General features: G+C 62.4%; 58 protein-coding genes (2 of these 58 running past the window's edge). 32 read left to right on the top strand and 26 right to left on the bottom strand.

Annotation, left to right across the window (positions count from 1 at the left end; genetic code table 11):
• The 3 genes in view from ATN38_RS19550 to ATN38_RS19540 are tightly spaced (at most 25 nt apart) and all read right to left on the bottom strand, a layout consistent with a single transcriptional unit that may run on beyond the window.
• Positions 1-549, bottom strand: partial view of a 2-aminoethylphosphonate ABC transporter substrate-binding protein gene (locus ATN38_RS19550; protein WP_003942754.1) — the 5' portion only. It extends 501 nt beyond the left edge of the window; 549 of the gene's 1,050 nt are visible here — the first part of the coding sequence; the start codon lies at positions 547-549; its stop codon lies off the left edge, out of view.
• Between the two features lie 25 nt (positions 550-574).
• Positions 575-1,252, bottom strand: coding sequence for a phosphonatase-like hydrolase (locus tag ATN38_RS19545; RefSeq protein ID WP_030535653.1), 678 nt, complete (start codon positions 1,250-1,252; stop codon positions 575-577).
• 25 nt (positions 1,253-1,277) lie between these two features.
• On the bottom strand, positions 1,278-2,405 hold the full coding sequence (locus tag ATN38_RS19540; RefSeq protein ID WP_218748403.1) for a TIGR03364 family FAD-dependent oxidoreductase: 1,128 nt from the start codon (positions 2,403-2,405) through the stop codon (positions 1,278-1,280).
• A 96-nt stretch (positions 2,406-2,501) separates the two neighbouring features.
• On the opposite strand from ATN38_RS19540, the gene ATN38_RS19535 reads away from it, so the two are divergent.
• On the top strand, positions 2,502-3,245 hold the full coding sequence (locus tag ATN38_RS19535; RefSeq protein ID WP_042450792.1) for a GntR family transcriptional regulator: 744 nt from the start codon (positions 2,502-2,504) through the stop codon (positions 3,243-3,245).
• Positions 3,245-3,847 (top strand): methyltransferase domain-containing protein, encoded by a 603-nt coding sequence (locus ATN38_RS19530; RefSeq protein WP_052417002.1) that lies wholly within the window; start codon positions 3,245-3,247, stop codon positions 3,845-3,847. The genes ATN38_RS19535 and ATN38_RS19530 overlap by 1 nt, the downstream gene beginning before the upstream one ends.
• A 20-nt stretch (positions 3,848-3,867) precedes the next feature.
• On the opposite strand, the gene ATN38_RS19525 is transcribed toward ATN38_RS19530, so the two are convergent.
• The 7 genes from ATN38_RS19525 to ATN38_RS19495 all read right to left on the bottom strand — a co-directional run bounded on the left by ATN38_RS19525 (position 3,868) and on the right by ATN38_RS19495 (position 12,188).
• Entirely contained in the window at positions 3,868-4,995 is a 1,128-nt protein-coding gene (locus ATN38_RS19525) for an NAD(P)/FAD-dependent oxidoreductase (RefSeq protein WP_058226314.1), read from the bottom strand.
• 9 nt (positions 4,996-5,004) lie between these two features.
• Positions 5,005-5,691 (bottom strand): TetR/AcrR family transcriptional regulator C-terminal domain-containing protein, encoded by a 687-nt coding sequence (locus ATN38_RS19520; protein WP_047271478.1) that lies wholly within the window; start codon positions 5,689-5,691, stop codon positions 5,005-5,007.
• A 305-nt stretch (positions 5,692-5,996) separates the two neighbouring features.
• Positions 5,997-7,142 (bottom strand): serine hydrolase, encoded by a 1,146-nt coding sequence (locus ATN38_RS19515; RefSeq protein WP_218748402.1) that lies wholly within the window; start codon positions 7,140-7,142, stop codon positions 5,997-5,999.
• Between the two features lie 126 nt (positions 7,143-7,268).
• Positions 7,269-8,174: a hypothetical protein gene (locus tag ATN38_RS19510; RefSeq protein WP_230691733.1), complete on the bottom strand. Its 906-nt coding sequence runs from the start codon at positions 8,172-8,174 to the stop codon at positions 7,269-7,271.
• Between the two features lie 126 nt (positions 8,175-8,300).
• Positions 8,301-9,659, bottom strand: coding sequence for an L-serine ammonia-lyase (locus ATN38_RS19505; RefSeq protein ID WP_218748401.1), 1,359 nt, complete (start codon positions 9,657-9,659; stop codon positions 8,301-8,303).
• Positions 9,656-10,870 (bottom strand): amidohydrolase, encoded by a 1,215-nt coding sequence (locus ATN38_RS19500; RefSeq protein WP_218748400.1) that lies wholly within the window; start codon positions 10,868-10,870, stop codon positions 9,656-9,658. Before ATN38_RS19500 ends, ATN38_RS19505 begins: the two co-directional genes overlap by 4 nt.
• A gap of 52 nt (positions 10,871-10,922) precedes the next feature.
• Positions 10,923-12,188: a DUF3100 domain-containing protein gene (locus ATN38_RS19495; protein ID WP_252194383.1), complete on the bottom strand. Its 1,266-nt coding sequence runs from the start codon at positions 12,186-12,188 to the stop codon at positions 10,923-10,925.
• Positions 12,189-12,402: 214 nt separating this feature from the next.
• Here ATN38_RS19495 and ATN38_RS32910 point away from each other — a divergent pair, with 214 nt between their 5' ends.
• Positions 12,403-12,759, top strand: a complete 357-nt coding sequence (locus ATN38_RS32910) for an AsnC family transcriptional regulator (protein WP_308256337.1) — start codon at positions 12,403-12,405, stop codon at positions 12,757-12,759.
• A gap of 36 nt (positions 12,760-12,795) precedes the next feature.
• On the top strand, positions 12,796-13,401 hold the full coding sequence (locus ATN38_RS32905) for an Lrp/AsnC family transcriptional regulator (RefSeq protein ID WP_256931976.1): 606 nt from the start codon (positions 12,796-12,798) through the stop codon (positions 13,399-13,401).
• A gap of 36 nt (positions 13,402-13,437) precedes the next feature.
• On the opposite strand, the gene ATN38_RS19485 is transcribed toward ATN38_RS32905, so the two are convergent.
• Genes ATN38_RS19485 through ppk2 form a run of 4 tightly spaced genes read right to left on the bottom strand, consistent with a single transcriptional unit; the run spans position 13,438 to position 19,763 of the window.
• Positions 13,438-14,403 (bottom strand): endonuclease/exonuclease/phosphatase family protein, encoded by a 966-nt coding sequence (locus tag ATN38_RS19485; protein WP_218748399.1) that lies wholly within the window; start codon positions 14,401-14,403, stop codon positions 13,438-13,440.
• A 48-nt stretch (positions 14,404-14,451) separates the two neighbouring features.
• Positions 14,452-16,146 carry a SulP family inorganic anion transporter gene (locus ATN38_RS19480; protein ID WP_003942720.1) on the bottom strand — a complete coding sequence of 565 codons (1,695 nt, stop codon included), beginning with the start codon at positions 16,144-16,146 and terminating at the stop codon, positions 14,452-14,454.
• Positions 16,147-16,163: 17 nt separating this feature from the next.
• Positions 16,164-18,905, bottom strand: coding sequence for a cation-translocating P-type ATPase (locus ATN38_RS19475; protein WP_218748398.1), 2,742 nt, complete (start codon positions 18,903-18,905; stop codon positions 16,164-16,166).
• A 27-nt stretch (positions 18,906-18,932) separates the two neighbouring features.
• The gene (ppk2, locus tag ATN38_RS19470) at positions 18,933-19,763 is read right to left on the bottom strand and encodes a polyphosphate kinase 2 (protein ID WP_228402274.1); all 831 of its coding nucleotides are present in this window, start codon (positions 19,761-19,763) and stop codon (positions 18,933-18,935) included.
• Positions 19,764-19,954: 191 nt separating this feature from the next.
• On the opposite strand from ppk2, the gene ATN38_RS32900 reads away from it, so the two are divergent.
• Together ATN38_RS32900 and ATN38_RS19465 are read left to right on the top strand one after the other, a co-directional pair.
• Positions 19,955-20,206 carry a three-helix bundle dimerization domain-containing protein gene (locus tag ATN38_RS32900; RefSeq protein ID WP_007734945.1) on the top strand — a complete coding sequence of 84 codons (252 nt, stop codon included), beginning with the start codon at positions 19,955-19,957 and terminating at the stop codon, positions 20,204-20,206.
• A gap of 133 nt (positions 20,207-20,339) precedes the next feature.
• Positions 20,340-20,717, top strand: coding sequence for an SHOCT domain-containing protein (locus ATN38_RS19465; RefSeq protein WP_003942794.1), 378 nt, complete (start codon positions 20,340-20,342; stop codon positions 20,715-20,717).
• Here ATN38_RS19465 and ATN38_RS19460 read toward each other — a convergent pair.
• Together ATN38_RS19460 and ATN38_RS19455 are read right to left on the bottom strand one after the other, a co-directional pair.
• Positions 20,695-22,140, bottom strand: coding sequence for a hypothetical protein (locus ATN38_RS19460; RefSeq protein WP_218748397.1), 1,446 nt, complete (start codon positions 22,138-22,140; stop codon positions 20,695-20,697). The genes ATN38_RS19465 and ATN38_RS19460 overlap by 23 nt on opposite strands.
• A 75-nt stretch (positions 22,141-22,215) precedes the next feature.
• On the bottom strand, positions 22,216-22,614 hold the full coding sequence (locus tag ATN38_RS19455; RefSeq protein WP_007734954.1) for a hypothetical protein: 399 nt from the start codon (positions 22,612-22,614) through the stop codon (positions 22,216-22,218).
• Positions 22,615-22,802: 188 nt separating this feature from the next.
• Here ATN38_RS19455 and ATN38_RS32895 point away from each other — a divergent pair, with 188 nt between their 5' ends.
• Together ATN38_RS32895 and ATN38_RS19450 are read left to right on the top strand one after the other, a co-directional pair.
• Positions 22,803-23,045, top strand: a complete 243-nt coding sequence (locus ATN38_RS32895; protein WP_256932006.1) for a GNAT family N-acetyltransferase — start codon at positions 22,803-22,805, stop codon at positions 23,043-23,045.
• A complete protein-coding gene (locus ATN38_RS19450; RefSeq protein WP_232330026.1) occupies positions 23,042-23,368 on the top strand; it encodes a GNAT family N-acetyltransferase in 327 nt (108 codons plus the stop codon). The genes ATN38_RS32895 and ATN38_RS19450 overlap by 4 nt, the downstream gene beginning before the upstream one ends.
• Before the next feature lie 17 nt (positions 23,369-23,385).
• On the opposite strand, the gene ATN38_RS19445 is transcribed toward ATN38_RS19450, so the two are convergent.
• From ATN38_RS19445 to ATN38_RS19430, 4 genes are all read right to left on the bottom strand, one after another.
• Positions 23,386-24,462 carry an ABC transporter substrate-binding protein gene (locus ATN38_RS19445; protein WP_308256329.1) on the bottom strand — a complete coding sequence of 359 codons (1,077 nt, stop codon included), beginning with the start codon at positions 24,460-24,462 and terminating at the stop codon, positions 23,386-23,388.
• A gap of 142 nt (positions 24,463-24,604) precedes the next feature.
• A complete protein-coding gene (locus ATN38_RS19440; protein ID WP_007734963.1) occupies positions 24,605-25,441 on the bottom strand; it encodes an AraC family transcriptional regulator in 837 nt (278 codons plus the stop codon).
• A gap of 55 nt (positions 25,442-25,496) precedes the next feature.
• Positions 25,497-25,823, bottom strand: coding sequence for a multidrug efflux SMR transporter (locus ATN38_RS19435; RefSeq protein ID WP_218748396.1), 327 nt, complete (start codon positions 25,821-25,823; stop codon positions 25,497-25,499).
• Positions 25,820-26,170 carry a multidrug efflux SMR transporter gene (locus ATN38_RS19430; protein WP_218748395.1) on the bottom strand — a complete coding sequence of 117 codons (351 nt, stop codon included), beginning with the start codon at positions 26,168-26,170 and terminating at the stop codon, positions 25,820-25,822. Before ATN38_RS19430 ends, ATN38_RS19435 begins: the two co-directional genes overlap by 4 nt.
• Before the next feature lie 53 nt (positions 26,171-26,223).
• Between ATN38_RS19430 and ATN38_RS19425 the strand changes: the two genes are divergently transcribed.
• From ATN38_RS19425 to ATN38_RS19405, 5 genes are all read left to right on the top strand, one after another.
• On the top strand, positions 26,224-26,943 hold the full coding sequence (locus tag ATN38_RS19425) for a transglutaminase domain-containing protein (protein WP_065352389.1): 720 nt from the start codon (positions 26,224-26,226) through the stop codon (positions 26,941-26,943).
• A gap of 29 nt (positions 26,944-26,972) precedes the next feature.
• The gene (gene map, locus ATN38_RS19420) at positions 26,973-27,830 is read left to right on the top strand and encodes a type I methionyl aminopeptidase (protein ID WP_007734970.1); all 858 of its coding nucleotides are present in this window, start codon (positions 26,973-26,975) and stop codon (positions 27,828-27,830) included.
• 8 nt (positions 27,831-27,838) lie between these two features.
• Positions 27,839-29,350 carry a cobyric acid synthase gene (locus ATN38_RS19415; RefSeq protein WP_218748394.1) on the top strand — a complete coding sequence of 504 codons (1,512 nt, stop codon included), beginning with the start codon at positions 27,839-27,841 and terminating at the stop codon, positions 29,348-29,350.
• A gap of 84 nt (positions 29,351-29,434) precedes the next feature.
• On the top strand, positions 29,435-30,004 hold the full coding sequence (locus ATN38_RS19410; RefSeq protein WP_218748393.1) for an RNA polymerase sigma factor: 570 nt from the start codon (positions 29,435-29,437) through the stop codon (positions 30,002-30,004).
• Between the two features lie 76 nt (positions 30,005-30,080).
• Complete coding sequence (locus ATN38_RS19405; RefSeq protein WP_054188597.1) at positions 30,081-30,914, top strand: GAF and ANTAR domain-containing protein; 834 nt, start codon at positions 30,081-30,083, stop codon at positions 30,912-30,914.
• On the opposite strand, the gene ATN38_RS19400 is transcribed toward ATN38_RS19405, so the two are convergent.
• The gene (locus tag ATN38_RS19400) at positions 30,911-31,336 is read right to left on the bottom strand and encodes a DUF6069 family protein (RefSeq protein ID WP_054188580.1); all 426 of its coding nucleotides are present in this window, start codon (positions 31,334-31,336) and stop codon (positions 30,911-30,913) included. The genes ATN38_RS19405 and ATN38_RS19400 overlap by 4 nt on opposite strands.
• A gap of 88 nt (positions 31,337-31,424) precedes the next feature.
• Positions 31,425-32,294: a PhzF family phenazine biosynthesis protein gene (locus ATN38_RS19395; protein ID WP_232319098.1), complete on the bottom strand. Its 870-nt coding sequence runs from the start codon at positions 32,292-32,294 to the stop codon at positions 31,425-31,427.
• A gap of 121 nt (positions 32,295-32,415) precedes the next feature.
• Between ATN38_RS19395 and ATN38_RS19390 the strand changes: the two genes are divergently transcribed.
• Entirely contained in the window at positions 32,416-32,877 is a 462-nt protein-coding gene (locus ATN38_RS19390) for a PPOX class F420-dependent oxidoreductase (protein ID WP_073512279.1), read from the top strand.
• Positions 32,878-33,086: 209 nt separating this feature from the next.
• Complete coding sequence (locus ATN38_RS19385) at positions 33,087-33,632, top strand: alpha/beta fold hydrolase (protein ID WP_218748392.1); 546 nt, start codon at positions 33,087-33,089, stop codon at positions 33,630-33,632.
• A gap of 77 nt (positions 33,633-33,709) precedes the next feature.
• Here ATN38_RS19385 and mtr read toward each other — a convergent pair whose 3' ends face one another.
• Both mtr and ATN38_RS19375 read right to left on the bottom strand, forming a co-directional pair.
• Complete coding sequence (gene mtr / locus ATN38_RS19380) at positions 33,710-35,086, bottom strand: mycothione reductase (RefSeq protein ID WP_042925811.1); 1,377 nt, start codon at positions 35,084-35,086, stop codon at positions 33,710-33,712.
• Positions 35,083-36,132 (bottom strand): alpha/beta hydrolase, encoded by a 1,050-nt coding sequence (locus ATN38_RS19375; RefSeq protein ID WP_003942674.1) that lies wholly within the window; start codon positions 36,130-36,132, stop codon positions 35,083-35,085. Before ATN38_RS19375 ends, mtr begins: the two co-directional genes overlap by 4 nt.
• A gap of 146 nt (positions 36,133-36,278) precedes the next feature.
• Here ATN38_RS19375 and mqo point away from each other — a divergent pair, with 146 nt between their 5' ends.
• The 10 genes from mqo (at position 36,279) to ATN38_RS19325 (ending at position 47,696) form a co-directional block, all read left to right on the top strand.
• A complete protein-coding gene (gene mqo / locus ATN38_RS19370) occupies positions 36,279-37,817 on the top strand; it encodes a malate dehydrogenase (quinone) (protein WP_003942820.1) in 1,539 nt (512 codons plus the stop codon).
• 11 nt (positions 37,818-37,828) lie between these two features.
• Positions 37,829-38,305: a GNAT family N-acetyltransferase gene (locus ATN38_RS19365; RefSeq protein ID WP_003942808.1), complete on the top strand. Its 477-nt coding sequence runs from the start codon at positions 37,829-37,831 to the stop codon at positions 38,303-38,305.
• A 224-nt stretch (positions 38,306-38,529) separates the two neighbouring features.
• Positions 38,530-40,491 carry a magnesium chelatase subunit D family protein gene (locus ATN38_RS19360; RefSeq protein ID WP_042925829.1) on the top strand — a complete coding sequence of 654 codons (1,962 nt, stop codon included), beginning with the start codon at positions 38,530-38,532 and terminating at the stop codon, positions 40,489-40,491.
• A 21-nt stretch (positions 40,492-40,512) separates the two neighbouring features.
• Positions 40,513-41,127, top strand: a complete 615-nt coding sequence (cobO, locus tag ATN38_RS19355) for a cob(I)yrinic acid a,c-diamide adenosyltransferase (protein ID WP_003942784.1) — start codon at positions 40,513-40,515, stop codon at positions 41,125-41,127.
• On the top strand, positions 41,121-42,497 hold the full coding sequence (locus ATN38_RS19350) for a cobyrinate a,c-diamide synthase (protein ID WP_218748391.1): 1,377 nt from the start codon (positions 41,121-41,123) through the stop codon (positions 42,495-42,497). Before cobO ends, ATN38_RS19350 begins: the two co-directional genes overlap by 7 nt.
• A gap of 13 nt (positions 42,498-42,510) precedes the next feature.
• Positions 42,511-42,894 carry a cobalamin biosynthesis protein gene (locus tag ATN38_RS19345; RefSeq protein WP_003942729.1) on the top strand — a complete coding sequence of 128 codons (384 nt, stop codon included), beginning with the start codon at positions 42,511-42,513 and terminating at the stop codon, positions 42,892-42,894.
• Positions 42,891-44,117: a uroporphyrinogen-III C-methyltransferase gene (gene cobA, locus ATN38_RS19340; RefSeq protein WP_047271356.1), complete on the top strand. Its 1,227-nt coding sequence runs from the start codon at positions 42,891-42,893 to the stop codon at positions 44,115-44,117. Before ATN38_RS19345 ends, cobA begins: the two co-directional genes overlap by 4 nt.
• A gap of 59 nt (positions 44,118-44,176) precedes the next feature.
• Positions 44,177-45,643 carry an MFS transporter gene (locus ATN38_RS19335; RefSeq protein ID WP_042925809.1) on the top strand — a complete coding sequence of 489 codons (1,467 nt, stop codon included), beginning with the start codon at positions 44,177-44,179 and terminating at the stop codon, positions 45,641-45,643.
• An 80-nt stretch (positions 45,644-45,723) separates the two neighbouring features.
• Positions 45,724-46,152 carry a CBS domain-containing protein gene (locus ATN38_RS19330; protein ID WP_007735005.1) on the top strand — a complete coding sequence of 143 codons (429 nt, stop codon included), beginning with the start codon at positions 45,724-45,726 and terminating at the stop codon, positions 46,150-46,152.
• 35 nt (positions 46,153-46,187) lie between these two features.
• On the top strand, positions 46,188-47,696 hold the full coding sequence (locus ATN38_RS19325) for a YdiU family protein (protein ID WP_051649759.1): 1,509 nt from the start codon (positions 46,188-46,190) through the stop codon (positions 47,694-47,696).
• Positions 47,697-47,708: 12 nt separating this feature from the next.
• Here the strand turns inward: ATN38_RS19325 and yaaA are convergent, their stop codons facing one another.
• The gene (yaaA, locus tag ATN38_RS19320; protein ID WP_007735009.1) at positions 47,709-48,452 is read right to left on the bottom strand and encodes a peroxide stress protein YaaA; all 744 of its coding nucleotides are present in this window, start codon (positions 48,450-48,452) and stop codon (positions 47,709-47,711) included.
• A gap of 55 nt (positions 48,453-48,507) precedes the next feature.
• Between yaaA and ATN38_RS19315 the strand changes: the two genes are divergently transcribed.
• The 5 genes from ATN38_RS19315 to ATN38_RS19295 all read left to right on the top strand — a co-directional run bounded on the left by ATN38_RS19315 (position 48,508) and on the right by ATN38_RS19295 (position 54,251).
• The gene (locus ATN38_RS19315) at positions 48,508-50,253 is read left to right on the top strand and encodes a proline--tRNA ligase (RefSeq protein WP_042450750.1); all 1,746 of its coding nucleotides are present in this window, start codon (positions 48,508-48,510) and stop codon (positions 50,251-50,253) included.
• A gap of 79 nt (positions 50,254-50,332) precedes the next feature.
• Positions 50,333-51,004, top strand: a complete 672-nt coding sequence (locus tag ATN38_RS19310) for an O-methyltransferase (protein ID WP_042450748.1) — start codon at positions 50,333-50,335, stop codon at positions 51,002-51,004.
• Positions 51,005-51,026: 22 nt separating this feature from the next.
• Positions 51,027-51,686 (top strand): rhomboid-like protein, encoded by a 660-nt coding sequence (locus tag ATN38_RS19305; RefSeq protein ID WP_007735016.1) that lies wholly within the window; start codon positions 51,027-51,029, stop codon positions 51,684-51,686.
• Between the two features lie 58 nt (positions 51,687-51,744).
• Positions 51,745-53,475: an acyl-CoA dehydrogenase family protein gene (locus ATN38_RS19300; protein ID WP_007735018.1), complete on the top strand. Its 1,731-nt coding sequence runs from the start codon at positions 51,745-51,747 to the stop codon at positions 53,473-53,475.
• Complete coding sequence (locus tag ATN38_RS19295) at positions 53,472-54,251, top strand: nuclear transport factor 2 family protein (protein WP_030535621.1); 780 nt, start codon at positions 53,472-53,474, stop codon at positions 54,249-54,251. The genes ATN38_RS19300 and ATN38_RS19295 overlap by 4 nt, the downstream gene beginning before the upstream one ends.
• 75 nt (positions 54,252-54,326) lie before the next feature.
• Here ATN38_RS19295 and ATN38_RS19290 read toward each other — a convergent pair whose 3' ends face one another.
• Positions 54,327-54,752: a pyridoxamine 5'-phosphate oxidase family protein gene (locus ATN38_RS19290; RefSeq protein ID WP_003942732.1), complete on the bottom strand. Its 426-nt coding sequence runs from the start codon at positions 54,750-54,752 to the stop codon at positions 54,327-54,329.
• A 159-nt stretch (positions 54,753-54,911) separates the two neighbouring features.
• Between ATN38_RS19290 and ATN38_RS19285 the strand changes: the two genes are divergently transcribed.
• Positions 54,912-56,207 (top strand): aromatic acid/H+ symport family MFS transporter, encoded by a 1,296-nt coding sequence (locus tag ATN38_RS19285; RefSeq protein WP_065352923.1) that lies wholly within the window; start codon positions 54,912-54,914, stop codon positions 56,205-56,207.
• 91 nt (positions 56,208-56,298) lie between these two features.
• Positions 56,299-56,862, top strand: the 5' portion of a protein-coding gene (locus tag ATN38_RS19280) for a DMT family transporter (protein WP_218748427.1). Its footprint extends 393 nt past the window's final position; only the first 564 of its 957 coding nucleotides appear in the window; it begins with the start codon at positions 56,299-56,301; the stop codon falls past the right edge of the window.

Raw genomic sequence — 56,862 nt, 5'->3', positions numbered from 1 at the left:
CAGGTGCTGGAGCAGCAAGAGCACCGCGGTGCCGTCGCCGGCCTGGCCGGGCGTGGAGTACTGCAACTTGCCCTTGAACTGGTCAGTGAGCAGATCGTCCCAAGATTGTGGGGCGGGTGATGCAGTCGGATTGGCGATGAACGAGAGGTAATTCTCGACGACGGGTACGTACTTGCCGGCGTCGTCCTTCTCGTCGGCAGGAACGGCGGAGGTGTCGATTCCGCTGGGCTCGAGCAGACCTTGGGCATCGGCCTTCTGGATGAACGGGGGCAGCGTGATGATCACGTCTGCCTGTGGGTTGGACTGCTCCTTTTCGACGCGGGAGACGACCTCGCCGGATCCGGCTTCCACGAGGTTGACGGCGATACCGGTCTGCGCGGTGAAGGCGTCGAATCTTCCCTTGTACCAACCGGACAGACCGTCGGCGCTGTAGACGGTGACGGTCTCGGTATCTGATCCGGCAGCAGTGCCGGTGCCACCGCAGGCAGTGGTGAACGAAAGGACGGACACGGCGAGAGCGGCCGCAGCGATGCTCGGGCGTAGACGCATGACGATTCCTTTTTCGGAGGTGAGATCAGGAGTGGGTGAGGAGTTCGGCGAACTCCGTCACGGACGGGACGATGTGGGTGGCTCCGGCGTCGCGAAGCTGTTGCTCGTCGTGTGCGCCGGTCAGAGTTCCGGCGACGATGGATGCGCCGGAACGAATGCCGCTGAGCACGTCATTGGACGTGTCGCCGAGTACGGCGATCTGGTGGACGTCGTCGATCGAAAGTTTGAGCAGGGCAGTCAGAATCAGGTCGGGGTACGGTCGACCGCGACCGGCCTCGGCGGGGGAGAGGGTGAGATCGGCGAGGGTTTTCCAGCCGAGCGCGACGAGGAGTTTGTCCTGGGTCGATCGGCTGAACCCGGTGGTCAAGGCAACTTTGATGCCCGCCTCGCGCAAAGTGGTGATGGCTTTCTCGGCGCCGGGGATCGGCTCGGCCAGGCCCTGGTCGATGAGGGAGTCGTACGTGGTTTCGAAGGCGGCGTTCGCGGCCTGGGCGCGGTCTTCGTCACCGAAGATCGCCCGGAACACGACGATCTTCGACTGGCCCATCGTGTCGAGGACGTACTGGCGAGCGGCGTCGGCTTCCGGGCCTTCGGCGGGCAGTCCGCCGGCTTCAGCGGCGGCAGCGAAGGCGCGAAGAACCAGTCCGTCGTCGGCGACGGTGGTGCCGGCCATGTCGAGAACGGCAAGGGTGATCGGAGACATGAGAAGTCTTTCTTGTCGGAGAGATTCAGAGACCGAGCTGGTCGGCGGTTTGTTCCGCCAGTGCCGGGCCGAGCGTCATACCGCGGCCACCGGGGCCGGCAACCACCCAGACGTTGTCGGCGGCTTGTGCGCGGTGAACAAGTTGTGAGGAGTCGATGCACTGGCTGTAGACGCCCGCCCAACGCTTGACGATTGGCGGAAGATCGCGTCCCAGAAGTGTTTCCACGACTCCGGACAGATGGCGATAGGGCGCCTCGTCGACATCGAAGTCGAAGGGTTCCTCGTATTCGTGGGTATCGCCGATGGTCAGCCCGCCGTGCAAGCGCTGCACGCACAGGAGTTGCATGCGGTGCTCCTCGGCAGTCGGTTCCTGCGGCTGTACTGTACGGAGGTGATCGAGGGCAGATCCGGCGAAACCCGGGTAGTAGCGGAAGCTGTCACCGTCAGCGATTGCGGTGGTGAGCTTTTCGCCGAGTGGGGCTGTCTGCATCATCTGCAGGCGCACACGGCGCAACGGGAGATCGCCGGCGAGATCGCGAGCCAATCCGCCGAGTGTTGCTCCGGGGCAGACGATCACGAGATCGGCGTCGAAGCTGCGACCGTGGTCGTCGCGGATGTGTGCGCCGGAGGTGGTCGTCGTGATCTCGCGGGCTTCCGTTCCGGCGTGGAAGGTGTAACGGCCAGTGGATTCGAGGTAAGAACGGATGGCGGGGAGCGCTTGCCGTGACTCGACAGCGGCGTCCAGCGTGCAGTGCAGTCCGCCGAGAAACTTGCCCCGGAGCGCGGGGTTGACGACGCGAACGGCGTCGGGATCCAGAAGCGCGAACCCTCGGTTGTCGGCGTCCGGCCGAGAGAACGCTTCCTGTGCGACCGCGACCTCCTCCTCGGTGCGCATGAGGGTGATGGAGCCGGCTGGGCGGTATCCGACGCCGGGGACACGGGCGGCAAGGTCTGCCCACAGTTCGCGCGAGCGCAGCGCAGCTTCGAGTTCGTGCGGGGCTCGCCCGGATACCCAGACGAGGCCGAAGTTCCGTACCGTGGCACCGCGGGCTTCGGGCTCACGTTCGAGATGGATGACGTCGTGTCCCCGACGGATTGCCTCGTCGGCGTGCGCCGTTCCGAGGATCCCTCCGCCCACAATCAAAATTCGCATGTAGAGATAGTGACGTTTGGTCTAGACCAATAGGGGGAATTGAGACGAACTCCAGGTTAACAATTGGTATAGACCGAATTCTTGTACGCTTGCGCCATGAATCAGCAGACGTCCACCGGGCCGGGGACCTCGAGCGTCGTGATCGAACCGGAGTTGAAGTACTACCGGGTGCGCACCGAGATCGAGACCATTCTCAGTGGGCTCGAGGAGGGCGACGCAGTCCCGTCCGAGCGGGAATTGGCGGCGCGGTTCACAGTCGCTCGCGAGACGGTCCGTCAAGCGCTTCGAGATCTTCTTGTCGAAGGGCGAATCGAGCGGCGGGGGCGGGGCACTGTCGTCGCGAGTCCGAAGTTGGTTCAGCCGCTATCGATTCGTTCCTATACCGAAGGTGCTCTGAGCGCTGGGCGAGTACCCAGTCGTAAGGTTGTGACCTTCGAACGAATGTCGGCCGACGACGGTCTCGCCACGGAATTGGGTATCGAACCAGGTGACAGCGTCGTTCATCTCGAGCGTGTTCTCTTCGCCGACGGAGAGAAGATCGGACTCGAATCAACGTTCCTGCCGGACAGCAGGTTCGGTGAGATGCTCGACGCTTTCGATGCGACGACGTCGCTGTACGCGGCTATCCGTTCCATCGGCGTGGTCTTCGCCTCCGCAACCGAACGGATCGAGACGGTGCTCGCGTCACCGCGGGAGGCAACGCTCGTCGAGTCCACGACCTCGATGCCGATGCTTCTGCTGCACCGGACCTCCGTCGATCCGGAGGGTGTGCCGATCGAGCGGGTTCGCTCGCTCTACCGCGGCGACCGCATTGCCTTCTTGACGACGTTGCGGGAGTGATGGCCGTGGACGACGCAGGCGACATCACACTCGCGAGTTATGAGGCCGGTGCGAATCTTTATGCAGCTAGACCGTATGTCATGGGGGAGGCGATGGTCCGGTACCTTGCCCGGATCGCCAAGCTGGTGGACGGAGGGACGATTCTGGAACTCGGCAGTGGTCCCGGCCGTGATGCCGAGTACCTCGAATCTCTCGGAGTATCGGTGGCGCGCACTGACGGCGCACTCGCCTTCGTGGAAATGATGAGGGCAGAGGGTTTTACAGCTGAGGTTCTCGACATGCGAACTGGGCAGTTCAACGGAACGTACGATGCCGTGGTGGCAAATGCAGTCCTGCTTCATTTGCGACGCGACGAGTTCGAATTCGTCGCGAGAAAGTCGCGAGGTGTAGTCGGGGCAGAGGGAATTTTCGCGTTCACGGTCAAGAGGGGCGACGGAACCAGTTGGAGCAAAGCGAAATTGGGGTTGCCGCGCCACTTCACATTTTGGCAGGAGGACCAACTTCGTCAGGTGCTCGGCAGAAGCGGGTGGGAAACTTTGTCAATCGACGCCGTGGTCGGTCCCACTGCCGATTGGTTGCATGTCATTGCACGGGCGAACTGACAATCAGGCAACGGCTCCGGTCACGGGAGTGAGGTGAACATGTCCACGAGCCCCTGGGGTGCGTTCTCGCCGAAGCACATGTCCAGTCCATCAGCGGACTGTTGTGCCGCCGCGGCGCTGCGTGGGAAGAGTCGCTCTTCGTAGACAGCTAGCCCTTCCTCCGTGCTGCTGTGCGAAGCGATCGCCTGGCCGAGTTCCGCGCCGTCGAGCATTGCCAGGTTCGCACCCTCTCCGGCAAACGGCGACATAACGTGTGCCGCGTCCCCGAGCAGAGTGACCCCGGGAGTACGGCTCCAACTGTGGCCGATGGGAAGGGCATGGATGGGGCGAGGGGTCAGCGAGCTGTCGGCTTCGACGATCAGTGAACGCAGTGACTCGTCCCAGTCCGAGAAGTGTTCCAGCAGAACCTTCTTCGCGATGTGATCGTCGGAGAAGTCGACACTCGCTGCCCAGCTCTCGGGAACTCGCAGGGCGGCATAGATGTGCAGACTGTTGTCGGTCTCACGGTGGGCAAGGAAGCCCTTGTCGGCACTGAGTGCGAACATCATTCCGCCGCCGACGGTTTCAGCGGCATCCACGTGCTGGTTGTCGGCGTCGTGAAGGTCGAACTCCACGAAAGATATTCCGGTGTACGCAGGAGTGTCGTTTGAAACCAATGGACGGATTTTCGACCACGCACCGTCGGCGCCGACCAGGAGATCGGTGGTGAAGTGGGTTCCATCCGCGAGGTGAACTTCGTGTCGACCATCCGGCAACGGATGAGCACTGCGGACCTTGGCTCCCCAGTGGATTGTTTCCTTCGGAATTGAGCTGAGCAGTAGGTCACGCAGCTGGCCGCGGTCGATTTCCGGGCGGTCGCCGTCTCCGGTGTCCTGCTCGCTCAGGTGCACGACGGCATTTCGATCGAGGACGCGTGTCTCTTCCCCGCCTTGATGAACGAGGGCGCGGAACTCCTCATAGAGGCCGGCGGCACGAAGCGCGATCTGACCCGAGTCTTCGTGGATGTCGAGCATCCCGCCTTGAGTTCTGGCTGTCGGTCCGGATTCGAGATCGAATACCGCCGAATCGATTCCGCGGAGATGGAGGACTCGGGCGAGGGTGAGGCCACCGAGGCCGGCGCCGATGATTGCGATGGGGTAGTGGTTCATGGTGGGTTCCTAAGAAGTGAGTGGGGTGTTCTCGATGCCCGTGATGAGCGTGCGGAATCCCCAGGAGAGGCGCGCCGAGGGTTCACCGGCAAGTAGAGCTGTTGCATGGCCTGCGACGAGTGGGTGCGTCTGCGGGTTTGCGTTCTGGATTGCGTCGGTCAACGCGCTCCATCGGGCATCCGCGTCGGCGGAATTGTTCGGCGCAGAGTGTTCGGCGGCAGTGGACGTCGCGTACTGCAGTAGCAAGTCCACGCCCCACGCGGCCTGACCTGGAGGGACTTCGCCTTCGTCGAGCAATGCCAGCAGGCGCTCGAGCAGACGCACGTAGTGAACTCCGCTGGGCCGGGAAACGAGAGCCGACTGGGCGAGACCGGGATGATCGAACAGCACGGCCGTGTACGAGGTCAACACCCGTTCAAGGCGAGCTTGCCAAGTGCCGGAGGAATTTTCGGCGAGGTCCACGACTCCGAGGAGTTCGTCGAGAACCGCGGCATGCAGTTCGACTGTGTTGCGCACGTACACATACATCGATGCCGGCCCGGTGTCGAGTTCGAGGGCGAGTCGACGCATCGTCAATTTCTGCAAGCCCTCCGACCGCAAGATTTCCACCGCGGTACTGACGATGCCCTCGCGTGTCAGAGCGGGTTTGGCCGGACGATTGCGACGGCTCGACGTACCTGTTGGCTGAGTGGGCATGATTTCACCGTACACGAACATGTTCGTAACGAACATGTTCGTTAGATCACGCACTGAACGTCCACCCTGTGCGGAGCCATATCGGGAGCGGTGGGTTACATGCCTGAACCGCCGGAGAGCATTGCGATCGTCAGTAGGATGCCACCCACAATCCCCGCGAGCGGGCTGTCGCTGTCGAGAAGCCAGTCGTTCAACGATCCCATGAGTGCCTCTTTCGGGTTTCGATCTGTCGACGGTCGAGCCTATCGACAGATCGAAACCCGAGATGTCACTTTCGTCCGAATTGTCGATCGGACCCGAGGTGATCAGCCGTAGACGTTGCCCGGGCTGATCAACTTGGTGATCGGCACCATCAAAGCGCTGGTCAGGTCGGTCTCTCCGTCGATGTCGGTGTTGATGAAGACGACCAGGGTGGTGTCCTTCTCGGGCAGGTAGACCGAGACTGTTTTGTAGCCGGGCAGGCTTCCGTTGTGACCGATCCAGCCGCCGCTGTTGAACAATCCGAGTCCGTACCCGGAGTTGTCGTCCCCTTCGCCCAGGGGCTCGGTGTGCAGGCGCTGCTTCTGAGTGTCGTCGGCGAGGAGATCGCCCTTGGCCAAGGCCGGAACCCAGATGCGCATGTCGTCCAACGACGAGATCATTGCGCCCGCGGCGCCTCCCCACGACGGGTTCCAGTCCGTTGCTGCGGTCACGGATTCGTCGAGTGTTTGGTTGGTGTATCCCTGTGCGTGGGGGTTCGGGAACGCGTTGGTGGTGGGAAAGCTGGTGTGCTCCATTCCGAGTGGTGTGGTGATCTTGGTGTCGATGACGTCCGACAGTGTTGAGCCGGTGACCTTCTCGATGACCATGCCGAGCAGAAGGGTGTTGGTATTCGAGTAGTCGACAGTGGTTCCTGGTCGAATTTGGAGTGGGAGGTCCTTGACGTATCCGAAGAGCTCTTCGGATGTGAATGATCGGCGAGGGTCGGAAAGAACATCCATGACAAACTGTTCGGACGTCGTGTAGGCCACGAGGCCGCTGCGCATCCCCGCCAGCTGGCGCAGGCTGATCGCATCGCCTTCCATGACGCCGTCGACGTACTTGGAGATCGGATCATCGAGACCGATCTTTCCCTCGTCGACCAATTGCAGCAGGGCGGTCACGGTAAATGTTTTGGTGACGCTACCGATCCGGTGGTAGAAGTCGGTTTCCATCGGCGCTTTGGTTGCCGTATCCGAGACTCCTGCAACCTTGACGTAGTTGCCGTCGGGCCCCCAAATGCCCACCATCGCACCGGGAATCCCGGTCGAATTCACCGCTGCGTCGACGATCGAATCGAGCTGGTCGGTGATGGTCGAGTCCATCATCTTGTCGGATGTGTCTGTGGATTTGTCCGTGCTGCAGCTGATTACAGCTCCAACCATGGCGCTGCACAGGCCGACAAGCAGGATGCGTCTTGCTCCGGTTTTCATGAGTCGAACTCTGCCTGCCCGAGGGCACTCACACATCGACCCCGGGTACGGCAGACGCAGTCCCCAGGTACCTCCTCAACCGGTACCGGGGGACTACGGAACCCTGGCCTGAACCCTTGACTTGGGTCAGAGTCCGCCGTTGAAGAACGCCGCCAGCGCGGGTGCCGGGTCTGCCGCGGTGCCCATATTTGCTACGCCGACAACGATCAATCCCAGCGTGAACAGTGCAGCGAGAAGACCGATCGACCCCGACACGAATCTCGTCCGTCGCTCGGATCGCGCCGTTCTCGCGAAGCGTGCCCACACGACCACAGTCACGATCAGTGATATTGCTGCCGCGATCAGCGCGATCACCGCCATGGCCAAGTGATACCGCGCGAAGTCGCTGATCATCAGTTCGAGGACAGGGCTTTGCTGGTTTCCGGTGCCCGTCGACTGAGCGAGCTGTTGGCGGACCTGCCCGACAGTGTCGCCAGGTGCCCCATCCGCCTGGGCCACGGGCAACATCGAGATCAGCGAAGAGAAGGGTGCAACGACACCTTGGATATTTGCCATCACGAGTACCGAGGAAAACATCGCGAGGAGCGTGACCAGCCCTCCCGCCGAGACGAATGCGAGTTTCTTTCCAGCCGTCAGAGGGCCGGCGTTCACGAACGACGCCTTGAGCATCCGGCCGAGTGCGAGCAGAACCGTCAGCAGGATTACCGCGATCACGGCCTTGGCCACGTGGTACCGCAGCCAGTAGTCGACAGCGGACTCCAAGCTCGGCGAGAAGGCTTGGACACCGGAACTCCAGTATTCGACGAACGCGGCGCGGACCGTCTCGACGAGTTCTCCCTGGTCTGCGTACCCATCACCCGGCCTACTCGTCAGCATGCCCGGGGCGAGAACGAAGGCAGCGGAGAAACCGGCGACCAGCGCGATCAACGCGGCGATCTTGCGACCTGAGGACTGCGTCGAGCGCGACGGCCCCGCAGTGTTGTGCCGTGAAGAATTGTGCAGTGGGATTCCTCCAGCGTGATGAGCGATCATCTGGTCACCGTCCACAAAGTCATGTCACCGAGTGTAGAAATCGGTACACCGGACTTCATCGTTCGAGAGGATGATATTTCCGGCGACGGCGTCCGCCCGCCCTCGCCGCTGCCGTCGACATCCTCCTCAGCACTCGACGACATTGACGGCGAGCCCGCCTTCACTGGTTTCCTTGTAACGCACGGACATGTCGTTTCCGGTTTGGCGCATGGTTTCGATGACGGTATCGAGGCTCACCACATGCGTCCCGTCGCCGAGGTATGCGAGCTGAGCTGCGGTGACTGCAGTCGAGGCGGCTACGGCATTTCGTTCGATGCATGGGATTTGGACCAGGCCACCAACCGGATCGCAGGTCAGCCCCAGATGGTGTTCCATGGCAATCTCAGCTGCATTCTCGATTTGTCGTGGCGATCCGCCCATGACAGCGCACAAGCCGGCTGCCGCCATCGCGCAGGCAGCTCCGACCTCGCCTTGGCACCCCGCCTCCGCGCCCGAGATCGAGGCAATCGCCTTGATGATCGATCCGATTGCGGCAGCGGTGAGGAGAAAGGTTCGAACGTCGTGAACACCGGCGCCCGCCGCACGTATGTGGTGGTATAGCACTGCCGGCACGATGCCTGCGGCACCGTTCGTCGGAGCCGTTACCACGCGGCCACCTGCTGCATTTTCTTCGTTGACCGCCATGGCGTAGACGGTCAGCCACTCGCGTGAGGAGGGTGCGCAGTTACGTTGTTCCAGTTGAATGTTCGCAGACCGTGCTCTTCGGCGAACTCCGAGACGCCCGGGCAATACACCTTCGGTCTGGGTGCCGCGTTCGATGCATGCGCGCATCGCGGACCAGATCGCGTCGATGCCGGTGAATGCCCGATCCTGGCCGTGTATCGCGATTTCGTCCGACAGTGCCAGTTCGGCGATAGTTCCGGAGCCGCATTCCGCCAGTAGCTCTTTCGCGGTTCGATAGCGTGAGTTGATCGAATGCGCGCTTGCTTGCGTCTCCGTTCCGGCACGCAGTACGAATCCGCCACCGATCGACAGATATGTACTCGTACAGACGATTTCGCGACCGCTGAAGGCGGTCAGTGTCATCGAGTTGGGGTGCCCGTGACGGCGAACGAGCGGCTCGAACACCATGTCCTCGTGAGTGAACACAACGTGCCCGAGTGAGCCGCCGACGAGCTTCACCGATCCGCCGTCCGAGAGCTCGGCCCAACGCCCGTGAACGTCGTTCGGCTCGCACGTTTCAGGATCCAACCCACGAAGTCCCGCGATCACCGCGTCGGGAGTGCAGTGCCCTATTCCGGTGGCGGCGAGAGAGCCGTGCAGATTGCAGCGAATTCGGTCGACCGACGCGGTCAAGCCGGCGTCGGAGAGCTCGCCGACAAAAGTGCGGGCGGCTCGCATCGGACCGACCGTGTGTGAACTGGAGGGCCCGATGCCGATGGAGAAGAATTCGAGCGCGGAAACATAGACGCCGGTGGTGCTCATTCGGCGCTCGTGACGGTAGTCGCTCCTGACTCGCGCTGGGCCGCAATCGTCAGGAGGTTGGAGCGCGAGTCTCCGGTGGCGGCTCGGATCACAGTGCGCGCCATTGCAATTGCTCCGTGCAGAACAGCTTCGTCGCCCGCTGCGGAGCGGGCATCAGCGGCAAACTCGATCGTGTGAGGAACTCCGGTAACGCCGCGTAACGCGATCATCGGGTGGATCGAGGGAACCACCTTCGACACGTTGCCCATGTCTGTCGAGCCGCCGGTCAGGGGAGTTCGGGCGGCCGCGGTGCGGCCCAGGCTCGCGATCTCCTCGTCCCAGATCGTCGCCAGCACGCGATGTTGAACAAGCTCCTCGTAGCGCGGTTCGGCGCGTTCAGTCGACCAGGAGCAGTCGCTGGCCACAGCTGCGCCCTCGAAGCAGGCGAGCATACGACGCTTGGCGTCCAACAGCACGTCGAGTTCTGCGGCCCGAACTTCCGCTCGCACCAATGTCGAGGCCGGAATGATGTTTGTTGCTTCGCCGCCGTGCTCGACATAGGCGTTGAGCCTGACGTCGGAAGGAAGTTGTTGACGGAGAAGTCCGATGGCGACCAAGGCGATCGTGGCGGCGTCACCTGCGTTGATGCCCTTGTGTGGCGCAGCGGCCGCGTGTGCGGCTCTTCCGGTGTAGGTCACGTCGAACCGGTCGACTGCCTGCGTTCCGGTGACGGTGCAGCTGACGTCTTCACCTGCAGCGCCGTGGACCATGATCGACATCGCCGCGCCCTCCCATGCGCCACGTTCGAGCAGCAAGACTTTCCCGCCGCCATGTTCTTCGGCCGGCGTACCGAGAAGGACGACGGTCAGACCGTGTTCCTCCGCGACCTCTCCGAGCGCGATCGCTGCTCCCAGTCCGGCAGCGGCGATGACATTGTGTCCACACGCATGACCGATGTCGGGAAGGGCGTCGTACTCGGCGCAGACGACGACGCGGAAGGGGCCGGAGCCCCGCACCGCTTCGAATGCCGTCTCGAGGCCGTAGGCGGCGCGAGTAACCGTGAAGCCGGCTTCCTGTGCGGCGTCCGCCAAGAGGGCGGATGCCCGATGCTCTTCGAATGCCAGCTCTGGGTGAGCATGGATCGTGTGGCTGACATCGATGAGGCGTGATGCCCACTTCTCGATCGTGCTCGAAACCGAGTCTGTGCGGGTGCGGGTGTCAGCGATGGACATGGGTATTGGTTCCTTTCAACATCTTTGGTTCTCAGCGTTTTCGGGTGCAGTTCTAGTGCCAGAGGCCCAGCGCGAACTCCGCGACGACCACGGAAAGTAGGTAAGAGGCGAGGATCGCGACGATTCCGACGGGCACGATCTTCCAGCCGATCGTCTTGAGCAAGGGAAGGTCCTTGCCGAGGCTGAGACCTGCGACAGTCAAGGTGAGGGTGCAGATCGAGAGAAAGTCGACAGTCCCGACGGTGCTCGAGACGAAATCACCGATGGGGGACCACGGTGTTGTCGCCAAGGCGCCGATGGTGATGATTGCGATCATCGCCGCGATCTTGCCGCGGGTCAGGCGGGCCACGCCGACGCCCAGGAGCAACAATCCGGTGAGGATCAAGTAACCGACGATGATCGATCGAGATACGCCACCCGCTGCGATCGAGGAGACGATGACCCCACCGACGAACAGAATCGGAACGATCGTGGTCAGCGGCACGGTGACGCTCGGCGCAACCGCTCGTGGGGCAGTGTCGGCTTTCCGTTCGCTGGTCGTCTTCGAGCGCTTGGTGAGTGCGCCATAGATTCGATCAGCAAGGGGGAGTGCGACATACATGCCGACATACACGCCGAGGAGGCCGGTGATGATGTTGGATGTGGCCGCCACGGCGAGTACCTGGTCGGCCATCTCGGGGTGCGCCGAAACGACGCTGGCGGCAGCGGCAGCCATCATCGAGCCGGATCCGACGCCGGCACCCATCGCCAATGCGAGGGGGTCGAAGATGTTGAAGGATGTAGCCAGTGACGCAATCAGGCTGATCAGCACGGCACCGAACAGAGTGCCGAAGACGTACATCGACAGGACTCCACGGTACTGGTCGGAATCGGGGCCGTAGCGTTCGCTGACCATCGCGAAGGAACCCTCGCGGTCGATGGAGAAGGTTGCTCCGACGGTGGCCGGCCCCATCCGAAGGAGTACCGCCAGCGGGAGTGCGAGAGCGATAGTGCCGAACAAGTGCCCCAATTCCTGCAGTAGCAGTGCGGGGCCCGCCTCGAACAACAATTGGATGTTCGGGCCGATGGTGAAAGACAACCTTGCACAAAGCAAGAGAACAGCCAGGCCCATGATTGCCGAGGCCGCAGCCTGAAGGTCGAGGCCGAGTGGTTTCCACTTCTGGCTCGAGACGACACCGCCGGCAATCAGTCCCCACACCATGGGCAGGATCGTGATGGCGGCAGCGCCGACGGGAATCACTGCGGGGCCGATCAGTTGCGCGCCTGCCGCAAGCCCGAGGAGCAAAGTCACCACGATCCACAGGCGTGGCGTCTGCATGGCGAAAACGACTTTTTGCGTCGCGTTTTGATCGCTGACTGGGGAATCGTCATGCGAGACAGGGAATGCTTCGGTCATGTCGGTGTCTTTCTCGAGGGGGCGAACGAACGCAAGAAGTAAGGGTTCTCGAGGCTCAGGATTTGGTGGACTATTGATGTGATGAAGTTAGGATCGACGCGTTTCGATCCTGTTTCAGTGCAGCATTCTTTTGAAAGTGAGGTCCTCGGTGCAGGATCAGATGCTCAAGGACGACGATCTTCGGCTGTTGAACGCACTGCAGATCAGGCCGCGAGCGTCGTGGTCCGAGCTTTCACGCGCGATCGGTTCCGACCCGGTCACCCTGACCAGGCGTTGGGAGCGTCTGCACTCGCAAGGAATAGCGTGGATCGCTGCGTACCGTGGTGGACCCATCGTGTCGGCGACCGCACTTCTCGAGATCGAATGCGCACCGGCACAGACCATGAGCGTTGCCGAACAGATCGCGCACGATCCCGAAGTTCTCACAGTCGATCTCACAACCGGCAATCGGGATCTGCTCGTCACGCTCACCTGCACTGACCTCGATCAATAGTCCAGGTACGTGTTGGAGCGAACACAATCCCTGCCGATGATCACCGCGATGCGAACTCAGATCGTGTCCTCGGCGAACTCCGACGCGAGGAACTGGCGTCTACGTGCTCTCGATGCGGAAGAAATTGCCGCGCTCGAGTCGGCCCCGGCGGGAAAGATTCGTGGTGTACGCGCCGGCGAAGAGGAACAGTCGCAGCTGTTCGACATTCTTTCTCGCGAACCACGTGTCACCGTCTCGGCACTCGCTGCGGCCCTCGGAGTCACGCCGGCTCGCGCTGGGGCGCTCCTTTCTCACGAGCTGTCGACGGGGCGACTGGTCGTCCGCACGGAGATTGCTCGGCCCTACTCCGGCTGGCCGGTCTACGCCTGGTACTTCTTACGTCTCGACGGGCGAAAGGAGGCAATTGCTCAGCGTCTTTCGCACCTGCGTGAGGCGAGGCTTGTTGCTTCTACGATCGGCAGCTACGACATCGCATTGGCGGTGTGGCTGCGCTCGATCGACGACGTGCAGCGTCTGGAAGGTTATCTCGCCGAGCAGTTTCCGGGCGTATCCGTGGTGGACCGGTCGATCGTCCTGCGTACGCCGCATCACCTGCATCGGACGATCGATGTGTCGGGTCGAAGCATGCCGAAGCACGGGTGATCCGCAACTCGTTCGCTCGGGTCGGGTGCTCTCCGACTAGTTGGGGATCGCCACGTCGACGATCAAGCCGAAGTGATCGGAACCTTCGATCTCGATCCGCTCGAGTGACTTCGCCTGTCCGCCCCGCAGAAGTACATGGTCGATGCCGACGATCGCGGGAAATTTCTTGTCCGCCGGATAGGTGCGCACGATGCCTACTCCCAATTGGTCTGCGGCATCGGAGTAGCCGACATCGAGGAGGTCACGGAATTGCTTGTGCGTGAATGTGGTGTTGAAGTCGCCACTGACGATGACGGTTTCCTCGGCGGCAGCAGCGTCGAGCGCGTTTCGCAAAGTGCTCAGCTCGGCAGTCCACACGTCGGGCGGGGTCACGTACGCCGGTCCGGGGTGAACCGCCAGAAGGGTGAACGGAGTCGAGAAGCCGACTTCGGCAACAAGATTGGTCGGTCCGAATCCGTTCAATTCCCGAGTGTCCGTCAGCGGATAACGGCTGTAAATACCGGCGCCACCCCCGCCGGCCTCGTCCGGTACCAAGTAGTGATGCGGCAGCAGTTGCTCGAGTCCTTGATCTCTGAGAGAGCCTTCGAGTGATGTGGTCAGTTCCTGAACCGTCAGGACGTCGACTGCCTTCTCGCGCACCGTCGCAGTCAAACTGGCGGGATCTGCCTGCCCGAAGAGAAGGTTTGCTTGCATTACGCGCAGAGTCGGCCCGTCGATTTCGGAACTGTTTGCCACATACAGTGGACTGATCACCGACGCGCCCACCGCAATCAGTACCACCGAGATCGCCAGCAGGATCCAGCGGCGAAAGATCAGGCATATCAGGGACGCTGCGAGTGTGACCGCAAGCAGTATCGGGACGAAGGAGGCCACGGCGATCAACGGGTTGATCGGCTTGGTGGAGTACAACGCGATCAGCGAGACAACGCCGACGGCGATACCGCCCACGCCGGCGACCTGAGCGATACGGCGTGCCGGAACATTGTCCGTCGTGAATCCCATACCAAACGGTACCCAATGCAGCCACGGCTCCCGACTGCCTGGCGTTTGTCAGTCGCCGGTTCGGGTGCGGAATGCGTTCACGGCGGCTTCGACGGTCGGGTAGAAGTGCGTCGAATCGAATCGATCCCCGACTCCGAATCGGATGAGTCGATCCTTGATCGGACCTTTCATCTCTGCGAATGCCAACCGAATTCCTTTGCCTTCGAGGAATGTATCCAGATCGACGAGTTCGTCGACTGCCGTTGTGTCGAGTCCGGTGATCGGTTCGGCGGCTATAACCACCCAGTCGACCGGATCTGGCGCCTTGGCGACGACGGAGCGAACGTACTCGTCGAAGATCTCGCCGTTCGCGAAAAACAGTGGCGCGTCAAACCTCACCAACACCAGGCCGGGGATGCGATGCCCATCTGGATGGCGTTCGATGTCGTGGAATCCGGCGGGTTCGCCCGTCTCGACGAGTTCGGTTCGATGTGGCTGCCATACCTGCGCGATGACCGCTGCGAAGGACAGTCCGATCGCAACAAGGATGCCTTGTAGCACACCGACCAGGGCGACGCCCAGAAACGCCGCGACGGCGAGGCCGAATTCCACGGTGCTCATGCGCCACATGCGGACCATGCCGCCCACGTCGATCAGTGCACACGCGGCGACGATGACGACGGCGGCCAGTGTTGCATCGGGCAGATATGCCGTGAGTCCGGGAGCGACGAGGACGAACACCAGGACCGCGAGCGCCCCGACGACGCCGGCCAATTGTGTGTGCGCCCCACTCTGTTCGGCTACCGGAGTTCGTGACCCGCTCGCCGAGATCGGGAACCCGCCGAACAGCCCGCCGGCCACGTTCGCGACACCGATCGCCTTCATTTCGGTACTGCCGTTCACGTCCTCGCCGTGGCGGGCGGCGAAGGTGCGCGAGAGAACGCCGGTGTCGGCGAAGGCAATCAATGCGATACCGGCGGCGGGCCCGATCAGATGGCCGACGTCCTGCCACGTGACTCCACCGACGGAAGGGAGGGGGAGTCCTTCCGGCAGTGCGCCGACCATGCCGATGTCATCGGTGAGACCGGCGGCAGCGGACAAGACTATGGCCGCGACAACGGCCACCAGAACGCCGGGAACAACAGGTACCCAGAGCCGGAAGGCGACTATGACGACTAGCGAACCGACACCGATGGCGGCAGCGAGGGGGTCGACGTCGCCACCCACCAGGGCCTTTGAGATCCCGCCGATTTCACCGAGTAGACCGGACGCGTCGACGGAGAATCCGAGCAGCTTGGGAATCTGACCAACTACGACGACGAGTGCAATGGCGTTGAGGTAGCCGAGGCGGATCGGTTTCGAGAGGAGTTCGGTCACGAAGCCGAGACGAAGGAATCCGCCGATCACGAGGATGAGTCCGACAAGAATGGCGAGAACACCGGCTAGTGCAAGCGCATTCTCCGAATCGCCGACCACTGCCAGCGGTATGACCGCGGCGGCAATCAGCGGCGCCAGTGACGAATCAGGTCCGAGTACAAGGATTTTCGAGGGCCCGACTACCGCGTACGCGAGCAAAGGCACGATGGTGGCGTACAGCCCGGCGTACGCAGGCAACCCGGCGGCCTCGGCGTAGCCCATGCCTGCCGGGATGAGCAGGGCAGTCAAGACGAGTCCGGCAGTGACGTCTGTTCGCAACCACTCGCGGCGATACCCACGGGCAGTCGCGACGCCCGGTAGCCGACCTAGACTCTCCGCCCACATCATCGTTTGATTGTCCTCCCTCAGTGGAGCGAACGGGCGCGCTCGGGGGCAACCGCGGTGGTCGCAGGGAGGGGCGCAGGTGCCTGTGCGAGGCGGCGGCGTCGAATTGCCTTGTCCAACTCGACGACAACCGGGATGATCAGCGACCAACCCAGGCAGGCGAGCCACTGGGCGCCGGTCAGTGAGGTTGTCATGAGGAGGTCCTGGAGGACGCCCGCCTCGACGGCGAATACGGTCACGAACGTGGGGATCGTCAAGATCTTGATGGCACCGAGCACCGGTGGAACCACGCCGGACTCGGGATCACGCCGCATAGTCAGCCCCGCGAGAATCGAACCGAGAGAGAGCACTACGAATGCTGTGGTCATGGGAACATTCGCCTCGGAAGTACTCATTTCACCGGGTGCGAGAAGCATCGCCGCGAGTGTCACGGCAAATTGCAGGACACCGTACGCGAGCCACTGAGCGACTGCGCTTCGATGTGCGATCGGCATCTTGGGATCGCGCGGAGGCTTGTTCATCAGATCCGGTGGCGGCGGGTCGAGCATGATCACGGCGACGGGGAACAGTGTGATGAAGAAGTGCTGGAACAGCACCATCAGTGGCGTCAGTGCCACACCCTCGTTGATGTTGAAGATGCTCGCAGCGAGGAAGAGGAGAACCAAGGAGAAGAGTTTCGACATCTGGTACCGGATGTATGAGACGATTTTTCCGTAGATGTTGCGGCCCAAAGTGATCGCGGTGATGAGGGTACCGAAGTTGTCGTCGGTGAGCACCATCTTGCCCGCCTGTTTGGTCACCTCACTGCCCGAGCCCATGGCGACGCCGATGTCTGCCTTCTTCAACGCGGCGGCGTCGTTGACCGCGTCTCCGGTCATCGCGACGACGGCGCCACCGCTCTGCATGACATCGACCAAGCGAAGTTTGTCCTGCGGAGTGACGCGGCCGAACACGTGCAGGTTCGGCAACGCGGTCGACAGTTCTTCATCGGTCATCGCTTGCAACTCGCCGCCGCCCACCGAGCCCGGGCCGAGTCCGAGTTCGGCACCGATCGCTGCGGCGGTGATGGCATGGTCCCCGGTGATCATGCGGACCTCGATGCCGGCCCGGTGTGCGGTTCGCACCGAATCGACCGCCTCCGGACGCAGCGGGTCGATGATGCCTGCCATACCGACAAACGTCAGGTCCTCGACAAAGGACATGGGGTCGGCCACGACAGCGTCTTCCCGTCCGTCGAGGCGTCTGACCGCGAATGCCAGCACCCGAAGACCCTTTTCGGACATGGACTGATTTGCTGCCGTGAGTTCGTCTCGGACTTCCTCGATCGGGACCTGCCGACGGCCGGGGAGAAAGGCCGAAGAACACCGAGCGAGGACGACATCGGGTCCGCCTTTGACCAATCCGACGAACTGACTTACGCCGTCGACTTCGAGGTGGTGGTACGTGGCCATGAACTTGTACGCGGAATCGAACGGAACCGTCGCCACCCGCGGGTAGGTCCGTCTGGTCAGTGGGGCGTCGGCACCGATCTTTGCCGCGAGCACCACGAGCGCGGCCTCGGTCGGGTCGCCGACAACTTCCCCGGAATCGGAAACCGTTGCATCGCTGTCGAGACACAGTCCGTATGCGAGAAGGGTGAAGTCGGGCGGCGCCTCGCCGGCAACCTGCGTGATCCTTCCCGCTTTGGCATAGCCTTCGCCCTCGACCGTGTACCAACGGCCGTGGACGTACAGCGATCGGACGGTCATCTGGTTCATGGTCAGCGTGCCGGTCTTGTCCGAGTTGATTGCACTGGTCGCGCCGAGTGTTTCGACGTCGGTCAGGTTCTTCACGACGGCCTTGGCGTCGGCCAGTTGACGGGCACCGTAGGCCAGCATCGCCTGGACGAATGTTGGCAGGCCGGTCGGAATCGCGGACACTCCCATTGCGATACCAAGGAGCAGAAGCGTAGTCAGGTCCTGCCCACGAAGGAGCCCGATGACGACGATGACGATCACTGCCGTCCACGCGATGATTCCGAGAAGTTTGGTGAGAGAGTCCAATTCACGTTGAAGTGGCGACTTGCCAGGGGCGACCGCCGACAACATCGACGCGATCTGGCCTATCTGCGTCTGCATCCCGGTCTCGGTGACCACCATGGTCGCCGTGCCGCGGGTGACCGAGGTGTTCTGGAAGACCAGATTGCTGCGGTCTCCGAGCGGAATATCCTCGTTGTTCAGCGTATTCGGGTCCTTCGGTATCGGCGCGCTTTCCCCGGTCAATGCGGCTTCCTGCGTCTCCAGGGTGGTGGTGGCGAGCAACCGTCCGTCGGCAGCGATGATGTCTCCTGCCTCGACTTGGACGATGTCACCCGGCACCAGTTCGGTAGCGTCGAGTTGAATCAGGTTCCCGTCACGAATGACCCGTGCTTGGGGCGTCTGCATCTTGGCGAGGGCGTCGACGCTCGCCCGTGCCTTCAACTCCTGTCGAGTTCCGAGGACGATGTTGAGCACGACGAGCACCGCCACCACGATTGCTGTCGGCACTTCACCGATGGCGATGCTGACCGCGGCCACGGCGACGAGCATCAAGTTCATCGGATCTTTCAGCTGCAACAGCGCGATCGACCACGTCGACTGCGGTGGCGTCGAGGTGATTTCGTTCGACCCGTAGCGTCGTCGCCGTTGGTCGGCCTCATCCGACTGCAGTCCGCGCTCCGGGTCCGACTGCAGTACGGACACGACTGATTCGCCACTCTGCGCATGCCACGGCGTGGGGCTCATGACCGCACATCCTTTCCTTGGCGATCGTCAATACCGGGTCGGAATCCAGTGCAGCGGTTGTTTGGGCGTCTGGTAGCCGTGAGCCTTCTGCCGTTTCGGCAGGGTGATGTCCGTGGATTGCACGGGCTCGTAGGGGATCTGACTCAGAATGTGGCTGATGATGTTGAGTCGTCCGCGTTTCTTGTCATTGTTGTTTGCGACATACCATGGCGCCCAGCCGGTGTCGGTGAAGCGAAACATCTCGTCGCGGGCACGCGAGTAGTCGTACCAATGACTGAACGACTTCAGATCGAGATTCGACAGCTTCCAGATCTTTCGAGGGTCGTCGATCCGGCTCTGCAGACGTAAGAGCTGCTGTTCTTCGCTGACCTCGAGCCAGTACTTGAGCAGAATGACTCCCGATTCGACGATCGCGCGTTCGACGGTCGGAATGAGCTGGAGAAATTGATGTGCTTGTTCTTCGGTGCAAAAGCCCATTACTCGTTCTACACCGGCACGGTTGTACCAACTTCGGTCGAAGATGACGATCTCACCGGCAGCCGGAAGATGCGGGACGTAGCGCTGGACATACATCTGCGAATGCTCTCGCTCGGTCGGGGCGGGTAACGCAACGACCCGGAACACTCGCGGACTCACTCGCTCGGTGATGGCTTTGATGACACCGCCCTTCCCCGCGGTATCTCGACCTTCGAATACGATGCAGACCTTGGCTCCAGACGATTTGACCCACTCCTGCAAAGCCACGAGTTCGCCGTGCAACGGCTTGAGTTTGCGGCGGTACACCTTGTTCTTCATCGGCTTTTCTGCCACGGGCGGCGCGTCGTCGGTAAGGGTCGACGGGGTGTCGTCGTGAAGAATCCGAGCGTTCTTTCCCACTTCCACTCCCTGGCATCATGAGCGCAACGCGAGCGCGCGGGGAACCGTCCGCCCTTATGTGTATGCCCCATATTCGGTGAACCTATTCTCTTCGCAATCGAGACCCGAATCGTGTTGTTTTCGAACCCTTTCCGAGTCTTGACGTGCTCGGCTGGACGGACGACCATTAATGGATGACTGGCGACGAAGAGTTGCTCCACGTCGAGCGGGTGATCACTCGCCTGATTTCCCGCTATCCCGCCGTTCCTCCACCGGAGATCGAAAACAGAGTGCGAACAATTCACCAGCGTTTTGCGGGATGTCGGATCCGCGACTTCGTGCCTCTTCTGGTCGAAAAAGCGGCCAGACAAGAGATCTCGGATCGGAGAATCGTGATTCCGATAATGGATGAGCGGTCGGCGAGTCTGAACTCTCTCGAGCTGTAGCCGGAACGGGGATCGTCGGCGCATACTGAAATGACCTTGGACCAGGGAGTTCTGGCCGAATGCAGGAGCTCAGGCGCGGAACGTCAGCCTCCCGACCTCCTGATGTGTAAAACCGAGTACAGGGAGCGTTGACATGGAAGGCTTCTGGGAATTCTTCTGGTTCATCTTCGTCTGCTTTGCCTTTGTGGCGTACTTGAGCGTGTTGTTCTCGATCATCACCGACTTGTTCCGTGATCACGAGACTTCGGGCTGGGCCAAGGCGTTGTGGATGATATTCCTCTTCGTCATTCCATTCCTGTCCGCGATGATCTACGTGGTCGTCAAGAATGACGGAATGACGAGGCGGTCGATGGAAGCCGCTCAACAGCACATACACGCGCAGAGTGATTACATTCGAAAGGTCGCCGGGAAATCGCCGACTCAGCAGATCGCCGACGCCAGAGAGCTTCTCGACTCAGGCGCGATCAACGAAGAGGAATTCCAGGCCATCAAGGCAAAGGCGCTGGCGTAGTTTTCGTATCTTCTGCCCCGGGCCTGGCGTCGTCGGTTCCGCCGTCGTCAGGCCCGGCGTCCTGCGCGGCGGCGCGTGCGGGACGAACCAATACTTCCAGTGCGACGAGAGCAACGAGCGCAATGACAACGATCCAACCAACGACCAATCCGGTGGGGTAGCGCCAGAAGAGCAGCAACAGGGCGGCGATGCCGATGATGGCACAGCGCAGTGGGACACGAAGCTGATTGGCCCACCGCTCCACCTGATTCGGCGTTCGGCCGCTTGCAGAATGCCGGACGAAGTCCAACGCCTGCCCGTAGCCTCGACGAACGGCGATCGCCGACGACGACCCACCGATCAGGTAGGCGCCGAGCCCCACCACCACACCGAGGACCGCAACCGCGCGAAGGCTCGTCCGAAGCGGAACCAGAACTGTGTCGATGACAGCGGTGGCGGCGTCTGGCGAGAGGATATCGGTAGGGACACTGTCGAGGTAGATTGCGCGCCCGATCAGAATTCCGATCGCAAGAACAAGCATTCCCAACGCAATCGACAGACCGACCAGGGACAGCGTACGAAGCCTGCGACCGGTTGGCGCAACGGCGACAGCGGCTGCTGCGCAAGCAATTCCCAACCACGGCAGCACCGCCGAGACCTTGTCGAGTGCCGAGACGGCTCGCTGCGCCTTCACCAGCTCGGGGGACTGGAAGAGAACAAACTCCTTGTCCACGGACGGGATTTTGTCTGCGAAAGCGAAGCCGCGTTCGGTCAGCGCCGTTTTCACCCGGTCGATGATCGTGCTCAGTGAAATGCTGACCGTTCCGCTCTGGTCGACCTCGACCGAGTCGGGTCCGTAGTTTCCGGTCATGACGGCGACGAGGGAGTTGTGCGCCGCTCGGTTCGCCTGAATCCAAAGGTCTTCGAACTGCTGCGTCCGAACGAGCGAGGCCACTGTGTCGTGGACGAAACTCTTCGCCTGGCCGGCGATCACCGGTGCCAAACCCACCAACGCCTGGTCCACGCGAGGCGCGTTGGCTTCGAGATTCGACACATCCGTCAATGCCGTGAGTGCCTCGGTGGTGAGCCCTTCGACGTCGACGCGATCGAAGATCTCGTCCGTGACTTGATTCGTGATCTCCGCTTGCACGGCTGGATTCTCACCCAGTGGCGCTACCGTGCTGACGTAGCGGTCCGTGTCGAGGATCTGACTACGTACGAAGCGGGTGGTTACCGACAAGACTGCGAGCAGTGCGACCAGCACCAGCAGGATTGTCACCGCGGTCCACCGCAGCCCATGTCGAGGTGGTCGGGAGACTTTCTCGACGGTCGTTTCGCGGGCGCTGGGAGTCTGCTCGCGAAGTGTTGCTACCTCTTCGCGCAACCGGGCTAGTTCGGCACGTTCGTCCTCCTGGAGTGGTCCGTCGCTCGTGCCGTTTGCCATGATGGTCCTCCCGGGACGGAAACTACTGGCGCACAGTTGAAATGCTGAACTGCGAAGATGATTCGGCGGGTGACCTCAGATGACCTCGGGATTCCAGGTCGCGACGGCCCAGATGACGAATACGTCGAGCGCGATGATGATGATCGACCACCACGGCGAGTGGGGTAGCCACAGGAAATTCGCGAGGATCGACAGAGAACAGATGACTATCGCGCCTACCCGTGCCCACGTCGCGCCGGTGAAGAGCATGATTCCGACAGCGGTGACGAGCACACCGAGTACGAGGTGGATCCATCCCCACGAAGTGAGGTCGAATTGGTACGTGTATTCCGGGCCGACGACTGTCACGTCGTCCTCCGATATCGCCGAGATGCCTTGGAGGATTTCGAGCACGCCGACTGTGATGAGGAGAACGGCTCCGCCCAGCGCGCTTCCTTTTGCCACACCCTGCTTTACCAGTGAATCCTCGGACATGACCGCCCCTAGATTTCAAGCGCGAAATAGCCTGGCATATTTCCCTGTCCCGACCTTTTACGGTGGTGAAGTAGCCCGTCGGAGGGCAAATCAAACATTGAGCGCTGCACAGCATTGCGATATTCATTCGCCTACGAATCCGAAAGAACCTACCGTGACGGCATGGATATGGGGACGTAGGTGTGGCGATGAGGCCTGCACCGGGTGTGATCCGGACGGACCGGCTGGTGCTCCGTACCTACCGCCCAGGCGATCACCGGGATCTTCTCACCTTCTACGGGCGCAGCGACGTATGCCGATATTTGCTCAACGAACCCTGGAGTCTCGCGGAGGCTCGGGAGGCCGTGCAGACCAGAATGTCTCGCCGCGACCTGGCATCGGGCGCGGTGGCACTTGTTGTCGAGTACGGGGCCGGGTTGTCGGAAGCGTGAGTGCTTGGCGAGTCGAAGAATCTGATTGCACAGCCGAAGTCGAGCACACCGCCGAACTCGGGTGGGCATTTTCGCCCGAGTTCGGCGGCCGAGGATTCGCGACGGAAGCAGTGACCGCTCTGATCGACCTCGCGTTCGCGACACCCCGATTGCGCCGCGTGGTCGCGCGAATGGATTCGAGAAACGAATCCTCGGCGCGACTCGCGCAGCGGATCGGTATGAGGCGAGAGGGACATTTTCGGCAGAACGCGTGGATCAAGAACGAGTGGACCGACACCGTGGTTTTCGCGACACTTCGCGGTGAGTGGCCTTCAGTTGCTTGATCAGACCGAGCGGGCTGCTATTTTGCGACCAGTTCGGTCAACTGTGGCACGAGTTCGTCGGTCGCCCACGGAACACTCAGAAGGCTGACGTACATTGTCGCTGCAGTCAGGCGATTGTCGGTGATCCACAGGTCCTTGCCGTTGGCGATGACCGGCCACCGCGAGAACAGAGTGTTGGCCAATGTGCTGTCGACTTCCGACTGATCGCTTGCCCAACCGAGATACACGTCGGTGTCGATCGTGTCGAGCTTTTCCATACTGATGCCGAAAAGGAACGAGTCGCCGGCAAAGTTCTTGGCGCCGTTCACCACGTCGGGAGCGACTGTGAGCCCGAGGTTTTCGACAAACTTGACGCGCGGATCGTCCGGACCGTAGATGGCGGTTTCGGTTTCTCCTTCACGGATGTAGGAACCGAAGGCGAAAGTGACTCCGTTGAATTCGGGATGACTCGCCTTCGATTCCTGGACCGATTCCTCAACCGACTTGATCAGCGCCGCGGTTTGAGCGGGACGCCCGAGTGCCTTGCCGACATCGGTGGCGAGGTTTTGCCACGAGCTGGGCTGATACGGCTTGGTGTCGTACGGGAGGGTCGGGGCGATCGAGCTCAGGCGATGGTAATCCTGCTCGGAGAAGCCCGAGTACGGGGCAAGAATCAGATCAGGCGCGGCATTGAGAATCTGCTCGAACAGTAGCTCGCCGCTGTCGGAGTAGTACGGCGCAGGCGTGGGCAGCGTCTGGCCCGACTTTTCGAGTTCGGCGCGGGTCCACGGCAGGAACCCGTCGGCGTCGCCGGCCCAAGAGTCCTTCTGCATCGCGATCGGAGTGACACCCAGGGCGATGACCGTGTCTGCCGCTGCGGAATCGAGGGTGAGGATCCGTGTCGGCTCCTTGTCGATGGTGGTCCCGCCGAAAGCGTGCTTGATCGTCACGGGATAGGCGCCGTCCTCGACGGCGGATGCCGATGAATTGTTTTCCTGGGCGTCCGATGACGACTGTGTGCAGGCGGTCAGAGGCAGTGCCGCCGCCAGCATGAGCGCAACAACGATTCGTCGCTTCCGCTGGGGACGAATTCTCTGACGGGCAGATCTGAACACGCGAAACTCCTCGGGATTGATCAGGGAAGTGCTTGCACGACTCAGCGCAGTACGCGCATGAGAGCAGGCTTACCTAAGTGAATGTAGGGCGCGTGCGTGTAGCGAAGGGGCCAGCCGATGTCGACAACAGGTCAGGCTCGAGTCAGTTGACAGCGGCGAGCGCATTACCGGGGGTGTAGCCGACCGTCTTGCGAAAAGCGGCGATGAAGGAACTCGACGTCCCGTAACCGACACGGCGGCTGACGGCGTTCACACTCATTCCGGTCCCGAGCATGCCGAGGGCCGTGCTCATACGAACCAGAGTGCGCCACTGCGCAAAGCTCAAGGCGAGTTCCGCGGCAAAAATCCGGGTGACCGTACGTCGGCTGAGATTGAGAACGTGAGCCCACTGATCGAGTGATCGATCGTCGGCGGGATCCGACAGCACTTTGTCGACGAGCATCCGTAGCCGCGGATCTCGGGGGATCGGTACGTCGAAGTGAGGTGCTGATGCCGGCGTGAGGAGATCGACACAAACCTGCTGTGCCCGAAGGCGTTGTTCTGCAGGCATTCCGGTGTGGGCGAGGTGTATCAGCAGTGCCCGGGCTGCCTCACTCAGTGTCACGATGCACGGTTCGTTCCAGGCGGGGGTCCACAGCTCGGGGGTGAAGAGCGTGGCGCGGAATGCGACGTGGGGATTTGCCTGACCTTCGTGGAGGACCCCGCGGGGGATCCACAGGCCGACGCCGGGCGTGACGGTCCAGAGTTGATTGTCGATGATCATGTTGACGACACCGCGGTCGGACCAGATCAGTTCGTGCTCGATGTGAGCGTGCTCTGGCCACCGGGTGATGTGGTCGGTCTCGACGATGTACGTCGTGAGTTGGAACGGCGCCGGGACGGCGCGCGCCATCGGAGTGTGGCGGTCGGATTCCCGTAAGTGGGAATCGTCGTCCAGCTGTGGACCGTCGTCGATTTCACGAAGGGCAGGGATCAGCACCGTGGACTACCTCCAGAGCAAAGTTAGGTAAACCTTACACTGATGTGGGCAGCGATCAGTGACTCGCACCGAGTTCGATGAGAAGCACGCCTGCCGCGATGAGGCCGATCCCGACCATCATGAGCCTGGTCAGCGGTTCGCGAAAGAGAATACGGGATGCGATTGCCGTCAACGCCACTCCGCATGCGGTCCAGATTCCGTAGGCGACGCCGATGGTGAGGCCCGCGTCGAGCGCAAGGGTCAGGAAGGCGAAAGCGGCGAGATACCCCACGGTGACAATCGCGAGCCATCGTTTGTCGCTGCCGTCCTGCGACGCCATCCGTAGTGACAACGTCGCGGTGACCTCGGAAATAATTGCAGCGATCAGAAATACGAAGGTCATGCCGGGTCCACCGGCCCGCTGTCGGCACCAACCTGGGAACCGAGTTCGACGCACAGCACTCCGCCGATGACCAGTGCAATCCCGACGCCCATGGTGGCCGTCAGAGGATCTCCGAAAAGGAAAGTTGCGAATACTGCGGTCAGGACAACTCCGGTTGCGCCCCAGATTCCGTATGCAACACCGAGTCCCATGCCCTCCCGCAGGACGAACGACAAGGCGGTGAATGCTGCGAGATATCCGCCGACGACCACGATGTACCAAGCCGGGTGATCGAGGGCGGCGCGCAACGACAGCGTCGCAGACACCTCGGTGAGGATCGCGGTGATCAACAACAGCCATTTCTTCACGGTTGGGATTCTGTCAGGCTCCACCGATTCCGGTCGCGTACTACGGTTGAGACATGACGTGCGTACTGCTCGGTGGAATCCGCAAAGGTGACATCCGCCACGACGCGTCGGGTGGCGATGTGGCCGCAACTCCGATCCTCGACTGGGGCCACGACGACGTGGCCCGCCTCTACGAGGACATTGCAGAAGGTGCGATCCAGTCGGTGCAGGAGTTCCTGGTGTCGGCGCATCGCAGCGTCGCTGCAAATATTCGGCCGGTGTACGGCCTCGACGACCGGCAACCCGTCTCGGTGACATTGAGTCGAGAGCGCGGATCCTGCAGTCAGAGACTGGCTATCGTCGAAGCGTTGGCTCGCCGCCGAGGTATCGCCACCCGAGTACGCGGTCTCGTACTACGCGGGGAATTCTGGTACCCGAGATTTCGGCGTCTACATGCGGTGATTCCGAAGTCAGTGCTGCTGGCGTGGCCGGAATTTCTGGTCGACGGACGCTGGCAGGACATCTCCGAGATCGTTTCACCTGCGGTGGTCTCAGCGCTCGAACCGTTCACGAATACCGGCAAGGAGACACTGTTCGACGCGATCGGACGCGCTCCGATCAGTTGGGGCAAGTCTGTTTCGTGTGATTGCTTGGACTTCTCCGAATTCGTCGACCGCGATCTGGGCACCTTCGAATCTCGCGACGTGCTCTTCGAGGAATTCGGACAGACGATGTCGACCCCCGTCAGAATTCTCGTCGACCCGGTTTTCCGGAACTGGAGTGCATCCGGCTGACGCGCGACGCGAGGTCTAGGCTGTTCTGCATGTCTGTGCGTACCCCATTGGTCCCTGGAACCGTCTCTCCCGTCCTCGCGGTGCCCTCGAAGATCGAGCGGCCCGAGTACGCGTGGAAGCCGACCGCCAAAGAGGGCAACGAGCCCTGGGTTCAGACGCCGGAAACGATCGAGGCGATGCGCATCGCCAGCAAGATCGCTGCAGGCGCGCTGCAGGAAGCCGGCAAGGCTGTCGCTCCCGGTGTCACGACCGACGAACTCGACCGCATCGCACACGAGTTCATGCTCGACCACGGTGCATACCCGTCGACGTTGGGCTACAAGAGCTTTCCCAAGTCGTGCTGCACGTCTCTCAACGAGGTGATCTGCCACGGAATCCCCGACTCGACCGTGATCCAGGACGGCGACATCGTCAATATCGACGTCACCGCGTACATCAACGGGGTACACGGCGACACCAATGCGACATTCCTCGCCGGTGACGTGTCCGAAGAGAACCGCTTGCTCGTCGAGCGCACACACGAGGCAACGATGCGGGCCATCAAAGCCGTCAAGCCCGGCCGCGCGCTCAACGTGATCGGACGTGTCATCGAGTCCTACGCCCATCGGTTCGGGTACGGCGTCGTCCGGGACTTCACCGGACACGGAATCGGCGAGACCTTCCACAACGGCCTCGTGATCCTGCACTACGACGAGCCCGCGGTCGAGACGATCATCGAACCGGGCATGGTCTTCACGATCGAACCGATGATCAACCTCGGTGGTATCGACTACGAGATCTGGGAGGACGGTTGGACCGTCGTCACCAAGGACCGTAAGTGGACGGCGCAGTTCGAGCACACCTTGGTGGTCACCGAGACCGGTGCAGAGATTCTCACCCTGCCTTGAGTTCGGAGATGCGCGGCGCTCTGCTGGTAGCCGGCACTACTTCCGACGCAGGCAAGAGCGTTCTGGTGGCCGGATTGTGTCGCATGTTGGCGCGTCGAGGCGTCCGAGTGGCGCCGTTCAAGGCGCAGAACATGTCGAACAACTCCGTGGTCACGCTGGACGGCGGAGAGATCGGCCGTGCGCAGGCACTTCAGGCGCGTGCATGCGGTCTGGAGCCGAGTGTTCGATTCAATCCGGTGCTGCTCAAGCCTGGAAGTGACCGCACTTCGCAATTGGTCGTTCGGGGCAAGGCGATGACCACAGTGGGTGCTCGCGACTACATGCAGCATCGGCAGTGGCTTCGCGCCGTCGTGGCCGAAGATCTCGAATCGCTTCGATCCGAGTTCGACGTAGTGATCTGTGAAGGCGCCGGTTCACCGGCCGAAATCAACTTGCGCGCAACGGATCTTGCCAACATGGGATTGGCTGAGGCTGCGCGGATTCCGGTCGTCGTCGTCGGTGACATCGATCGCGGCGGCGTCCTGGCCCATCTGTTCGGGACCGTTGCTGTGCTCTCGCCGAGCGACCAGGCATTGATCGCGGGATTTGTGATCAACAAATTCCGCGGTGACGTTGCACTGTTGGAACCCGGACTGGAACAACTGCGCAGCCTCACCGGTCGACCCACTCTCGGAGTGATCCCGTTTGCCGACGATCTTTGGCTCGACGCCGAGGATTCGCTTGGCGTCACCGGCAATGCCCCGGTAGGGCGCCCGGGCCCACCCGTCGGTTCGGCCTGGCTCACCGTTGCTGCGGTTCGGCTCCCGCGCATCTCCAACTCCACGGACGTCGAGGCACTGGCATGTGAACCGGGCGTGGCAGTTTCGTGGGTGACCGATCCGTCGCGGATTCGCGACGCGGACCTCGTGGTGATCCCCGGTAGTAAGTCCACCGTGAGTGACCTCGAGTGGTTGCGAAGTACCGGCCTGGCCGACGAGATCGTCGCGCGAGCAGGTCGCGGGCAAGCAGTCCTGGGAATCTGCGGCGGTTACCAGATGCTGGGTAATTCCATCGTCGACGACGTCGAATCAGGATCAGGGGCCACCGCGGGACTGGGTCTGCTGGACCTCGATGTCGAGTTCGCTCCGGACAAGGTGCTGGCGCAGATGACCGGTACGGCAGACGGTATCTCGGTGTCCGGGTACGAGATTCATCACGGACGCGTCGTGCGCAACGGGGACCACCCATTGCTGGCGGACTCGAGCGGTATGCCGGAAGGCAGTGTGCGAGGGCCTGTTCGAGGGACACACTGGCACGGTCTCCTGGAAAGTGACGACTTTCGGCGCAGCCTGCTGCGTGAGCTCGCGGTTCCCGGTTTTGTTGCTGCACCCGACACCGCGGTTGCCGCGGTGCGAGAACAACAACTCGACCTTCTCGCTGATCTCGTCGAGCAGCACCTCGATCAGGATCTACTCGAGAAACTGATCAACGGTGGGGCGCCTATCGGGCTCCCCGTCATTGCTTCCGCACTCGAAGCCTGAGAGCGCTCCTGCGGGTGTCGACGTGGACGCGGTAGAATAGCCAGGCCTCACTCCCGCGACGGCTCCCTAGTAGGAGTGTGCGCGGTGACAGATCAATTCGACGGCTTGCTGACCGACTTCAGTGACGAGGTGCTGGTCGACTCGGCAATGCTCGGCGATCACGCGGCCTTCGACGTCATCGTCCGCCGATACGGCCCGCACTTGTATCGATTTGCCCGTCGACTGCTCGCGAGCGAGAGTGACGTCGACGACATCGTCCAGGAAACCTGCGTCGCTGCGTGGCGCCAACTTCCGGGGTTTCAGCGGCGCTCGAGCACCAAGACCTGGTTGTTCGCGATCTGTTCTCGCAAGATCTCGGATTTCTATCGAAAAGTCGGCTCCTGCGCCGCCGATATGGACGAACTCCGGGAAGAAGCTGATCCCCGTTTGCGTGATCCGAGCGAAGAAGTCTGCGGCACAGCATTTCTCGACGCCCTGGAATCCGAACTCGATCGCCTGCCACTGCGTCAGCGTGCTGCCTGGGTCTTGCGAGAAGTGGAGGGCATGATGTATCCACAGATCGCTGTTGTCCTGGAACTGAGTCCGGACGCGGTTCGTGGCCAGCACACTCGGGCGAGGCGGAATCTCGGTGTCGCACTCGATCGATGGCGATGACGACTCGGCGGTTTGCCGGGTTCTGTCACCGAACTCACTCTCCTTGGTGCTCGTGAAGCTGGAAGAATGCTTCGTCGTGGATACCGCTTTCGACCCCAGAGGCTTCGACCCGAGAACCGAGGATTCGGTGCCGTCGGTACTGCCGGACGATGCGACGGCAACGGGTGCTGACGTCGCCGTCGAGGCTGCGGAAACTCGGCTGACGGCACGTGCAGTCAGAGAGTTGCTGGCAGCGCTCGGGGGAAGTATCGGCGACGAGGACGAACTCGTGGTTCTGCTCCAGCGCGCCGTCGAAATCGCGAACGACGCCATCGACGGCGCCGACAGCATCGGCGTCACCATCGATCTTGCCGGGCAGACCTACACCGCCGTTCATACCGATTCGCGGACCCTGCGCGTCGACATCGAGCAATACGACGCCGGCGACGGACCATGTCTGCACGCGGCTCGAACCGGTGAAACCGTAGTCGTCGATGCCGAGACCAGCGCAGAACGCTGGCCGCGGTTCGCGGCTGCCGCGAAGGACGAAGGGATCAAGTCCTTTCTCGCGGCGCCGCTCTTCACGCCGGATCAGCGACTCGGTTCGTTCAACCTGTACGGACGTGCCCCAGCGGCCTTCGACAGCGTCGATGCGGAAGTCATGGAGATTCTCACGACAACAGTCTCACGCGCGATCGGAGACTTCTCCCGTTTCAAATCTGCCAAGGCGGTAGCTGACGCCTTGCAACGCGCGCTCGAGACTCGGGCGCCGATCGAACAGGCCAAAGGCATGCTGATGGCCATCCATCGGATCGATGCCGACACCGCATTTCACATGCTGCGCAGGCAGTCTCAGACCACGAACACCAAGTTGCGTGACGTGGCAGCCGAGATCGTCGAGACGTATTCCGCGCCGCCCACCGCGGTCTAGTTCGACGGAGACCGACGTACGGCCTCGAGCGCGACGACCACGCTCGCGGCGACAACCACGTGCATCAGCGCGAGCGTGACCGTGCTGGCGGCGTCGAAGTCCGCGGCAATGGTCAAAGCGATGGTGCCGAGCGCCACGACTGCACCCACGATCTGGGCGATGCGGATGATCGGCTCCCACTTCAGTGAGATCAACATTGCGAGCGACAAACCGACCAGCAGTGGCACCACCGTCAATGTGATGACCCCACCAGGCGCGACGCTCGCCGGCTTTCCCTGATCTGTCATCTCGAAGGATCCGCCCAATGCGAGGCCGATCAACCACAGGATCAGATTGACGACGAGAGCAATTACCGTGGCGCCGAGTACGGCACGTGGCTTGGTGAGGTGGAGGTTGTGTGCGGTTGACGTGATTGCAGACATGGTGTTCTCCCGGCTCGATGCGATGGTCTTGTGACGTCGCTCTGGTGAATAGACCCGCCGGCGGGGAGAAACTCATCGCTGAGGTTGACTATTGCCCGTCGACGACGGGCACTGCGGTGCCGGTGACCGAGATACCGCCGTCGACTGGGATGTCGACTTCGAGCACACTGGGACGCCCGACGTGTCGGCCCTGGTGGATGGTGATCCGCCGCGGAGTGGCCGCGGGTTCGAGTTTGCGCAGGTAACCGCCGGTCGATGCCGCTGCGGACCCGGTTGCGGGATCCTCGACGATGTTTCCCACCGGAAACAGATTTCGGGCTTCGAAGGTGTTGTCGTCGAGGGGATGCAGGATCGTCACCGTGCCGGCCCACCCCTGCGCGTCCATCAGAATTCGCATTGCGGATGGATCGAAGGTGAACTCGTCGAATGTCGACTGATCACGAAGTACGACGATCGGGTGAGTGTTGCCGGCGTACGAAAGCATTGCGGGATACCGCGCGTCGAGCGCAGACGAATCGACGCCGATGAGCCCGAGCAGCGCTGTCAGCACGGCGTGATCGATCGGCGAGACCGACGGTTCGACGCTGGTGAAGGTCGCGGTGGACCTTCCGTCCTCGTCGGTCGCCGTGTCGATGGATACCGGTCCGATCGGTGTTTCGAATGTGAAGGTTCCCTCACCGTCTCGCTCGGTGAGAGCGATGGCCGTCGCAATAGTGGCATGACCGCAGAACGGTACTTCGGCGATAGGGGAGAAGTACCGGATCCGGCTGTGGCGCGGGTTGCCTCCGAGCACCGGTTCGATGAGGAACGCCGTCTCGGCATACCCGATTTCGGCTGCAACAGATTGTAATTCGGAGTCGTCGAGTCCGCGCGCGTCGAGCACTACGCCGGCCGGATTACCGCCGGCCGGATCCGAACTGAACGCAGTCAGCCGGAGGATGTCGCGAGAAGTTGCCATGTCGACCATCTTTGTCCGCTGTCGTCCATCGGGGGAAGAGACATTGCGCGATTGCGGTCCGCGATCTTCGAACTGGACTGCCTCCGGAACAAACCGGCCGCACGGCGTCGTTGGTGCAGACATGAGCAATGACACAGACACCGACGACGCGTTGTTCGCACTCGTGGCCGAGGGAAAACAAGGTGTGTTGGCAACCGTCAAGCGTGACGGCCGCCCACAGTTGTCCAACATCATTTACCGCTGGGATGACGAGTCGAAGACGGCTTCCGTGTCCATCACAGCCGATCGCGCCAAGAGTAAAAATGCGATCCGTGATCCGCGGGTTTCCCTCCACGTCAGCGCGCCCGACTTCTGGAGCTACGCCGTGATCGAAGGACTTGCTGTGGTGACACCCGCAGCGGCCGATCCTCACGACGAAGTGTCGGACGCCCTGGTCGAGCTGTACCGGGACATCAGCGGCCAGGAGCATCCCGATTGGGAGGAGTACCGCGAAGCGATGGTGGCAGAGCGTCGACAGATCCTCACGGTGCGCGCTGATCACGTCTACGGAATGACGAGGCTCCCCAAACCGTCCGGTACCTAGAGCCGCGCCCCACTGGAGTTCGGCCCACCCCCACTTTCGAGCGAACGGTACGTCCGTCGCCTCAGATGCGCCGAAAGCCACTTTCGCTCCGAGTGGAGGCGGTACAGAGCGAACAATTCGGGCTCGTAGCGGCGCGTGAATGTATGAGTGGTCATACTTCTGTCGACTCCAGGGTCCTCCACTGTGTGGATCGCGTACCGTTTCCAGACATGGAATTGACTCGAGTAGCGGTGGGCAGTGGTTCGTGCACCGTTCGGATCGACGGGCCGGTCAGCAAGCATGCGGTACTCCTGCTTCCCGGCAAGGGCGACCCCGTCGACTTGTACGACGATGTGTGTGAGCGACTGCATCATTCGGACCTGCGGACCGTCGCGGTGGAATCGATCGAGAATCTCGACGAGACCTCGGCAGTGGTACTTCTGGACGAGTTGAACATCGCCTGGGTGAATCTGGTCGGTCACCGGGAGGGCGCCGATCTCGCGTGGCTGTTGGCTGCACGTCAGTTCGGCCGCTTCGCGAGTTTGATCGTCGTGGACCGTGGACATCCGTCGGCCAGCGATATTGCCGGCGTACCGCCGGTCGAGGTTCCGACCACCGTAGTCGTGGGCAGTGGAGGTCGGGCCATCGCCGACGCCAGCGGTCGTTTCGTGTACTCCGACTTCCGCGTGACGGAACTTCCGGGTGTCGACGACGTCGTCAAGTCGGCACCGGCCGAACTCGCAACCGAGATCGTGCTGCGTACCAGCCCCTGGTGAAACTCTGACCGACGAAAAGGCGGGCACTCCCATTGCGAGGAGTGCCCGCTTTTTCGGCGTCATAAGGGCTGCGGGGCTCAGATGTCGAGGCCGAGCAGCGCGTTCTCGACCACTTCGGCCAGGGCCGGGTGGATCCAGTACTGGCCGCGCGCCATGTCCTGAGCTGACAAACCGAAGCTCATCGCCTGAATGAGCGGCTGGATGACGGTCGGAGCCTGCGTACCCATGACGTGGGCGCCGAGGATGCGTCCGGTGCCGCGCTCGGCGATCACCTTGCAGATGCCCTCCTGATCCTCCATCGCCCAGCCGTACGCGACGTCGCCGTAAGCCTGCACCTTGACGGTGATGTCGAGCCCGGCGTCGCGAGCCTGCTTCTCCGTCATTCCGACGTCGGCGATCTGCGGGTCGGTGAACACGGCTGCCGGTACGAAGCGGTGATCGGTGCTGCGAAGCCCGGACGTGTCCTTCCACGCGTCCTGGAGCAGGTTGTGCTGAACAACGCGCGCTTCATGGTTGGCGACGTGCTTGAGCTGGTACGGCGAAGAGACGTCACCGAGTGCGAATACGCCCTCGGCGGTGGTGCGTTGGTATTCGTCGACCACGATCGAGCCCTTGTCGTCGAGTTCGACGCCGGCCTTGTCGAGACCGAGTAGGTCACCGTTCGGCTGACGACCCACCGCGACGAGGAGAACGTCACCGGAAACGACTGTGCCATTTGCCAGTTCGACGGCGATGTTGTCGCCATCGCCGCGTACCGACGTGAGGGGGGAGCCTAGATGGACGTCCCACTTCTGTTCGGCCAACTCGGTGAAGCGCTCGGAGATCTCGTCGTCGAGGTGCCGCAGCAGTCGCTGGCTGCGACCGATGATCGACACGCGAGAACCCAACGCGGAGAACACGTGTGCGAACTCGGTTGCGATGAATCCGGAGCCGACGATCACGAGGTGCTCGGGAAGTTCGGGCAGTCGCATGATGTCTTCGTTGGTGTAGTACTTCACACCACTCGACGCGATCTCGTCCGGGATGATCGGACGCGAACCGGCTGCGATGACCACCTGGTCAGCGGTGATCGTCTCGCCGGTTCCGGTGTCGATCGTCTTGTCGCCGGTGAACGTGGCGTGGCCGCGGTAGACGGTGGTGTTGGGACTGTCTTCGCTGCGGTACCGCTCACCACCTGCAGAAATGGGATCGATGCGGCCGAAGACGCGCTTGACGATGTCGGACCAACGAACGCCGTCGAGAGTGGCGTCGACGCCGTACTTCTCGGCAGTGGTGACGGTGCGTGCCACCTCGGCGGCGTAGACGAACATCTTGGTCGGGATACACCCGACATTGAGGCACGTTCCGCCGAAGGTGCCCTCTTCGAGGATTGCGATCTTCTTGCCGTCGAACCGCTCGTCGGGCAGCGAGTTTCCGGATCCGCTGCCGATGATTGCAAGGTCGTAGTGCGTCACTGCGCGATCTCCTGTGTGTTGCTTGCTGTGCTTGCCGAACTTTCTGCGGCCGGGGTGAGGTGGCCGTCGAGCCACTCCAACCACAGGTCGAGTTCGGAAAAGGCTGTGGCCAAGGGCTTCTCGGTCGAAAGGAACACGTCGTGACGGGCGCCGTCGATCGGGACGATGGTGGTGCGATCGCCGAGGCAACCGGCCCAACGTGCGATCTGCTTGACGTCGAGCACGGAATCGGCGAGGTCGACGCTCGGGTTGTACGCCTTTGCGAACTGTGACTTCTTCGAGCGCAGAATCAGCGCGGGCACTCCGATGTCGAGGCCGCGGTGAAGTTTTGCGTGACCCGCTCGGACGGCCCGCATCCAGCCGAAGGTAACGGGGCAGCCGGCCAGTGGCTTCCAGTCGAGGTTGTAATCCCAGACGCCGTTGGCCGAAACATGAAGACTGGAACCGTAAGTCGGTAATCCAGTTCCCGGGATCACCGTCTTCGCCGATACCCGTCCGAGCGCATCGATCGCCGTAGTACCGACGTTGCGCACCACTGAGGGACCCTGAAGGTCGAACCAGGGGCTGTTGAGTACCAGCCCGCAGATTCCGGCGCCGTCGCTGCCACCGGGCTTGCGCTGCAAACGGTTCAGCCAGAGCGGAACGATCAGACCGCCGGTGGAGTGCGCCATGAGCAGCACCTCGCTGCCCTCGGTCTCGCTGCGGACGATGCGCAGCGCTTCGTTCAGTTCGGCGTCGTAGAGCGCAAGGTCGGAGACGTAATGAGCTGTGTGCCCCGGTTTGAGGGAGCGGCCGCACTTACGCAGGTCGAGTGCGAAGAAGGCGTAACCCTGCTCGGCAAAGTGCTCGGCGAGGTGCTTCTGGAAGAAGTAATCGGTGAAGCCGTGCACGTACAAAACGGCACGGTGTGTCTTCACCGCCTCCTTCTGCGGTTGGTAGCGGACCAGTGTTGCGTCCACCTCGCCTTCGCCGTCCGGATCCGTTCCGAGCGGGATCGTCAGCTGCTGATATCCGTCACCGAGGACGTCTGGAACCCAAGTAGTCACAAATCACAATCTAATCGTCGTTTCGAGTGCGCGTTGTAGAGCACAATTGGGGGTGGTGAACCGCGCGTGTACGCACGGGTAACCTATTCGGCGTAACACAGCAGGCGGATGCGCGCACGGCTAATGACAAGGAAGTCGATTCTCCAGTGTCGAATCAGAACGCGGTAGAGACGAAGACGGATGTAGTGCTCGTGGGCGCAGGCATCATGAGCGCCACGCTGGGTGCATTGCTGCGCCAGCTGCAGCCCGATTGGTCGATCTCGACCTTCGAGCGGCTCGATGCCGTCGCAGCCGAGAGCAGCGACCCCTGGAACAACGCGGGAACCGGTCACTCAGCCCTGTGTGAGCTCAATTACACACCTGAGAACTCGGACGGCACGGTCGACATCAAGAAGGCCGTCAACGTCAACGAGCAGTTCCAGGTGTCACGCCAGTTCTGGGCACACGCGGTAGAGCAGGGCGTCCTGACACAGCCCAAGGAATTCATCAACCCCATCGCGCACGTGAGCTTCGTTCACGGTGAGGCCAACGCCAAGTACCTCCGTGCTCGTTACGACGCACTTGCCGGCCACACGCTCTTCCGCGGTATGGAGTACATCGACGATCCGGCCGAGTTCAGCAAGCGTTTGCCGCTCATGGCCAAGGGACGCGACTTCTCCGATCCCATCGCCCTGAACTGGAGCCAGGACGGCACCGACGTCGATTTCGGAGCGCTCACCAAGCAGCTCATCGGCTACATCGGCAAGACCGGCGGCAAGATGTACTTCGGCCACGAGGTCACCAACCTGACGCAGAACTCGGACAAGTCCTGGACCGTCAAGGTCACCAACCGTCGCACCGGTGAAAAGCGCACCGTTCGCTCGCGCTTCGTGTTCGTCGGTGCCGGTGGCGGCGCCCTGCACCTGCTGCAGAAGTCGGGCATCAAGGAAGCCAAGGGCTTCGGTGGCTTCCCGGTCAGCGGTGCCTTCCTGCGATGCACCAACCCCGAACTCATCGACCAGCACAGCGCCAAGGTCTACGGCAAGGCTGCCGTCGGCGCCCCGCCCATGTCGGTGCCTCACCTGGACACCCGTGTCATCGGCAACAAGCCGGGTCTGCTGTTCGGTCCCTACGCTGGTTGGTCGCCGAAGTTCCTCAAGCAGGGTCGCGTCACGGACCTGCCCGGCTCGGTCAAGCCGAACAACATCCTCTCGATGCTCGGTGTCGGTGTCAGCGAGCTCGGCCTGGTCAAGTACCTGGTCAGCGAGCTTGCCAAGAACGAAGCCGGTCGCATCTGGGATCTGCGTGAGTTCGCGCCCAAGGCGCAGGCCCAGGACTGGGAACTCATCACCGCGGGCCAGCGCGTCCAGGTGATCCGCCGTGCCAAGGGCAAGGGTGGTGTCCTCGAATTCGGTACCGCTGTGGTCGCCGCTGAGGACGGTTCCATCGCCGGCCTGCTCGGTGCTTCGCCCGGTGCGTCCACGGCCGTCCCGGCGATGCTGGACGTACTCGAGCGCTGCTTCCCGACCGAGTTCCAGGGTTGGAAGGGCAAGCTCCGCGAGATGGTTCCGTCCATCGGCGTCAAGCTCACCGACAACGAAGGCCTGTTCAACCAGGTCTGGGATTGGTCCTCGAAGGTTCTCGAGCTCGATTCCGCCGGTGCTTCCGAATCGGCTCCGGTCGCGGATACCGCCGCGACTGTGTGATAGTCCAACCCATGACGGCAACAGCAGCTTTGAAGCGTTCATGGGCACTCGATCTCGACAACAAGACGTTCTACGAGTTGTTGAAGCTTCGAGTGGAGGTCTTTGTCGTCGAGCAGGCTTGCCCGTATCCCGAGTTGGACGGGCGGGACCTGCTGACGGAAACACGCCACTTCTGGCTCGAGCAGGACGGCCAGGTGGTGTGTACGCTCCGGCTGCTCGAAGAGCACGACGACGGAAACAAGAGCTTCCGAATCGGACGCCTCTGCACGTCGCGTCAGGCTCGCGGCCAGGGCCACACGACCCGCCTCCTGCAGGCCGCACTGGCCGAGGTCGGCGAAGCGCCGTGCCGGATTAATGCACAGACCTACTTGGTCGAGATGTACGCCAAGCACGGATTCAAGGCTGACGGCGAAGAGTTCATCGAAGACGGCATCCCGCACACCCCGATGCGTCGTGGTGGGGGAGAGCCTTTCGTGGCCGTCAGCTAGTTTGTCGGAGAATTGACCCTGGTCGGCTCGTGGGAAAGCGAGCCGACTAGGGTTTTTTCGATACCGAATGTTCGCGGGGAAGTCCTGTTCGATCCAGGCGCGGTCCCGCCACTGTGAAAGATCTCTCCTCTACCGATAAACCGGGAGATCTCAGCCAGGTTGCCGCGACATTCGAGTGCAGCCAAATTCTCGGCGAGGAAACCGAGAGGTGGAGGGATATCGACGTGCGAAGTGAAGAAGATCGACCAGTGGCGGGCTTCCCGTTCAGTGCTGTGGTCGGCCAGGATCAATTGCGATTGGCGCTGATCCTGTGTGCGGTGCATCCAGGGATCGGCGGGGTCCTGGTTCGCGGTGAGAAGGGAACTGCCAAGTCGACGGTCGTGCGCGCGCTGACTGCGCTGCTGCCCGCGGTCGACGACGCCGGAACGACACGACCGGCCCGCTTGGTCGAACTGCCCGTGGGCGCCACCGAAGACCGGGTGATCGGTTCGATCGACTTGGAGAAGGTTCTGCGTGACGGTGAGCGCGCATTCCAACCTGGACTGCTCGCCGCCGCTCACCAGGGTGTTCTGTACGTCGACGAGGTGAATCTGCTTCACGACCACCTGGTCGACGTGCTTCTCGACGCCGCGGCGATGGGCCGGGTTCACATCGAGCGTGACGGCATCTCCCATTCGCATCCGGCCAAGTTCGTACTCGTCGGCACGATGAATCCCGAAGAGGGAGAACTGCGTCCGCAACTTCTGGACCGTTTCGGTCTGGCTGTCGACGTCGCCGCTTCCCGCGACGTCGACATTCGCATGGAAGTGGTGCGTCGCCGACTCGACTACGAGCGTGACCCCGAGGCATTTGTCGCTCGGTACGTATCCGCCGATGAGGAGTTGGCCTCCGAAATCCTCACGGCGCGTGAGAAATTGGACTCGGTCGAGCTGAGCAACCGCGAACTGCGTCGTATCGCCTCGCTGTGTGCGTCGTTCGACGTCGACGGTATGCGCGCGGACTTGGTGCTGGCGCGCACCGCGACGGCCCACGCTGCCTGGCGCGGCGACAGTGAAGTCACTGCGGAGGACGTACGAGTAGCGGCGGAACTGACGCTGCCGCATCGCCGCCGCCGCGATCCTTTCGACGAGCCCGGCTTGGATCAGCAGCAGTTGGACGATGCGCTCGAGCAGGCCGACCAGGATGCTCAGTCGCAGGTAGAGGACGACGCGCGCGACGGAGAGCCCGAACCTCCCGAAAATCACGAAGACCGTGGCCCGGAAGATGGCGGCTCCGATGACGGCGGTCCCGGACACGAAGGGCCGGACGACGACGGCCCGGACGACGACGGCCCGGACGACCCTGACGGACCTGGTGGGGGAGTGCGCGCCACCGATCGTCCCTCGGCTCCACCGGCCGGCGAATTCAAGGCCAAGCTCCTCGAAGTTCCGGGAGTCGGTGAAGGTGCACCGGGACGACGCTCGCGGTCCATGTCGTCCCGTGGACGAGTTGTGCGGTCCACGCGGGAGCGTGGGCACGGATTGCATCTGACGAGCACGGTCTTTGCCGCAGCCGAGTCTCAAGTTGCCCGTGGTCGCACTGCTGGACGGTTGCGGCTGGCACCGGCTGACCTCCGCGGCGCGATACGTGAAGGGCGAGAAGGCAATCTGATCGTCTTCGTTGTCGACGCGTCGGGGTCGATGGCAGCACGCGACCGCCTCTCCGCGGTCACCGGTGCGGTTGTCTCGTTGCTCCGCGACGCCTATCAGCGCCGCGACAAGGTCGCCGTCATCACCGTCCGTGGTCGTGAAGCGGAGCTCGTACTGCCGCCGACATCTTCGGTGGACATCGCTGTCCGTCGCTTGCAGTCGATGCGTACCGGCGGCAAATCCCCACTCGCAGAGGGATTCCTGCGTGCTCGCGAAGTGGTTCTGCGTGAACGACTTCGTGACCCGCAGCGTCGCGCCCTCGTCGTCACACTCACCGACGGCCGGGCTACCGGCGGCAAGGACGCGCTGCACCGCGCCCGCGTCGCCGCGCATCTTCTCGCTGACGCGTCCGTCGCGTCCATCGTCGTCGACTGCGAGACCGGCCTCGTGCGTCTGGGGCTGGCGGCCGAGTTGGCGCGAGAACTACGTGGCGGATACGTCCGCCTCGCCGAATTGTCAGCGCAGCAGGTCGCGGGTGTCGTCCGCGCCGCAGCCTAGATCCCAGTTCAGGAGTTCACGATGCCCAAGGGTGTTCCCGAGACAGTTCCCGACGACGGTCTGACCACGCGTCAGCGTCGTAACGCGCCGGTACTTGCCGTGCACACCGGCCCGGGAAAGGGTAAGTCCACCGCCGCTTTCGGCATGGCGCTGCGTGCCTGGAATCAGGGGTTCGACATCGGCGTGTTCCAGTTCGTGAAGAGTGCCAAGTGGAAGGTCGGAGAGGAAGCCGCGTTCCGCGCGCTCGGAAACCTGCACGACGAAACCGGCGTCGGTGGGCCGGTGCAGTGGCACAAGATGGGCGAAGGTTGGTCATGGACACGCAAGGCCGGTAGCGAGGAAGATCATGCTGCTGCCGCTGCGGAGGGTTGGCAGGAGATCGCGAGAAGGCTTGCGAGCGAGGAACATCGATTCTATGTCCTCGACGAGTTCACCTATCCGCTCAAGTGGGGCTGGGTCGACGTCGACGAGGTCGTGCAGACACTGCGCGATCGTCCGGGCAACCAGCACGTTGTCATCACGGGACGCGACGCCCCGCAGGCGTTGATCGATGCCGCCGACCTCGTGACCGAGATGACCAAGATCAAGCACCCGATGGATGCCGGCCGAAAGGGCCAACGGGGCATCGAATGGTAAGTCCTTCCACTCCGGCCGTGGTGATCGCCGCTCCTGCCTCGGGTAGCGGAAAGACCACGGTGGCAACGGGATTGATCGGCGCGCTGCGACGGTCCGGTCGCAGCGTTGCACCCTTCAAGGTGGGGCCGGACTACATCGACCCGGGTTATCACGGACTCGCGGCAGGGCGGCCCGGACGCAACCTCGACACTGTTCTGGTGGGCCCGGATCGCATCGGACCGCTCTACCGGCATGGAACCGCCGGTTGCGACATCGCCGTGGTCGAAGGCGTCATGGGTCTGTTCGACGGGAAGATCGACGAGGCAAACTCGCAGCCGTCGGCGGAGGGATCGACGGCGCAGGTCGCGTCGATCCTCGGTTCGCCGGTAGTCCTCGTGATCGACGCCCGTGGGCACAGTCAGAGTCTGGCCGCCGTACTCCACGGCTTCGCGACCTACGACGCAGGTGTGCGCATCGGCGGCGTCATTCTCAATCGCGTCGGGAGCGCTCGTCACGAGCAGGTGTTGCGTCATGCGTGCGACAAGGTCGGCGTCGCAGTGCTCGGAGTTGTGCCACGGTTGACCGAACTCGAAGTTCCCTCCCGGCACCTCGGCCTGATTCCGGCGGCCGAGCACGGCGCCGCCGCTGTGGCCGCAGTGGACGCGATGTCCGATTTGATTGCCTCGCACGTCGATCTGGGTGCTGTTCGCGCACTGGCCGCCTCGAACGTGAGTGCAGCTGCATGGGATCCGGTTGCCGAGGTCGGCGCACACGCAGAGTCTCGGCCTGTGGTTGCCATGGCGGGTGGCCCGGCCTTCACCTTCGGCTATGCCGAGCACCGGGAGCTGTTGACTGCCGCCGGCGCGGACGTGCAGGTGTTCGACCCGTTGCGGGACGAGCTTCCTGCGGGAACTGCCGCTTTGGTCCTTCCCGGTGGCTTCCCGGAAGAACACGCGGTAGACCTTGCGGCCAATACCGTACTGCTGCAGCAGGTTCGCGATCTGGCGGACGGCGGTGCACCGATCCACGCCGAGTGTGCCGGTCTGCTCTACCTCGCTCGCAGCTTGGACGGTCACAGCATGGCCGGTGTGGTCGGAGTGGATGCGACGTTCGGGAAACGCCTGACCCTCGGGTATCGCGAAGCAGTCGCGATCAGCGACTCCAGCCTCTTCGGCGCAGGCTCCCGCGTCACCGGTCACGAGTTCCACCGAACGTCTCTCGTCTCGGCAGACGCGGACGGTTGCGGAAGTGCGTGGGGGTGGCGGCCCTGGGACGGCGGCAGTGTCCGCGAAGGGTTTGTTCGCGGTGGCGTCCACGCGTCGTATCTCCACACTCATCCGGTGGGGCAGCCCGAATCGATCGCGAAGTTCGTCGATGCCGCACGGCGATGACCTCTGTATAGGCGTGGGATTCACGACGAGTGTCACCGCGAAGGACATCGTCGCTGCGGTGAAGGCTGTGCCCGCGGCGCAAGGGAAGATCGTGGTACTCGCCACTGTGGCGGCAAAAGCTGAGTCTTCGGCTCTTCTGACAGCGGCCCATGAACTGAACGTCCCGATTGTGAGTTTCGCCCCGGACGTACTTGCGCGAGTTCAAGTTCCGTCACCATCGCCTCGCGTCGAGAACGCCGTCGGAACGGCAAGCGTCGCGGAAGCGGCTGCGATCCTCGCGTCCGGGGGCGGCCGACTTGTGCTGGCCAAGACTGCCAGGGATGGAGTGACCGTGGCCGCGGCCCGTAAAGTTCCCTCCAGCTTGACCAATTCTGACAACGAAACGGAGTGCGAGTGAGCGAGTCCACCGCAGACGAGACCAACTACCTGGTCGGCCTCAACCTGACCGATCGACGCGTGGTCGTGTTCGGTGGCGGCACTGTGGCTCAGCGCCGACTCGGACTGCTGGTCGCCTCTGGTGCCCGCGTTCACGTCATCAGTCGCGCGTTCACTCCAGCCGTCGAAGGTATGGCCACTGCCGGTCAGATCACGGTCGAAGAGCGCCCGTACGCCGACGGCGACCTCGAAGGTGCGTGGTACGCCATCGCCTCGACCGACGAGCCGGAAACCAATGCGGCGATCGTCGCCGAAGCGGAGCGTCGCCACATCTTCTGCGTGCGCGCCGACAACGCGAAGCACGGCACCGCCGTCACTCCCGCGAGCGCCGAGTACGACGGTATGAGCATCGGAATTCTGGCGGGCGGCGATCACCGTCGTTCGGCAGCGGTCCGCACCGCCGTCGTCGAGGGTCTTCAGTCGGGCGTGCTAGCCGATACGGCCGAGCCTGCCGCTGCGGGTGTTGCTCTCGTCGGTGGTGGCCCCGGTGATCCCGATCTGATCACCGTGCGCGGACGCCGTTTGCTCGCCCGCGCCGACGTCGTCGTGGCCGACCGATTGGCTCCGCCGGAGTTGCTCGCCGAACTGGGTCCGGACGTAGAGGTGATCGACGCCGCGAAGATCCCGTACGGCCGTGCCATGGCTCAAGAGGCCATCAACGCCGCGCTGATCGACAACGCGAAGGCAGGCAAGTTCGTGGTCCGCCTCAAGGGCGGGGACCCGTACGTCTTCGGACGGGGATACGAAGAACTCGAAGCGTGTGCCGCTGCCGGCGTTCCGGTGACCGTAGTGCCCGGAATCACGAGCGCGATCTCGGTCCCGTCGGCCGCAGGCATCCCGGTCACCCACCGCGGCGTCACCCACGAGTTCGTCGTCGTCAGTGGGCACGTGGCTCCGGATCATCCGGATTCGCTGGTCGACTGGTCGGCACTGGCCAAGTTGCGCGGCACGATCGTGCTGCTCATGGCGGTCGAGCGCATCGATCAGTTCGCGAAGGCACTCGTCGACGGTGGACGCCCGTCAACCACGCCGGTCACCGTGATCCAAGAGGGCACTCTGCGCACCCAGCGTGAACTTCGGGCCGATCTGGCGACCGTTGCTCAGCGCGTCAAGGACGAGGAGATCAAGCCTCCGGCGATCATCGTGATCGGGCCGGTCGCGGGCTTTTCCGTCGACGCTGGGTAACGTGAAGTCTTGTGTCTGACTCCCTGAGATCCGAAAACGCTGCTGGGTCCGAAAACACCATGACGAAGTACCCTGTGGCGACACGGGCATTCGGACTGGCGATCATCGTCTTGAGCGGTATGCAATTGATGATGGTGCTCGACGGCACGGTGGCGTCGTTGGCCTTGGCCCGGATCCAGGAGGATCTCGATCTCAGCGACTCCGGTCGGAACTGGGTCATCACTTCGTATGCATTGACCTTCGGCGGACTGATGCTCTTGGGTGGCCGGTTGGGTGACACCTTCGGGCGAAAAAAGGTGTTCCTCAGCGGAGTCATCTTGTTCACGCTTGCTTCCCTCGCATGCGGCTTGGCCACCAACGAAGCGATGTTGGTGGCGGCCAGATCAGTTCAAGGCGTCGGTGCAGCAATCGCCTCGCCTACGGCGTTGGCTCTCGTGGCGACGACGTTTGCGCCCGGCCCCGTCAGGAATCAGGCTATCGCGATCTTTGCCGCCATGACCGGAATCGGTTCGGTGACGGGATTGATCATCGGCGGTGCACTTACCGAGGTGTCATGGCGGTGGATCTTCCTGATCAACGTCCCCATTGGACTGATGATCATCGGTTTTGCATTCAAGGCCCTGGTCGAAACTGGAGCCGAGCGACTGAAGTTGGATGTGCCAGGGGCAATTCTTGCCACTGTGGGCTGTACCGGAATCGTCTTCGGATTCACCGAAGGTCCCGAGATGGGTTGGACCAGCCCTGCAGTGTTGGGTGCTCTCGTCGGCGGAGTCGCGCTGTTCGTCGTCTTCCTACTGGTCGAACGGCGCGCCGAGAATCCACTGCTGCCGTTCAGCCTCTTCAAGAACAAAAACCGCGTCTTCACGTTCATTTCACTCGCGTTGATAGGTGCCGTGATGTTTTCGTTGGCGCCGTTCGTGGCGCTCTTCGTCCAGGACATCCTCGGATACAGCCCGCTCCACGCAGGTCTCGCGTTCGTGCCCTTTGCATTCGGGCTGGGAGCGGCAGCATTCGTCGCGTCCAAACTTGCAGTTCGCGTACAGGCGCGATGGCTGATCGTGACGGGTTCGCTGCTGACGTTCGTGGGACTCCTGTACGGGTCGACCTTGGACGAGACGACCACCTATATGGGCAACCTGTTTGTCCTCGTCGTGGGAATCGGCTTCGGTGTGGGTTTGGCCGTCGTTCCCCTCCCGCTGTGTGCTATTGCTGGCGTGGGCCCACAGGACATCGGGCCATTGACCGCGATTGCACAGGTTGCTCAGGTACTTTTCGGTCCGGTCGGACTGGCGATCGTGGGGGCGATGGCGACGTCCCGGACCCTCTCGCTCGGCGGCGTGAGCGGAGTCGCTGCAGATATGACGCCCGCGCAGCTGTCAGCGCTGAGCGAAGGCTATGTCTTCGCGCTCTTCGGTTGCGCGATTTTCGCGGCGCTGGCCGCGATCTCTGCGCTGTTCATCAAATTCACTCCCGCTCAGGTGGCCCAGGCACAGGCTGCGGAGAAGGCAGCTCAGGGAATCGCCTGATCAGTCCTGTTTTTCCGCTTCGCTAGCCGTTACGATCGTTGCAGGACGTGCCGAGAGTCTCGACGGATCGGGGTGCCGTGATGCGGATCGCGGACATATTGCGAAACAAGGGCAACAGCATCGTCACGATCGACGCCCACACGACGGTCAACGGGCTGCTGTGCGATCTTGCCCGCCACAACATCGGAGCCATGGTGGTGGTCGACGACGACGCGGTGGTCGGCATCATCTCCGAACGCGATGTCGTTCGACGCCTGCACGAGCGTGGCCCGGACCTTCTCGGGATCCAGGTTTCCGAGGTCATGACCGCTCTGATGTACACGTGTGTTCCGGCAGACGCAGTGGACAGCATTGCCGCGATCATGACCGAGCGTCGAATCCGGCATCTGCCGGTGATCGAGGACGGCAACCTCCTCGGCATCGTCAGTATCGGTGACGTGGTGAAGAGCCGCATCGACGAGCTCAAGAGCGAACGCGATCAGCTCGAGTCGTACATCGATCAGGGCTGATCGATAGGTTGTCGCACGGTGACTACTCTCGTGTGATGGCCGCATTCCAGGAATCCACAGCAGACACGGTCACCATCGTGGCCGGCCTCGAGAGCACGTTCGCCGACGAACTCGGCGCTCTGACGGTGCCGTGGCAAGGTGCTGCCGCCCCTGACCCGCAGTTGCTCGTGGTGAACGAGCAGCTGGCTGCGTCGTTGAGATTGGACGTAGCAGCGCTGCGAAGTGTGGACGGGATCGGCGTCCTGTCCGGGTCGACGGTGCCGGTCGGGGCCACACCGGTGGCGATGGCGTATGCGGGTCATCAGTTCGGTGGGTATGCACCAATTCTCGGAGACGGTCGGGCGTTGTTACTCGGCGAACTCGTCAGCAGTGCCGGGCAGCGAGTGGACTTGCATCTGAAAGGCTCCGGGCGCACACCGTTCTCTCGGGGCGGCGACGGGTATGCGGTCGTAGGGCCGATGCTGCGCGAATATCTCGTCAGCGAGGCGATGAATGCCCTCGGTGTCCCCACTACGCGCGCGCTGTCGGTGGTGGCGACGGGCCGAGACGTTCGCCGCAACGGCGCAGAACCCGGTGCCGTGCTTGCACGGATCGCGTCGAGTCACCTACGCGTTGGGACCTTCGAGTTCGCGGCCCGGCAGGGCGAGGTCTTGCAGCCGCTCACCGATTACGCGATTGCCCGGCACTATCCGGAGCTGACCGAACTTCCGGCAACGGGTACACACAATCGCTACCTGAAATTCCTCGAGGCAGTGGTCGAGGCGCAGGCATCACTGGTGGCGAGGTGGATGCTCATCGGTTTCGTGCACGGGGTCATGAACACCGACAACACGACAATTTCGGGGGAGACCATCGATTACGGTCCGTGCGCCTTCCTCGACGCGTTCGATCCGGCGGCAGTGTTCAGCTCGATCGACCACGGGGGCCGCTATGCATTCGGCAATCAGCCCGCTGTACTGAAGTGGAACCTGGCGCGCTTGGCAGAAACACTGTTGCCACTGATCGATTCCACACCCGACGAAGCAATTTCCGCGGCGTCAGCAGTTCTCGAGACCTTCGACGAGCGCTACGAGGGTCACTACGCGGCCGGTCTCGCGGCAAAGCTGGGTCTGGCCCAGCCGTTTGTCGATCGGGCGCTCGTCGACGATCTGCTGACGTTGTTGGCGGAACACGGTGCTGATTGGACGGGCAGTTTCCGCGCTCTCGCCGACGAATTGCGCGGAAATTCGGTGCCTCTCGACAACCTCGTGCCACGGGAGCACATCGCGCCCTGGTTGCAGCGGTGGCAGGGAGCCCTGACCGAAAACGGACACGGGGCCGCGGAGACCGCGAGCGCGATGGATCGCGTCAACCCGCTGTACATTCCGCGTAATCATCGGCTCGACGCTGCCCTGCGCGCCGCGACCGACGGCGACCTCGCTCCATTCGAGAAGCTGCTGGAGGTTGTCACGCATCCTTTCGACCGACGCGACGAGTGGGCTGACTACACCGAGGCGGCTCCGCAGTCTTTCAGCGAAACATTCCAAACCTTCTGTGGCACTTGACAGACGAAGCCATCAATCCGTCAGGATGATCAATTCACGCTCCGACGCGATTTCGACGCGCAAGCCCGCCTTCGACGCCACCCGCGCAACACCCTTGATGTCGGTCGGTTCGGCACGCGAGACCACCAGCGCACGGGCGAGCAGACCTTTGTGGTGCTTGTTGAAGTGACTGACCACCGTCCGGGTACCGTCCGGCTTCTCGGTGAGGACCGTTGCGATCAGTGCGTCCGGAACAGGTCCGAGGTCTTGGTAGGTGCCGGACCGTAGATCGATGACAAGGCCGTCGGCTTCGGCCGCCAAGGCCTTCGGCAACTCCGGCTTCCACAGTGAGCGGAGCGTGCCCATCCCGGGCAGCTTGGACCCGCCGGAAAGGCGGTAGGCGGGGATCAGATCTCCCGCACGGACTGCACCGAACAGAGCGGAGCCGATCGCGATCCGATCGAGAGCCTTGGCCTTCTGGGCACGGGTGAACGACTTGGCGTCGAGGGCGTCGAAGAGCACCCCGGTGTAGCGCTGCAGCGCGGGCCGCGTCGCGGACACCCACAGCTTGGCGTTGCGTTCCACTTCGTCTGCTTGCGTCGGACCGAGCCCGAGCGCTTCGCACGACGCCTCGACGTCAGCGGCCAGATCGACCAGCGTCTGAACCAGCAATTCGCGCGTTTCGGTCAACTGTGGCATCGACAGTTCGGCCAGATCGAGGGGCGCATCCTTGCCGCCGTCGGACTTGGTTTCTGAGGGAGGCAGCAGTACAAGCACGCTGTAACCGTACCGAGGCCCGCTCGGCCGACTGCGGCGACTATCCTTACACCTCGTGATTACCCGTCTGTCCCACCTGTTCCTGCGTACCCTGCGTGACGATCCCTCGGACGCCGAAGTTGCCAGCCACAAACTGCTGGTTCGTGCCGGCTACGTTCGTCGTATCGCTCCAGGCGTCTACTCGTGGTTGCCGCTGGGATTGCGGGTGCTGCGCGAGGTTGAGCGTGTTGTCCGCGAAGAAATGAATGCCATTGGCGGCCAGGAAATCCTGCTGCCTGCGCTGCTCCCGCGCGATCCCTACGAAGCGTCGAACCGCTGGACCGAGTACGGCCCCAACCTGTTCCGCCTCAAGGACCGCAAGGGCAACGACTACATGCTCGGCCCGACCCACGAGGAGCTCTTTGCTCTGACGGTCAAGGGTGAGTACAACTCCTACAAGGACTTCCCGGTCACCCTGTACCAGGTGCAGACCAAGTACCGCGACGAAGAGCGTCCGCGTGCCGGCATTCTGCGTGGCCGCGAGTTCCTCATGAAGGATTCCTACTCCTTCGACCTGACCGACGAAGGCCTGACGGAGTCGTACCAGGCGCATCGCGGTGCCTACGAGAAGATCTTCACGCGTCTGGGCGTCAAGTACGTCATCGTCTCGGCGACCTCCGGTGCGATGGGCGGCAGCGCGTCCGAGGAGTTCCTTGCCGAGAGCGAGATCGGCGAAGACACCTACGTGCGCTGCCTCGAATCCGGCTACGCCGCCAACGTCGAGGCCGTCAAGACTGTTGTTCCCGACTCGATTCCGTTTGACGGGCTGCCCGAAGCCAAGGTGTACGACACCGCGAACACACCCACCATCGACACCCTGGTGGACTGGGCGAACGGCGCTGATCTCGGCCGTACCGTGACCGCCGCCGACACTCTCAAGAACATCATGGTCAAGACCCGCCTGCCCGGCGGCGAATGGGAACTTCTCGGCATCGGCATCCCCGGCGACCGTGAGGTCGACGAAAAGCGCCTCGAGGCTTCGCTGGAGCCGGCCGAGTTCGTGATGATCACCGAGACCGACTTCAAGAACAACCCGTTCCTGGCCAAGGGTTATATCGGCCCGAAGGCGCTGCAGGCCAACGGAGTTCGCTACCTTGTCGACCCGCGCGTCGTCGACGGCACCAGCTGGATCACCGGCGCCGACGAAGACGGCAAGCACGTGGTCGGCCTCGTTGCCGGTCGCGACTTCACCCCTGACGGAACCATCGAAGCCGCCGAGGTTCGTGACGGCGACGCCTCTCCCGATGGAGCCGGCACGCTGGTCTCGGCTCGCGGTATCGAGATCGGGCACGTCTTCCAACTCGGCCGCAAGTACACCGACGTCTTCACCGTCGACGTCCTCGCCGAGAACGGCAAGCCCGTCCGCCCGACCATGGGTTCGTACGGCGTCGGCGTCTCGCGTCTGGTGGCCGTCATTGCCGAGCAGCACCATGACGAGAAGGGTCTGCGTTGGCCCGCTGAGGTCTCACCGGCCGACGTTTACCTCGTCATTGCGAACAAGGACGAGACCGCTCGCGAAGGCGCCGAAGGCCTCGCCGCGCAGCTCGACCGCGCGGGACTCGAAGTGATCCTCGACGACCGCAAGGCATCGCCGGGCGTGAAGTTCAAGGACTCCGAGCTGATCGGTGTTCCGCTGATCGTTGTCGTCGGCCGTGGTTGGGCCGACGGCAAGGTCGAGATTCGCGACCGCTTCACCGGCGAGAGCCGTGAGATCGACGCCAATTCAGCGATCGAGGAGATCATCGCCGCAGTTCGCGGCTGATTCGAATAGCTGTCCGGGCCGCCGCAGTCACCTTCCGAGGTGTCTGCGGCGGCCCTTCTTTTCTGCCACAATCGTGGCTATGGAACGCGAACCGGATTGGGCAGAAGTCGACGGCTATCTCGTTTCCACGTTGGTAGGTGAAGATCCGGTTCTCGACGCGGCACTCGCCGCCAATTCCGAGGCAGGTCTCCCGCCCATCGACGTGGCGCCGAACCAGGGCAAGCTCCTCAACCTTCTGGCGCGAATGTGCTTGGCGCGCAATGTTCTCGAGATCGGAACGCTCGGCGGATACAGCACGATCTGGCTCGCTCGCGCGGTCGGTCCCTCGGGCCAGGTCATCACGCTGGAATTCGATCCCACCCATGCGGATGTCGCTCGGGCGAATATCGAGCGTGCCGAACTGGCTGACCGTGTCGACATCCGCGTCGGCGCTGCGCTCGACAGTCTCCCGTTGATCGCGAAAGAAGAGTTGGGACCTTTCGACTTGGTCTTCATCGACGCCGACAAGGAGAACAACACCGAGTACGTGCGGTGGGCGTTGGCCCTTTCGCATCCCGGAACCGTCATCATCGTGGACAACGTGGTGCGTGGGGGACATGTGTCCAACCCGGATATCGACGACGAGCGCGTCAAAGCGAGTCGAGCGGTGTTGGAGATGATCGCGGCCGAGCCGAAACTCGACGGCACCGCCATTCAAACCGTGGGTTCGAAGGGATGGGACGGGTTTGCCGTTGCAGTAGTGAACGAGTGAGCGCAGACTCGAAGCGGTGAGGATGCTGGGGGCAGCAAAGGCGGCATGGCGATGGGTGCGCAGTGCTCCCGGTACCTACGTCTGGTTGCTGGCCCTGCTGTTCACCACACTGTTCCTGCGGCATCTGCCTGACAATGTCGAGGAGCGTTTTCTCGGCAAGCGCTCGACCAATCTGCATCACCTGGCCGAAGACCCGCTACGAGTCCTGTTCTCGAGTGCCTTCTGGCTCGAAGGTGGCGGTTGGTTGGGATACCTGGTTCTCTTCACCATCTTTCATGCAACGGCTGAGCGTTGGCTCGGGACGTGGCGGTGGTTGTGTGTTGTCGTCATTGCCCACGTCGGAGCCACGTACATCAGCGAAGGTGTTCTGTACGAAGGTATTCGGCACGGATACGTGGCGGAGTCGGCGGTCAACACTCTCGACGTGGGAGTGAGCTACGGTCTGGCCGGCATCATGGGGATTCTGGTGTACCGCATCGTCGATCCGTGGCGATACATCTATCTCGCGGGGTTGCTGCTCTTCTATGGTGTACCCCTGATTTTCGCCACCAATTTCACCGCCATCGGCCACATGTCTGCGTTGTTGCTCGGGTTGGCGTGCTACCCGATCACGCGCGCTCGGGCCGGCACGTGGAATCCGATGGACCTGTGGCATTCGCGAAGAATCGCAGGTCTTCCATGAATCGCACCGCGGAAAGTTACCCGCTGGTAGTTTAGCGTCATCGACGAAAGGTAATGACGTGTCTGGCACCGATGGATTGCTCTTCAACCCCCATACTTACGACCCAGCTCAGTTCGATCCGGAGACCCGCCGTTTGCTGCGAGCCACCATCGAATGGTTCGAGAGCCGCGGCAAGAAGCAACTTCTTCAGGACGACCTCGACGCCGTGTGGGTCTCCGACTTTCTCGAATTCGTCGGCAAGGAGAAGTTGTTCGCGACGTTCCAGACTCCGGCGGCATTCGCCGACGGTGACGAGAACCGTCGTTGGGACGGTGCCCGCAACGCAGCTCTGAGCGAGATCTTCGGTTTCTACGGGCTGGCGTACTGGTACGCGTGGCAGGTCACGATCCTCGGACTCGGACCGATCTGGATGAGTGACAACGACGCTGCGAAGAAGCGTGCAGCGCAGGAACTTGCCGACGGTGGTGTCATGGCGTTCGGGCTGTCCGAGCGCGACCACGGCGCCGACGTGTACTCCACCGACATGCTCCTCACTCCCACCGACGGCGACGTCGCCTTCCGCGCGAGCGGCGAGAAGTACTACATCGGAAACGGCAACGTAGCCGGAATGGTGTCTGTGTTCGGGCGTCGTACCGACGTCGAGGGCCCCGAAGGCTACGTGTTCTTTGTCGCCGACAGTGCACATCCGAACTATCAGCTCGTGGACAACGTCCTGCGCGGGCAGATGTATGTCAGCAATTTCCGCCTCGACGATTACCCGGTGCGCGAGGAAGACATTCTGCACACCGGCGTCGCCGCATTCGAGGCCGCGCTCAACACGGTCAACGTCGGAAAGTTCAACCTCTGCACCGGCTCCATCGGCATCACCGAGCATGCGTTCTTCGAGGCAATCACTCACGCGCAGAATCGAATTCTGTACGGCAATCCCGTCACGGATTTCGCCCACGTTCGCGCCGCCTTCGTCGACGCGTACTCACGTCTGATCGCGATGAAGCAGTTCAGTGCGCGGGCGGTCGACTACTTCCGCAGCGCCAGCCTCGAGGACCGTCGCTACCTGCTGTTCAATCCCATGACCAAGGCCAAGGTCACCTCCGAAGGTGAGAAGGTGGTCGGGTTGCTGCACGATGTGATCGCAGCCAAGGGATACGAGAAGTCCACGTACTTCCGCGAGGCAGCGCAGATGATCGGCACGCTGCCCAAGCTCGAGGGCACCGTCCACGTCAACGTCGGCCTGATTCTCAAGTTCTTGCCGAACTATCTGTTCAACTCGGCGCAGTTCCCGGAGATCGTCACGCGCGACGACGCCGCCGACGACGAGTTCTTCTGGAACCAGGGGCCTACCCGCGGCGCTGCGAAGATTCAGTTCCACGAGTGGAAGCCCGTCTACGAGAAGCACTCTTCGATTCCGAACGTCGCCCGTTTTTACGAGCAGGCGATCGCGCTCACCGAATTGCTCACTGCTGCAGCGCCGGACGCGCAGCAGCAGAAGGATCTCGATTTCATGCTCAACGTCGGGCACCTGTTCTCTCTCGTCGTCTACGGTCATCTGATTCTCGAACAGGCCGAGATCAGCGGGCTCGACGCCGACGTTGTCGATCAGATCTTCGACTTCCAGATTCGTGACTTCTCGGGATACGCGATCGCGCTGCACGGAAAGCCGTCGTCGACACCCGAGCAGCAGAAATGGGCCCTGGCCGCGGTGCGGAAGCCTGTTGTCGACAGTGAACGCTTCGACCGGGTGTGGCAGCAGGTCAAGGCGTACGACGGTGCATACGAGATGCGCGCGTGACCGCGCCGGTGACGCGCGAGCAGTTGATGGCCGTCGTGGAGGGATCCCCGAAAGCCGTCGGCGCGCATGACCGCTCGACCTGGGTGGCCCTGTTTGCCGGCGACGGACAGGTCAACGACCCTGTAGGTTCACGTCCGCACAACGGTCAGGCGGCGATCGAGAGTTTCTACGACACGTTCATCGCCCCCAATTCGATCACCTTCCATGTCGAGCGCGACATCGTGTGCGGCCGGACGGTGTGGCGCGATCTGAGCCTCGCTACCGAGATGTCGACCGGAGTCGTTCTCGACGTTCCGATGCACTTGCGCTACGACTTGGTGGGGGAGCCCGATTCCTTGCGGATCGGAACCCTCTATGCGCATTGGGAATTGGCGACGATGTTGAGCCAGCTCGCGACTGCTGGTGTGGCGGGGGTGAAGGCGGCCGCGAAGTTGACGCCGCAGTTGCTCTCGAACCAGGGGATCGGCGGGGCGCTCGGGTTCTCGCGCGGCATCTTCGGCGTCGGAGACAAAGGCAAGAAGGCAGCGTCGCGGTTCCTCGATGCGGCCGCTGTCGGCCGAACGCCGCCGGTACCCGTCGAGCTTCCGGCGGGGACGCAGTTGTCCAACGCTGATGTCAACGCTCTGCTCACCGGCGTGACGAAGAGCAAGATGCTGGTTGCCGGTCGCACCGTGACGGCGAGCGTCATCGTGTGCGGGGAACCGGCCATCGCATTATTCGGCTTCGAGGCGAGCGGTCATCGACTCAATCGGGTGCGTTTCTTCACCGAGAGCTGACATAGAGCCCTCCACATGCAGGTCAGGCTAGGCGCGCCACTCCGGCGCGCCGAGCCTTCGCTTTTCTGAGAATTGTCAGATCGCCCCAAGATCCGCAGACAGCCAGTGCTGCGGATTCATGTAGATCGCTACCTGTTCGCCCAACTGCGATCGCGCGAATTCGAGATACCCGTCGACCTTGTCCGGAGCCAGGTAACGCCGCGAGACTTCGACCAGCATCTCGTCGGTGCCCGGAACGATCTTGTCGACGGATCCGCTGACGCTGACGTAACGGATTGTCGGATCGAGCCTTTCGGCCATCAACGAGAAATGCCCGGCCGACTCGATGAGTCGTGCCTTTCGCGAATCCTTGCCCGTGAGGATCCATGGTTTGCCACCGGGTGAGTACAGGTACCAGATCGGGACGGTCAACGGACCGCGCTCGGTGCCGTCCGCCACGGACAGCGCCCCGATGTGGGGTTCGGCCAGGAACTGTTCACGCTCATTTTCGGAGAGTGCCATTCCTCGAGATTACCGCGACGTTTGACATGGCGTTGTGACTCCGTACACAATCGATGTGCTCATTATGAACAGGCGTTCGCAATGCGAACACGTTTCGATCCGAACTACTGGATCCCAACCGGTCGCGAACGCCCACAAGCAGTGAATGTCGAGGATCCGATGACCGCACCGCATACGCAGTCGAGTTCAACCACCGGTTCGCCTGGGGCGCGTGCCGCAATGTGGGTAGCACCGTTGTGTTGGATCGCAGTGCTTCTGGACGGATTCGACCTGGTCGTACTCGGCGCGGTCATTCCTTCGCTTCTCGACTACGACGCGTGGGGTTTGAGTACCGGCACGATCACGATGATCTCGACCTTCGGGCTCATCGGCATGACCATCGGCGCCCTCGTCATCGGCACTCTCACCGACGTCATCGGTCGACGCCGCGCGCTGCTGTACGCCGTTGCCGCATTCTCGATTCTGACTCTGTTGTGCGCAATTGCGCCCAATCCGTTCATCTTCGGGCTGCTGCGCTTCCTTGCCGGTGTGGGGCTGGGTGGCGCCCTACCGACGGCATTGGCTCTGGTCAACGAATTCTCGAAGAAACAAGGCGGTGGATCTGCGTCGACCATGCTGATGACCGGCTACCACGTCGGCGCCGTTGCCACCGCAGCGCTGGCGCTCGTCGTGATCGAACCTTTCGGTTGGCGAGCGATGTTCGTTGTCGGCGCACTTCCTGCCGTCGCCCTGATTCCACTCATGTTGCGGTATCTGCCGGAATCCCCGTCGTACCTTCTCGCTCACGGAAAGCGTGCCGAAGCCGAGGAAATCGCTGCCCGTTACGGAGTCGAACTCGAGATTGCGCCCACGTCCGAAGTTGAGCGCGCCGAAGCCGCCAATCCCGTTCGCGCACTGTTCTCTTCGAAGTTCCTGCGCAACAGCATCGCCATCTGGATCACCAGTTTCATGGGCTTGCTGCTCGTCTACGGATTGAACACATGGCTTCCGACGATCATGCGTGAGGCCGGTTACAACCTCGGGGCGTCGTTGACGTTCCTTCTGATCCTCAATGCCGGCGCCGTCGTCGGGCTGTTGATCGCCGGGGGCGTCGCGAACAAGATCGGCCCGCGGACTGCAGCCATCGTGTGGTTCGCCGGAGCTGCACTGTTCCTGGCGCTTCTGAGTGTGAAGGTGTCGTTCGGAATCTACGTGATGGTCTTCCTCGCCGGATGCTTCGTGTTCAGTGCGCAGGTACTGGTCTACGCCTTCACGAGCGCCAATCACCCACCTCAGATTCGCGCGACCGCGCTCGGATGGTCGGCAGGTGTCGGCCGGGTCGGTGCGATCTGTGGCCCGATCCTGGGCGGAGTCCTCCTGGGTGCGGGTTACGCCGTGCCGTGGGGCTTCTACGCTTTCGCGCTCGTCGGACTGCTCGGAGCAATTTCGATCTCCTGCACACGGGTGCGCATCTGAAATACCAGTTTCGCTGGTTGGCGTGCTACTGCTATCGTAAAACATGAGTATGAAGAGTAGCGCTATCGTCGCGCCGCAGGAACCGCTACCGATGCCATCGTCTCGATCCGGTTTGTGGTGGGGCTTGCTCGGTGTGCTGGCGTTCTCGTTCACCGTTCCGCTCACGCGGGTCGCCGTCGCGGATCTCGACCCCCTGTTCGTCGGTGCGGGCCGCGCCGTCGTTGCCGGGGCCCTTGCGATTGTGATGCTGTCGGTTACTCGCGCGACGCTTCCGACGCTTCGGCAGTGGTTGCGCATCGCACTCGTGACTGTTGGTGCGGTACTGGGGTTTTCACTGTTCACCACGTTTGCGTTGCAGACATCGCCGGCGAGTCACGCGGCAGTCGTGATCGGGCTACTTCCCGCTGCGACCGCGGTATTTGCGGTCGTCCGAGGAAAAGAGCGTCCCAGTAAGGGATTCTGGTGGGCAAGCGCCGCCGGCGCGGTATCGGTCGTAGGGTTCGTGGCGATTGCAAACGGCGGACTCGGCTCGTTTCATCTCGCTGATCTTCTTCTGTTCGCCGCGGTGGTGTGTGCAGCGCTGGCATATTCGGAAGGTGCGTTGCTGGCCCGCGAGATCGGGTCGTGGCAGACGATTGCCTGGGCGTTGATTCTC

This window comes from Rhodococcus sp. FH8 (genome assembly GCF_019266085.1).
In the GTDB taxonomy this organism is placed as follows: Bacteria; Actinomycetota; Actinomycetes; order Mycobacteriales; family Mycobacteriaceae; genus Rhodococcus_F; species Rhodococcus_F qingshengii.
Note: the sequence above shows the minus strand (reverse complement) of the source record. Positions and strands in the feature narration are given on the sequence as shown.

Coding starts and splice junctions, on each gene's coding strand:
- ATN38_RS19545 (WP_030535653.1), bottom strand. CDS start 1,252: ATGTCTCCGATCACCCTTGCCGTTCTCGACATGGCCGGCACCACCGTC.
- ATN38_RS19540 (WP_218748403.1), bottom strand. CDS start 2,405: ATGCGAATTTTGATTGTGGGCGGAGGGATCCTCGGAACGGCGCACGCC.
- ATN38_RS19535 (WP_042450792.1), top strand. CDS start 2,502: ATGAATCAGCAGACGTCCACCGGGCCGGGGACCTCGAGCGTCGTGATC.
- ATN38_RS19530 (WP_052417002.1), top strand. CDS start 3,245: ATGGCCGTGGACGACGCAGGCGACATCACACTCGCGAGTTATGAGGCC.
- ATN38_RS19525 (WP_058226314.1), bottom strand. CDS start 4,995: ATGAACCACTACCCCATCGCAATCATCGGCGCCGGCCTCGGTGGCCTC.
- ATN38_RS19520 (WP_047271478.1), bottom strand. CDS start 5,691: ATGCCCACTCAGCCAACAGGTACGTCGAGCCGTCGCAATCGTCCGGCC.
- ATN38_RS19515 (WP_218748402.1), bottom strand. CDS start 7,142: ATGAAAACCGGAGCAAGACGCATCCTGCTTGTCGGCCTGTGCAGCGCC.
- ATN38_RS19510 (WP_230691733.1), bottom strand. CDS start 8,174: ATGATCGCTCATCACGCTGGAGGAATCCCACTGCACAATTCTTCACGG.
- ATN38_RS19505 (WP_218748401.1), bottom strand. CDS start 9,659: ATGAGCACCACCGGCGTCTATGTTTCCGCGCTCGAATTCTTCTCCATC.
- ATN38_RS19500 (WP_218748400.1), bottom strand. CDS start 10,870: ATGTCCATCGCTGACACCCGCACCCGCACAGACTCGGTTTCGAGCACG.
- ATN38_RS19495 (WP_252194383.1), bottom strand. CDS start 12,188: ATGCAGACGCCACGCCTGTGGATCGTGGTGACTTTGCTCCTCGGGCTT.
- ATN38_RS32905 (WP_256931976.1), top strand. CDS start 12,796: ATGATCACCGCGATGCGAACTCAGATCGTGTCCTCGGCGAACTCCGAC.
- ATN38_RS19485 (WP_218748399.1), bottom strand. CDS start 14,403: ATGGGATTCACGACGGACAATGTTCCGGCACGCCGTATCGCTCAGGTC.
- ATN38_RS19480 (WP_003942720.1), bottom strand. CDS start 16,146: ATGATGTGGGCGGAGAGTCTAGGTCGGCTACCGGGCGTCGCGACTGCC.
- ATN38_RS19475 (WP_218748398.1), bottom strand. CDS start 18,905: ATGAGCCCCACGCCGTGGCATGCGCAGAGTGGCGAATCAGTCGTGTCC.
- ATN38_RS32900 (WP_007734945.1), top strand. CDS start 19,955: ATGACTGGCGACGAAGAGTTGCTCCACGTCGAGCGGGTGATCACTCGC.
- ATN38_RS19465 (WP_003942794.1), top strand. CDS start 20,340: ATGGAAGGCTTCTGGGAATTCTTCTGGTTCATCTTCGTCTGCTTTGCC.
- ATN38_RS19460 (WP_218748397.1), bottom strand. CDS start 22,140: ATGGCAAACGGCACGAGCGACGGACCACTCCAGGAGGACGAACGTGCC.
- ATN38_RS19455 (WP_007734954.1), bottom strand. CDS start 22,614: ATGTCCGAGGATTCACTGGTAAAGCAGGGTGTGGCAAAAGGAAGCGCG.
- ATN38_RS32895 (WP_256932006.1), top strand. CDS start 22,803: ATGAGGCCTGCACCGGGTGTGATCCGGACGGACCGGCTGGTGCTCCGT.
- ATN38_RS19435 (WP_218748396.1), bottom strand. CDS start 25,823: ATGACCTTCGTATTTCTGATCGCTGCAATTATTTCCGAGGTCACCGCG.
- ATN38_RS19425 (WP_065352389.1), top strand. CDS start 26,224: ATGACGTGCGTACTGCTCGGTGGAATCCGCAAAGGTGACATCCGCCAC.
- map (WP_007734970.1), top strand. CDS start 26,973: ATGTCTGTGCGTACCCCATTGGTCCCTGGAACCGTCTCTCCCGTCCTC.
- ATN38_RS19415 (WP_218748394.1), top strand. CDS start 27,839: ATGCGCGGCGCTCTGCTGGTAGCCGGCACTACTTCCGACGCAGGCAAG.
- ATN38_RS19400 (WP_054188580.1), bottom strand. CDS start 31,336: ATGTCTGCAATCACGTCAACCGCACACAACCTCCACCTCACCAAGCCA.
- ATN38_RS19395 (WP_232319098.1), bottom strand. CDS start 32,294: ATGGCAACTTCTCGCGACATCCTCCGGCTGACTGCGTTCAGTTCGGAT.
- ATN38_RS19390 (WP_073512279.1), top strand. CDS start 32,416: ATGAGCAATGACACAGACACCGACGACGCGTTGTTCGCACTCGTGGCC.
- ATN38_RS19385 (WP_218748392.1), top strand. CDS start 33,087: ATGGAATTGACTCGAGTAGCGGTGGGCAGTGGTTCGTGCACCGTTCGG.
- ATN38_RS19365 (WP_003942808.1), top strand. CDS start 37,829: ATGACGGCAACAGCAGCTTTGAAGCGTTCATGGGCACTCGATCTCGAC.
- cobO (WP_003942784.1), top strand. CDS start 40,513: ATGCCCAAGGGTGTTCCCGAGACAGTTCCCGACGACGGTCTGACCACG.
- ATN38_RS19350 (WP_218748391.1), top strand. CDS start 41,121: ATGGTAAGTCCTTCCACTCCGGCCGTGGTGATCGCCGCTCCTGCCTCG.
- ATN38_RS19335 (WP_042925809.1), top strand. CDS start 44,177: ATGACGAAGTACCCTGTGGCGACACGGGCATTCGGACTGGCGATCATC.
- ATN38_RS19330 (WP_007735005.1), top strand. CDS start 45,724: ATGCGGATCGCGGACATATTGCGAAACAAGGGCAACAGCATCGTCACG.
- ATN38_RS19325 (WP_051649759.1), top strand. CDS start 46,188: ATGGCCGCATTCCAGGAATCCACAGCAGACACGGTCACCATCGTGGCC.
- ATN38_RS19310 (WP_042450748.1), top strand. CDS start 50,333: ATGGAACGCGAACCGGATTGGGCAGAAGTCGACGGCTATCTCGTTTCC.
- ATN38_RS19305 (WP_007735016.1), top strand. CDS start 51,027: ATGCTGGGGGCAGCAAAGGCGGCATGGCGATGGGTGCGCAGTGCTCCC.
- ATN38_RS19290 (WP_003942732.1), bottom strand. CDS start 54,752: ATGGCACTCTCCGAAAATGAGCGTGAACAGTTCCTGGCCGAACCCCAC.
- ATN38_RS19285 (WP_065352923.1), top strand. CDS start 54,912: ATGACCGCACCGCATACGCAGTCGAGTTCAACCACCGGTTCGCCTGGG.